The organism is Mycobacterium sp. NGS24 (assembly GCF_059813065.1).
This window is the reverse complement of record NZ_JCALDW010000005.1, coordinates 172,101-229,771: the sequence shown is the minus strand read 5'-3', so window position 1 is coordinate 229,771 and position 57,671 is coordinate 172,101. Positions and strand designations below refer to the sequence as shown.

The 57,671-nt window shown below is 67.2% G+C and carries 52 protein-coding genes and 1 tRNA gene (1 of these 53 only partly in view); 33 read left to right on the top strand and 20 right to left on the bottom strand.

Annotated features, from left to right (window positions below; genetic code table 11):
- The first annotated feature begins 8 nt into the window (after positions 1–8).
- From AC5Y6Y_RS10090 to AC5Y6Y_RS10045, 10 genes are all read left to right on the top strand, one after another.
- The gene (locus tag AC5Y6Y_RS10090; protein WP_463827488.1) at positions 9–890 is read left to right on the top strand and encodes a PPE family protein, SVP subgroup; all 882 of its coding nucleotides are present in this window, start codon (positions 9–11) and stop codon (positions 888–890) included.
- 57 nt (positions 891–947) lie between these two features.
- The gene (locus AC5Y6Y_RS10085) at positions 948–2,132 is read left to right on the top strand and encodes a PPE family protein (protein WP_463827487.1); all 1,185 of its coding nucleotides are present in this window, start codon (positions 948–950) and stop codon (positions 2,130–2,132) included.
- A gap of 491 nt (positions 2,133–2,623) precedes the next feature.
- Complete coding sequence (locus AC5Y6Y_RS10080) at positions 2,624–3,397, top strand: response regulator transcription factor (RefSeq protein ID WP_463827486.1); 774 nt, start codon at positions 2,624–2,626, stop codon at positions 3,395–3,397.
- Between the two features lie 7 nt (positions 3,398–3,404).
- A complete protein-coding gene (locus tag AC5Y6Y_RS10075) occupies positions 3,405–4,934 on the top strand; it encodes a sensor histidine kinase (RefSeq protein ID WP_463827485.1) in 1,530 nt (509 codons plus the stop codon).
- Between the two features lie 218 nt (positions 4,935–5,152).
- Entirely contained in the window at positions 5,153–5,242 is a 90-nt protein-coding gene (locus AC5Y6Y_RS10070; protein ID WP_463827484.1) for a potassium-transporting ATPase subunit F, read from the top strand.
- Entirely contained in the window at positions 5,242–6,903 is a 1,662-nt protein-coding gene (gene kdpA, locus AC5Y6Y_RS10065) for a potassium-transporting ATPase subunit KdpA (protein ID WP_499929845.1), read from the top strand. The genes AC5Y6Y_RS10070 and kdpA overlap by 1 nt, the downstream gene beginning before the upstream one ends.
- 7 nt (positions 6,904–6,910) lie before the next feature.
- Complete coding sequence (kdpB, locus tag AC5Y6Y_RS10060; RefSeq protein WP_499929907.1) at positions 6,911–9,064, top strand: potassium-transporting ATPase subunit KdpB; 2,154 nt, start codon at positions 6,911–6,913, stop codon at positions 9,062–9,064.
- A 1-nt stretch (position 9,065) separates the two neighbouring features.
- Positions 9,066–9,989: a potassium-transporting ATPase subunit C gene (locus tag AC5Y6Y_RS10055; RefSeq protein WP_499929843.1), complete on the top strand. Its 924-nt coding sequence runs from the start codon at positions 9,066–9,068 to the stop codon at positions 9,987–9,989.
- 8 nt (positions 9,990–9,997) lie between these two features.
- On the top strand, positions 9,998–12,553 hold the full coding sequence (locus tag AC5Y6Y_RS10050) for a DUF4118 domain-containing protein (RefSeq protein WP_499929841.1): 2,556 nt from the start codon (positions 9,998–10,000) through the stop codon (positions 12,551–12,553).
- The gene (locus AC5Y6Y_RS10045; protein ID WP_499929839.1) at positions 12,550–13,230 is read left to right on the top strand and encodes a response regulator; all 681 of its coding nucleotides are present in this window, start codon (positions 12,550–12,552) and stop codon (positions 13,228–13,230) included. Before AC5Y6Y_RS10050 ends, AC5Y6Y_RS10045 begins: the two co-directional genes overlap by 4 nt.
- Here AC5Y6Y_RS10045 and AC5Y6Y_RS10040 read toward each other — a convergent pair.
- The 9 genes from AC5Y6Y_RS10040 to AC5Y6Y_RS10000 all read right to left on the bottom strand — a co-directional run bounded on the left by AC5Y6Y_RS10040 (position 13,193) and on the right by AC5Y6Y_RS10000 (position 23,598).
- On the bottom strand, positions 13,193–14,182 hold the full coding sequence (locus AC5Y6Y_RS10040) for a Ppx/GppA phosphatase family protein (protein ID WP_499929837.1): 990 nt from the start codon (positions 14,180–14,182) through the stop codon (positions 13,193–13,195). The genes AC5Y6Y_RS10045 and AC5Y6Y_RS10040 overlap by 38 nt on opposite strands.
- Positions 14,173–14,661, bottom strand: a complete 489-nt coding sequence (locus tag AC5Y6Y_RS10035) for a DUF501 domain-containing protein (protein WP_499929835.1) — start codon at positions 14,659–14,661, stop codon at positions 14,173–14,175. Before AC5Y6Y_RS10035 ends, AC5Y6Y_RS10040 begins: the two co-directional genes overlap by 10 nt.
- Entirely contained in the window at positions 14,654–15,343 is a 690-nt protein-coding gene (locus tag AC5Y6Y_RS10030; protein WP_499924642.1) for an FtsB family cell division protein, read from the bottom strand. Before AC5Y6Y_RS10030 ends, AC5Y6Y_RS10035 begins: the two co-directional genes overlap by 8 nt.
- A gap of 6 nt (positions 15,344–15,349) precedes the next feature.
- On the bottom strand, positions 15,350–16,639 hold the full coding sequence (gene eno / locus AC5Y6Y_RS10025) for a phosphopyruvate hydratase (RefSeq protein ID WP_463827476.1): 1,290 nt from the start codon (positions 16,637–16,639) through the stop codon (positions 15,350–15,352).
- Positions 16,640–16,719: 80 nt separating this feature from the next.
- Positions 16,720–17,463 carry a lytic transglycosylase domain-containing protein gene (locus AC5Y6Y_RS10020; protein WP_463827475.1) on the bottom strand — a complete coding sequence of 248 codons (744 nt, stop codon included), beginning with the start codon at positions 17,461–17,463 and terminating at the stop codon, positions 16,720–16,722.
- A gap of 341 nt (positions 17,464–17,804) precedes the next feature.
- On the bottom strand, positions 17,805–18,860 hold the full coding sequence (locus AC5Y6Y_RS10015; protein ID WP_499929833.1) for a nucleoside triphosphate pyrophosphohydrolase: 1,056 nt from the start codon (positions 18,858–18,860) through the stop codon (positions 17,805–17,807).
- On the bottom strand, positions 18,857–22,513 hold the full coding sequence (gene mfd / locus AC5Y6Y_RS10010) for a transcription-repair coupling factor (protein ID WP_499929831.1): 3,657 nt from the start codon (positions 22,511–22,513) through the stop codon (positions 18,857–18,859). The genes AC5Y6Y_RS10015 and mfd overlap by 4 nt, the downstream gene beginning before the upstream one ends.
- 145 nt (positions 22,514–22,658) lie before the next feature.
- Entirely contained in the window at positions 22,659–23,252 is a 594-nt protein-coding gene (locus AC5Y6Y_RS10005; protein WP_463827515.1) for a TetR/AcrR family transcriptional regulator, read from the bottom strand.
- 118 nt (positions 23,253–23,370) lie between these two features.
- Positions 23,371–23,598, bottom strand: a complete 228-nt coding sequence (locus tag AC5Y6Y_RS10000; protein ID WP_463827472.1) for a hypothetical protein — start codon at positions 23,596–23,598, stop codon at positions 23,371–23,373.
- Between the two features lie 255 nt (positions 23,599–23,853).
- Here AC5Y6Y_RS10000 and AC5Y6Y_RS09995 point away from each other — a divergent pair.
- From AC5Y6Y_RS09995 to AC5Y6Y_RS09975, 5 genes are all read left to right on the top strand, one after another.
- A tRNA-Gln gene (locus tag AC5Y6Y_RS09995) sits at positions 23,854–23,925 on the top strand.
- Between the two features lie 101 nt (positions 23,926–24,026).
- Complete coding sequence (glmU, locus tag AC5Y6Y_RS09990; protein ID WP_499924646.1) at positions 24,027–25,490, top strand: bifunctional UDP-N-acetylglucosamine diphosphorylase/glucosamine-1-phosphate N-acetyltransferase GlmU; 1,464 nt, start codon at positions 24,027–24,029, stop codon at positions 25,488–25,490.
- A 70-nt stretch (positions 25,491–25,560) separates the two neighbouring features.
- Positions 25,561–26,541, top strand: coding sequence for a ribose-phosphate diphosphokinase (locus tag AC5Y6Y_RS09985; protein ID WP_463827470.1), 981 nt, complete (start codon positions 25,561–25,563; stop codon positions 26,539–26,541).
- Complete coding sequence (gene arsC / locus AC5Y6Y_RS09980) at positions 26,541–26,891, top strand: arsenate reductase (glutaredoxin) (RefSeq protein ID WP_499929828.1); 351 nt, start codon at positions 26,541–26,543, stop codon at positions 26,889–26,891. The genes AC5Y6Y_RS09985 and arsC overlap by 1 nt, the downstream gene beginning before the upstream one ends.
- Positions 26,888–27,538: an LpqN/LpqT family lipoprotein gene (locus AC5Y6Y_RS09975; RefSeq protein ID WP_463827468.1), complete on the top strand. Its 651-nt coding sequence runs from the start codon at positions 26,888–26,890 to the stop codon at positions 27,536–27,538. Before arsC ends, AC5Y6Y_RS09975 begins: the two co-directional genes overlap by 4 nt.
- A gap of 12 nt (positions 27,539–27,550) precedes the next feature.
- On the opposite strand, the gene AC5Y6Y_RS09970 is transcribed toward AC5Y6Y_RS09975, so the two are convergent.
- On the bottom strand, positions 27,551–27,994 hold the full coding sequence (locus AC5Y6Y_RS09970; RefSeq protein WP_463827467.1) for a nitroreductase family deazaflavin-dependent oxidoreductase: 444 nt from the start codon (positions 27,992–27,994) through the stop codon (positions 27,551–27,553).
- Positions 27,995–28,086: 92 nt separating this feature from the next.
- On the opposite strand from AC5Y6Y_RS09970, the gene AC5Y6Y_RS09965 reads away from it, so the two are divergent.
- The 3 genes from AC5Y6Y_RS09965 to pth all read left to right on the top strand — a co-directional run bounded on the left by AC5Y6Y_RS09965 (position 28,087) and on the right by pth (position 30,430).
- The gene (locus AC5Y6Y_RS09965; RefSeq protein WP_499929826.1) at positions 28,087–28,953 is read left to right on the top strand and encodes an oxidoreductase; all 867 of its coding nucleotides are present in this window, start codon (positions 28,087–28,089) and stop codon (positions 28,951–28,953) included.
- A 229-nt stretch (positions 28,954–29,182) separates the two neighbouring features.
- The gene (locus tag AC5Y6Y_RS09960) at positions 29,183–29,848 is read left to right on the top strand and encodes a 50S ribosomal protein L25/general stress protein Ctc (protein WP_499929824.1); all 666 of its coding nucleotides are present in this window, start codon (positions 29,183–29,185) and stop codon (positions 29,846–29,848) included.
- Between the two features lie 6 nt (positions 29,849–29,854).
- Positions 29,855–30,430 carry an aminoacyl-tRNA hydrolase gene (gene pth / locus AC5Y6Y_RS09955; RefSeq protein WP_499924656.1) on the top strand — a complete coding sequence of 192 codons (576 nt, stop codon included), beginning with the start codon at positions 29,855–29,857 and terminating at the stop codon, positions 30,428–30,430.
- 112 nt (positions 30,431–30,542) lie between these two features.
- Here pth and AC5Y6Y_RS09950 read toward each other — a convergent pair whose 3' ends face one another.
- The 5 genes from AC5Y6Y_RS09950 to AC5Y6Y_RS09930 form a co-directional block, all read right to left on the bottom strand.
- Positions 30,543–32,177: a fatty acyl-AMP ligase gene (locus tag AC5Y6Y_RS09950; protein WP_499929822.1), complete on the bottom strand. Its 1,635-nt coding sequence runs from the start codon at positions 32,175–32,177 to the stop codon at positions 30,543–30,545.
- 248 nt (positions 32,178–32,425) lie between these two features.
- Entirely contained in the window at positions 32,426–33,379 is a 954-nt protein-coding gene (locus AC5Y6Y_RS09945) for a 4-(cytidine 5'-diphospho)-2-C-methyl-D-erythritol kinase (protein WP_499924659.1), read from the bottom strand.
- A 37-nt stretch (positions 33,380–33,416) separates the two neighbouring features.
- Positions 33,417–34,352: a 16S rRNA (adenine(1518)-N(6)/adenine(1519)-N(6))-dimethyltransferase RsmA gene (rsmA, locus tag AC5Y6Y_RS09940; protein WP_499929820.1), complete on the bottom strand. Its 936-nt coding sequence runs from the start codon at positions 34,350–34,352 to the stop codon at positions 33,417–33,419.
- Entirely contained in the window at positions 34,325–35,452 is a 1,128-nt protein-coding gene (locus AC5Y6Y_RS09935) for a resuscitation-promoting factor (RefSeq protein ID WP_463827460.1), read from the bottom strand. Before AC5Y6Y_RS09935 ends, rsmA begins: the two co-directional genes overlap by 28 nt.
- A gap of 180 nt (positions 35,453–35,632) precedes the next feature.
- Complete coding sequence (locus tag AC5Y6Y_RS09930) at positions 35,633–36,475, bottom strand: TatD family hydrolase (protein WP_499929818.1); 843 nt, start codon at positions 36,473–36,475, stop codon at positions 35,633–35,635.
- A gap of 59 nt (positions 36,476–36,534) precedes the next feature.
- Here AC5Y6Y_RS09930 and metG point away from each other — a divergent pair, with 59 nt between their 5' ends.
- From metG to AC5Y6Y_RS09915, 3 genes are all read left to right on the top strand, one after another.
- Positions 36,535–38,088, top strand: coding sequence for a methionine--tRNA ligase (gene metG, locus AC5Y6Y_RS09925; protein WP_499929816.1), 1,554 nt, complete (start codon positions 36,535–36,537; stop codon positions 38,086–38,088).
- A gap of 71 nt (positions 38,089–38,159) precedes the next feature.
- Positions 38,160–38,525 (top strand): PAS domain S-box protein, encoded by a 366-nt coding sequence (locus AC5Y6Y_RS09920; RefSeq protein WP_463827457.1) that lies wholly within the window; start codon positions 38,160–38,162, stop codon positions 38,523–38,525.
- A gap of 66 nt (positions 38,526–38,591) precedes the next feature.
- Entirely contained in the window at positions 38,592–39,152 is a 561-nt protein-coding gene (locus tag AC5Y6Y_RS09915) for an LbetaH domain-containing protein (protein ID WP_463827456.1), read from the top strand.
- Here the strand turns inward: AC5Y6Y_RS09915 and AC5Y6Y_RS09910 are convergent.
- The 3 genes from AC5Y6Y_RS09910 to AC5Y6Y_RS09900 form a co-directional block, all read right to left on the bottom strand.
- Entirely contained in the window at positions 39,149–39,844 is a 696-nt protein-coding gene (locus AC5Y6Y_RS09910) for a TetR family transcriptional regulator (RefSeq protein WP_463827455.1), read from the bottom strand. The genes AC5Y6Y_RS09915 and AC5Y6Y_RS09910 overlap by 4 nt on opposite strands.
- Before the next feature lie 131 nt (positions 39,845–39,975).
- Positions 39,976–40,653: a TetR family transcriptional regulator gene (locus tag AC5Y6Y_RS09905; protein WP_499924666.1), complete on the bottom strand. Its 678-nt coding sequence runs from the start codon at positions 40,651–40,653 to the stop codon at positions 39,976–39,978.
- The gene (locus AC5Y6Y_RS09900; protein ID WP_499929814.1) at positions 40,643–40,780 is read right to left on the bottom strand and encodes a hypothetical protein; all 138 of its coding nucleotides are present in this window, start codon (positions 40,778–40,780) and stop codon (positions 40,643–40,645) included. The genes AC5Y6Y_RS09905 and AC5Y6Y_RS09900 overlap by 11 nt, the downstream gene beginning before the upstream one ends.
- Positions 40,781–41,018: 238 nt before the next feature.
- On the opposite strand from AC5Y6Y_RS09900, the gene AC5Y6Y_RS09895 reads away from it, so the two are divergent.
- From AC5Y6Y_RS09895 to AC5Y6Y_RS09840, 12 genes are all read left to right on the top strand, one after another.
- Positions 41,019–41,318, top strand: coding sequence for a PE family protein (locus tag AC5Y6Y_RS09895; RefSeq protein ID WP_499924669.1), 300 nt, complete (start codon positions 41,019–41,021; stop codon positions 41,316–41,318).
- A gap of 19 nt (positions 41,319–41,337) precedes the next feature.
- Positions 41,338–42,516 carry a PPE family protein gene (locus AC5Y6Y_RS09890; protein WP_499929812.1) on the top strand — a complete coding sequence of 393 codons (1,179 nt, stop codon included), beginning with the start codon at positions 41,338–41,340 and terminating at the stop codon, positions 42,514–42,516.
- Positions 42,517–42,670: 154 nt separating this feature from the next.
- On the top strand, positions 42,671–43,468 hold the full coding sequence (locus tag AC5Y6Y_RS09885; RefSeq protein WP_499924671.1) for a glycosyltransferase family protein: 798 nt from the start codon (positions 42,671–42,673) through the stop codon (positions 43,466–43,468).
- The gene (locus AC5Y6Y_RS09880; protein WP_499924672.1) at positions 43,465–44,130 is read left to right on the top strand and encodes a PIG-L deacetylase family protein; all 666 of its coding nucleotides are present in this window, start codon (positions 43,465–43,467) and stop codon (positions 44,128–44,130) included. Before AC5Y6Y_RS09885 ends, AC5Y6Y_RS09880 begins: the two co-directional genes overlap by 4 nt.
- 51 nt (positions 44,131–44,181) lie before the next feature.
- Positions 44,182–44,745: a dTDP-4-dehydrorhamnose 3,5-epimerase gene (rfbC, locus tag AC5Y6Y_RS09875; protein WP_499924674.1), complete on the top strand. Its 564-nt coding sequence runs from the start codon at positions 44,182–44,184 to the stop codon at positions 44,743–44,745.
- Between the two features lie 36 nt (positions 44,746–44,781).
- Entirely contained in the window at positions 44,782–45,627 is an 846-nt protein-coding gene (locus AC5Y6Y_RS09870) for a WecB/TagA/CpsF family glycosyltransferase (protein ID WP_499929810.1), read from the top strand.
- 17 nt (positions 45,628–45,644) lie between these two features.
- Complete coding sequence (locus AC5Y6Y_RS09865) at positions 45,645–47,144, top strand: sugar transferase (protein WP_463827446.1); 1,500 nt, start codon at positions 45,645–45,647, stop codon at positions 47,142–47,144.
- Entirely contained in the window at positions 47,145–48,650 is a 1,506-nt protein-coding gene (locus AC5Y6Y_RS09860; protein WP_463827445.1) for a flippase, read from the top strand.
- Entirely contained in the window at positions 48,647–50,707 is a 2,061-nt protein-coding gene (locus AC5Y6Y_RS09855; protein ID WP_499929808.1) for a glycosyltransferase, read from the top strand. Before AC5Y6Y_RS09860 ends, AC5Y6Y_RS09855 begins: the two co-directional genes overlap by 4 nt.
- Complete coding sequence (locus AC5Y6Y_RS09850) at positions 50,704–51,954, top strand: methyltransferase domain-containing protein (RefSeq protein WP_499929806.1); 1,251 nt, start codon at positions 50,704–50,706, stop codon at positions 51,952–51,954. The genes AC5Y6Y_RS09855 and AC5Y6Y_RS09850 overlap by 4 nt, the downstream gene beginning before the upstream one ends.
- Positions 51,951–53,039: a transferase gene (locus AC5Y6Y_RS09845; RefSeq protein ID WP_463827442.1), complete on the top strand. Its 1,089-nt coding sequence runs from the start codon at positions 51,951–51,953 to the stop codon at positions 53,037–53,039. Before AC5Y6Y_RS09850 ends, AC5Y6Y_RS09845 begins: the two co-directional genes overlap by 4 nt.
- A 19-nt stretch (positions 53,040–53,058) precedes the next feature.
- Positions 53,059–54,144, top strand: a complete 1,086-nt coding sequence (locus AC5Y6Y_RS09840; RefSeq protein WP_499929905.1) for a glycosyltransferase family 4 protein — start codon at positions 53,059–53,061, stop codon at positions 54,142–54,144.
- A 7-nt stretch (positions 54,145–54,151) separates the two neighbouring features.
- Here AC5Y6Y_RS09840 and AC5Y6Y_RS09835 read toward each other — a convergent pair whose 3' ends face one another.
- Both AC5Y6Y_RS09835 and AC5Y6Y_RS09830 read right to left on the bottom strand, forming a co-directional pair.
- Entirely contained in the window at positions 54,152–55,516 is a 1,365-nt protein-coding gene (locus AC5Y6Y_RS09835) for an HNH endonuclease signature motif containing protein (protein WP_499929804.1), read from the bottom strand.
- A 226-nt stretch (positions 55,517–55,742) separates the two neighbouring features.
- Positions 55,743–57,671, bottom strand: the 3' portion of a protein-coding gene (locus AC5Y6Y_RS09830; RefSeq protein ID WP_499929802.1) for an FkbM family methyltransferase. It continues 36 nt past the right edge of the window; the window shows 1,929 of its 1,965 coding nt (coding positions 37–1,965); its start codon lies beyond the right edge, outside the window; the stop codon is at positions 55,743–55,745.

Here is a 57,671-nt window from a genome sequence, read left to right as displayed (position 1 = left end):
AGCAACAGATGTCATACCTGACAGCGGTACCTGCAGAACTGTCCGCCGCAGCGGCACAGCTGGGTGCCATCGGCAGTGCTTTGGCGGCGCAGAACGCGGGCGCGGCGGCCCCGACCACCTTCATTTCTCCCGCGGCTTCCGACGAGGTGTCGATCATCCAGTCCGGGATCTTCACCGCCTACGGCGCTCTGTATCAGCAACTTGCCGCCGAAGCTCAGGCAATTCAGGAACAGTTCGTGCAGACCCTCGGCATGAGCAGCGGTACCTACGAGTCATCGGAGTCGGCGAACGCCGCAGCGGCGACTCTGGCGGACGCCGTCGGCTCCGCCGCCGCCGCCCCGGCGGCCTCCGACCCCGTCTCGGACATCTTCACCGAACTTGCGACGCTGCTCGGCGGACCGGTCGGAAGCGTGAACAGTGAGCCCCTCAGCCTCTCGGGGAACATGGCCAACATCGCTAGCTACGAGATCGGTAACTTCGCCTCGGCCTCGTCGAACATGCTCGGTCTGACCAGCGGCGGCTTGATGCCGGAGGGATACGGCGTCCCCGAAGAACTTGCCGCGGCAGCCGAAGCCGCAACCGCGGCCGAAGGCGCCTCAGCGGTCAGCGCGGTGAGCGGCGGCGCGCCGATCGCGGCGGTCGGCGAGGCCGCGATGGTCGGCTCGATGTCGGTGCCACCGAGCTGGGCCGCGGGCACCACCCTGGTGTCGAGTTCCACCACGGGTGCGCTCTCCGGAGCCGGCTGGACGACCGCAGCGCCCGCGGCTGCACCCGGCGCGTTCTATCCCGGCATGCCTGGCGTGGCGTCGGCGGCCCGCAACAGCGCCGGTTTCGGTGCACCTCGCTACGGGGTCAAGCCCATCGTCATGCCGAAACCGGTGAGCGTCTAAGCCCCGCACGCCGAGCCTGCCACTAATCGGAATCAAACTAAAAGAAACGGATAGGACATGTCTTTCTTAGGATTCCCCCCGGAAGTCAACTCCGCGCTGATGTACGCCGGCGCAGGCGCCGGCCCGCTGATGGCGGCCGCGACGGCGTGGAACAACCTGGCCGCCGAGCTGAGCACGACCGCGACCCAGTACGAGTCGATCATCACGTCGCTGACCACCGAGCAGTGGACCGGCGCCGGGTCGGCGGCGGCCGCCGCCGCAGCCCAGCCCTACGTGGCATGGCTGACCTCGACAGCGGCAGCGGCAGAGCAGGCCGGCATTCAAGCCTCCGCCTCGGCAGCTGCCTACGAGGCCGCCTTCGCGGCCACGGTGCCCCCGGCGGTGATCGCCGCAAACCGCGCACTGTTGGCCACCCTGGTCGCCACCAACTTCCTGGGCATCAACACCCCGGCGATCATGGCAACCGAGGCCCAGTACCTCGAGATGTGGGTCCAGGACGTCCTTGCGATGACCACCTACCAGGCTAGTTCGGCCGTCGCGGGAATCTTGGAACCGGTGACTCCGTTGGCGCCGGAAACCAACCCCGGCGGCGCGGGAGCTCAGGCTGCCGCCGTTGCCGCCGCGCAGGCGGTGGGACCCGCCGCCGGGTTGGGCGACATCGTCACCGGTTTGCAGAGCGAAATGTCCAACTTGCTCACCGGGGCAACCGGGATCGGCGATGGCATCTATAAGGCGCTGCCGGCCGGTGCACAGGACCTGATCACGGCACTCGACGGCTTCTTGGGCACCCCATTCATCTTCAACGGCATCCAGCAGGTCGGCGTGACGGCGTCGTGGTTCATGTTCGCCGCGATCCCCAACGGGATCTTCGCCGCCCACACCATCGACGGCAACATTGCCGCCGCGGCCGAGGCGGCCGGGGTGGGTGCCATTGCGGCCGAAGGGGCGGCCGCGGGACTGATCAGCGACGTGGGGGCAGCCGGCGCCGCCGCCAGCATGGGCGAAGCGTCGCTGGTGGGCACCCTGTCGGTACCGGCGAGTTGGGCCGCGGCCGCTCCGGTGGCCGCCAACGCCGGAACCGCGCTGGCGGGCAGTGGTTGGACCGTCGCCGGGGAAGCCGCGGCGCCGGGAATGATGGCTGGGATGCCGGGCATGGCCGCGGCCGCCAAGGGCGCCGGAGCCGCTGCCGGCCCGCGCTACGGCGTCCGGCCGATCGTCATGCCCAAACAGGTCGTCTGCTGACGCGACGATCCCGGTAGATCAAACCGGCACGTTTCGACGCGTGGCCGCATTCCTTCGGGGGTGCGGCCACGCGCGTTTGTATTGACCAGGTCGTTAGTTTGCTACAGCAACGGCAATTTCCGGGCCCCCGGCCTGCTGCCCCATCGCTTCGACCGACTCCTTCGGCAGCCGTACCAGCCCCGCCGAACCCGGCCGGCAGAACTCACCCACACCCGCCGGCACACCGAGCACCGGTCGTCGGCGCACATCTCCCAGCGGTCGCCGGCCGACGGTCCCAAAGGAGCAGGATCGCCCGTTGCGAAACCTGCCCCACCGATGAATCATGCTCTATCACAGAGTCTTTGGAAGTTCCGGCGGATGGCCTGCACCGCTTCGATGCATATCGAACGCATATCCGATCGCTCCGCGGCCGCCGCGTACCATGGTCATTAGTTTTGAGAAATCTATGAAGCCAGTGACAACCACATATGCGGTTGAAAGAATGCTCGAATATGACAGCAATGACGGGATACGGGCGCGCGCAACGTCCACGCCAAGCAATTCTTGGGCAACTGCCGCGAATCAACCGGGCCGACGGCTCGCCGATCCGAGTGTTGCTGGTCGACGACGAACCGGCTCTGACCAATCTGGTCAAGATGGCGCTGCACTACGAAGGCTGGGATGTCGAGATCGCGCACAATGGGCGCGAGGCCATCGCCAAGTTCGACCGCATCGGCCCGGACGTACTGGTCCTCGACATCATGCTGCCCGACGTGGACGGCCTGCAGATCCTGCAACGGGTGCGCGAATCCGACACCTACACACCTACCTTGTTCCTCACTGCCCGGGACTCGGTGATGGACCGGGTCACCGGCCTGACCGCGGGCGCCGACGACTACATGACCAAGCCGTTCAGCCTCGAGGAACTGGTCGCCCGGTTGCGCGGGCTGCTGCGCCGCTCCAGCCACCTGGCGCCACCAGCCGACGAGTCCCTGAAGGTCGGCGACCTCAAGCTCGATGCAGCCAGCCGGGAGGTGACCCGCGGGGGCACCCCGATGTCGCTGTCGTCGACCGAATTCGAACTGCTGCGCTTCTTGATGCGCAACCCGCGGCGTGCCCTGAGCCGCACCGAGATTCTCGATCGGGTGTGGAACTACGACTTCGCCGGCCGCACCAGCATCGTCGATCTGTACATCTCCTACTTGCGGAAGAAGATCGACGCCGACAGAGAGCCCATGATCCACACCGTGCGTGGGATTGGATACATGCTCCGACCACCCGAATGAGTTCGGCATGACGGGGGATCGCTACACCCCGCGGTGGTTCCCGCGCTCGCTTCGCCGTCAGTTGCTGCTGGGTGTGCTGAGCGTGGTGTCGGTGGTGCTGGTGGCTGTCGGCGTCGTCTCGGTGTGGACGCTGCGCGGCTACGTCACCGCCATGAACGACGCCGAAGTCGCCGAATCGATGCACGCGCTCAGCCACGCCTACGCGCGGTACCGCAACGGGGAACACACCTCGGTTCACAACGGGATACCGCCGGTGTCGCAGGCGTTGCTGGAGTTCACCGGCCAGACCCCCGGAAACCTCATCGCCGTGATTCGCGACGGGAAGGTCATCGCGTCGGCCGTCTTCTCCGAGGACGAGCCACGACCGGCGCCACCGGATGTCATCCGCGCCATCGAAGCGCAGTCGTGGACCGACGGCTCGTCGCGCGTCGAGAATCTGGGCACCCTCGGCCCGCATCAGGTGGACAGCCGCATCGCCGGATCTGACCGCCTGGTGGTCGGTGTCTCGCTGAGCATCGCCGAGGCGATCATCTCCCGCAAGCAACTCACCACCGCCGCCCTGGTTGCCACCGCACTGCTGGTCACCGCCGCCTTGACGGCGTGGGTGGTGGGCTATGCGCTGCGGCCGTTGAGCCGCGTCGCCGCAACCGCCGCGGAGGTGGCGGCGATGCCGCTTGCGCACGACGACCACCAGATCAGGGTGCGGGTCCGTCCGGAGGACACCGACCCGGACAACGAAGTCGGAATCGTCGGGCACACCCTGAACAAGTTGCTCGACAACGTCGACAGCGCGCTGGCCCACCGCGTCGAATCCGACTTGCGCATGCGCCAATTCATCACCGATGCCAGCCACGAGCTGCGCACACCGCTGGCGGCCATCCAGGGCTACGCCGAGCTGACCCGCCAGGACAGTTCCGATCTGCCGCCCACCACCGAGTACGCGCTGGCACGCATCGAGTCCGAGGCGCGGCGAATGGCGTCCCTGGTCGACGAACTGCTGCTGCTGTCACGGCTGGGTGAGGGCCAGGACCTGCAAACCGAAGAGCTGGACTTCGCCGATCTGGTGATCAACGCGGTGAACGACGCGGCCGTGGCCGCCCCCACGCACCGCTGGGTCACCAAGCTGCCCGACGTGCCGGTGTGGGTGAACGGGGACCACGCCCGGCTGCACCAGCTGTTGAGCAATCTGCTCACCAACGCCTGGGTGCACACTCCCCCGGACGTCACGGTGACCACCGCCATCACCTGCCACGCCGCCGGCAACCCCGACCCTGACGGCGCGGGCGGGCCCTACGTCGAGCTGACGGTCGCCGACGACGGACCCGACATCGACCCGGAGGTCCTTCCCTATCTGTTCGAGCGGTTCGTCCGGGCCGATAAGGCACGTTCCAACGGTTCCGGTCACGGACTGGGACTGGCCATCGTCAGCTCGATCGTCAAGGCGCACGAGGGCACGGTGGCCGCCGAATCCGCCAATGGTCTGACCGTGTTCCGGGTGCGGCTGCCTCTGATCGATCCGCCGGTCGACGCCACCTAACGCGCCGCCGCTGCCTGCGCCGTAAAGGTCGCGGCCCACTCCGTAAAGAAACCGTCAAGGCCGCGGCCCCCGGGCCGCCGTCGCGCCTAACGTTCGATCCGGCCCTCACCCCGAGGGTCCACGTGCGCGAAAGTTGAGACGGAGATGTCGGTGGTGGCCTATCTCGCGCTGACCGTGGCGATCTTCGCCACGCTCGGGGCATTGCTGAAGTTGGACAGATGAGTTTCGCCAACACCGTGGGCCTGGTGCTGGCCGTCTTGGTCGCGGCGCTGCTGATGGCAGCCCTGCTCTATCCGGAGAAATTCTGATGGGCCCCGGTGCGCTGTTCCTGGCGTTGCTGGTGGTCGCGATAGCGGCCGTGCACGTCCCGCTGGGCGACTATATGTACCGCGTCTACAGCTCCGAAAAGCATTCTCGGGCAGAGCTTCTCGTCTACCGCATGGTCGGCGCCGATCCCGCGGCCGAGCAGACGTGGAAGACCTACGCCCGCAGCCTGCTCGCATTCTCGGCGGTCAGCGTCGTCTTTCTGTACCTGTTGCAACTCAGTCAGAGCCGACTGCCGCTGCACCTGTCCGACCCGGCCACCCACCTGAGTCCGGCGCTGGCCTGGAACACCGCGGTCAGTTTCGTCACCAACACCAACTGGCAGGCCTATTCGGGCGAATCGACGCAGGGGCACCTGGTGCAGACGGCCGGGTTGGCGGTGCAGAACTTTCTGTCCGCCGCGGTCGGCATGGCCGTCGCCGTCGCGCTGGTCCGCGGATTCGCTCGCCACCGCACCGAGGAGCTCGGCAACTTCTGGGTGGACCTGACCCGGGGTACGGTGCGTATCCTGCTGCCGATCTCGATCCTCGGCGCGATCGTCCTGGTCGCCGGCGGCGCCGTGCAGAATTTCCACCTGCATGACCAGGTGGCCAGCACACTGGCCGGCGCGCCGCAGATCATTCCCGGCGGTCCGGTCGCCAGCCAGGAGGCGATCAAAGAGCTCGGCACCAACGGCGGCGGGTTCTTCAACGCCAACTCCGCGCACCCGTTCGAGAACCCGACGGCGTGGACCAACTGGGTGGAGATCTTCCTGTTGGTCGTCATCGCCTTCTCGCTGCCCCGCACCTTCGGCCGGATGGTGGGCAACAAGAAACAGGGCTACGCGGTCGCCGCGGTCGTCGGCGCGTTGGCCACGCTCAGCGTCACCCTGATGATGGTGTTCCAGCTGCAGCACCACGGCACCGTCCCGACGGCCGTCGGTGCCGCCAGCGAGGGCGTCGAACAGCGTTTCGGAGTCATCGATTCGGCGATCTTCGCCGACGCCACCACCCTGACGTCCACCGGTGCGGTCGACTCGACGCACGACTCGTACACCAGCCTGGGCGGTCTGATGACGATGTTCAACATGCAACTGGGCGAGGTCGCGCCTGGCGGTACCGGCTCGGGGTTGTACGGCATCCTGATCCTGGCCGTGCTGACGGTTTTCGTCGCCGGGTTGATGGTTGGCCGCACCCCGGAATACCTCGGCAAAAAGATCACCCCCCGCGAAATGAAGCTGGCGGCAAGCTACTTCCTGGTGACGCCACTCATCGTGCTGGTCGGAACCGCCGTCGCGATGGCGCTGCCCGGCCAACGGGCCGGCATGGCCAACTCCGGGCCGCACGGGCTGTCCGAGGTGCTCTACGCGTTCACCTCCGCAGCCAACAACAACGGCTCGGCGTTCGCCGGTCTGAGCGCCAACACCGTCTGGTACAACACCGCGCTGGGACTGGCGATGGTGTTCGGCCGGTTCCTCCCCATCATCCTGGTCCTCGCCCTGGCCGGTTCGCTTGCCCGCCAAGGTTTTACCCCGGAGTCCCGCGGCACCCTGCCCACCCACCGACCACAGTTCGTCGGGCTGGTGGTCGGTGTGACGCTCATCCTGGTCGCGCTGACCTTCCTGCCCGCGCTGGCGCTCGGGCCGCTCGCCGAAGGGATCCACTGACGTGACGATCACCACCGAACTACCGACGAACCAGCACAGCGGCCACGCCGCGGCCGCAAAGCTGCCGGGCGGCCTGCTCGACCCCACCATGCTGGTCACGTCGCTGCCCGACGCACTACGCAAGCTCGATCCCCGCACGCTGTGGCGCAACCCGGTGATGTTCATCGTCGAGATCGGTGCCGTGTGGTCCACGGTGTTGGCGTTCGGCGAAGAGACCTGGTTCAGCTGGATCACCGTCGGCTGGCTCTGGCTCACCGTCGTCTTCGCGAACCTGGCCGAAGCGGTGGCCGAGGGACGCGGCAAGGCGCAGGCCGATTCGCTGCGAAAGTCCAAGGCCGACACCATCGCCCATCGCCTCACCAGTTGGACCCCGGGCAGTCCCGGCCCGGCCGAGGAGGTGGCCGCACCGCTGCTGCAGCAGGGCGACATCGTGGTGGTCACCGCCGGTCAGGTCATACCCGGCGACGGTGACGTCGTGGAAGGTATTGCTTCCGTTGATGAATCGGCGATCACCGGGGAATCCGCGCCGGTGATCCGGGAATCCGGTGGTGACCGGTCCGCGGTGACCGGCGGGACGACGGTGCTGTCCGACCGCATCGTCGTCAGGATCACCCAGAAGCCCGGCGAAAGCTTCGTGGACCGGATGATCGCCCTCGTCGAGGGCGCGAACCGGCAGAAGACGCCCAACGAGGTCGCGCTCAACATTCTGCTGGCCGCGCTGACCATCATCTTCGTCTTCGCAGTCGCCACCCTGCAGCCGTTGGCGATCTATGCCAAGGCCGACAACCCGGGGGTGGCGAACACCTCGGCGCTGAGCGGTGACGGCATCAGCGGCATCGTGCTGGTGGCACTGTTGGTGTGCCTGATTCCCACCACCATCGGGGCGCTGCTGTCCGCGATCGGCATCGCGGGCATGGACCGGCTGGTGCAGCGCAACGTGCTGGCTATGTCCGGCCGTGCGGTGGAAGCGGCCGGCGACGTCAACACCCTGCTGTTGGACAAGACCGGCACCATCACCCTGGGCAATCGCGAAGCCGCACAATTCATTCCGGTTACCGGTATCACGCACGAGGAACTGGCCGACGCCGCCCAGTTGTCCAGCCTGGCCGACGAGACCCCCGAGGGCCGTTCGATCGTCGTCTACGCCAAGTCGGCCTACGGGTTGCGGGCGCGGACGCCGGGCGAGCTCGACAACGCTTCGTGGGTCGAGTTCAGTGCGACAACCCGGATGTCGGGCGTCGACCTGGACGGACGGCAGTTGCGCAAAGGTGCGGCCAGCTCTGTGGCCGAGTGGGTCCGTAGCCATGGCGGCACCGTGCCCGCCGAACTCGGCAACATCGTCGACGGCATCTCCGCGGCGGGCGGCACCCCGCTGGTGGTGGGCCGGGTGCGCCAGGGCGGCCGCCCCGACGACGAGGCCCGGGTGCTGGGCGTCATCCACCTCAAAGATGTTGTCAAGCAGGGCATGCGGGGCCGGTTCGACGCGATGCGGCAGATGGGCATCCGCACGGTGATGATCACCGGAGATAATCCGTTGACCGCCAAGGCGATCGCGGAGGAAGCCGGAGTCGACGACTTCCTCGCCGAAGCCACCCCCGAAGACAAACTGATGCTGATCAAGCGCGAGCAGCAGGGCGGGCGACTGGTGGCGATGACCGGCGACGGCACCAACGACGCCCCCGCGCTGGCCCAGGCCGATGTCGGGGTGGCGATGAACACCGGCACCTCGGCGGCCAAAGAAGCCGGGAACATGGTGGACCTGGACTCCGACCCCACCAAACTGATCGAGATCGTCGAGATCGGCAAACAACTGCTGATCACCCGGGGCGCGCTGACCACCTTCTCCATCGCCAACGACATCGCCAAATACTTCGCGATCATCCCGGCCCTGTTCGTCACCTTGTTCCCCGGCCTGGACCTGCTCAACGTGATGCGATTACACAGCCCGCAATCGGCGATACTGTCCGCGGTCATCTTCAACGCCGTCGTCATCGTCGCGTTGATTCCGTTGGCGCTGCGCGGCGTTCGGTACACGCCCAGCCAGGCCGCAAAGCTGTTGAGCCGCAACCTTTACCGCTACGGACTCGGCGGCATCCTCGCCCCGTTCGTCGGGATCAAGCTCATCGACCTGATCGTTCAACTGCTGCCGGGGATCGCCTGAGATGAACTTCGCCAACACGATTCGTCAACATTGGGCCGCACTGCGCGCGTTGCTCGTCTTCACCGTGCTGCTCGGCATCGGTTACCCGCTGCTGATCTGGTTGGTGGCGCTGCTGCCCGGGTTGCACGACCGAGCAGAAGGGTCCCTGCTGCGGGTCGGCGGTACAACGCTCGGCAGCAAGCTGATCGGGCAATCGTTCACCGACTCAACCGGCAACCCGCTCCCGCAGTACTTCCAGTCCCGCCCGTCGGCCGCAGGCGCCGGATACGACCCGATGTCCACCGGCGGCAGCAACCTGGGACCCGAGAACGTCATCGACACCATGGCCGATCCGGCCAAGATGGCCGCCGGAAAGAGTGCGGCCGACGCCGGCTTCAAGGCCAGCCTGCTCACCCTGGTCTGCTCGCGCAGCGTTGCCGTGGGGCGACTCGAGGGCGTGGACGGGTCGCGTCCGTTCTGCACGGCGGCGGGCGTCGGTTCGGTGCTGGCGGTGCTGGGTCCCCGCAACGAGCGCGGCCAGGTGGTGCACCCGACGCGGGTGGTCAGCCTCAACGAGCCCTGTGCGTCCACCAAGCTGCCCTTCGTGGACAGCTACCAGGGCGTGCGAGTCGAATGCGCCGTCTTCGGCGAGGACTACGCCAGCGGCATGATCGTGCCGGTCCGCGGCGCCGCGCCCGGCCGGCCCCAGGTGCCCGCGGATGCCGTCACCGCCAGCGGCAGCGGCCTGGACCCGGACATCTCCCCCGACTACGCCGAGATCCAGGTGAACAGGGTCGCCAAGGCCAGACATGCCACACCCGATCAGATCCGCCAGGTGGTGCAGCAGTATCGCAGCGATCGCACGCTGGGCTTCATCGGTGAGCCCGCAGTCAACGTCGTCCAACTCAATCTCGCGTTGGACCGCAGGTACCCGGCCACGGGTTAGCGCCGAAGGTGGATGATGTTGATGTGACCGACCCCGGCTTCACAGTGCACCGTCCCAAGCCCGGCGAGCTGCGCATCTATCTCGGTGCGGCGCCGGGCGTCGGCAAGACTTTCTCGATGTTGAGCGAGGCGCACCGTCGACTCGAACGCGGCACCGATGTGGTGGCGGCGGTGGTGGAAACCCACGGGCGGGCGAAAACCGCTGAGCTGCTTGGCGACATCGAGGTCATCCCACCGCAATACATCGACTACCGTGGCGGCCGCTTTCCCGAACTCGACGTGCCGGCGGTGCTGGCGCGACACCCGCAGGTAGTCCTGGTCGACGAGCTCGCCCACACCAACACCCCGGGCAGCCGGAACGAGAAACGCTGGCAGGACGTCGAAGAACTGCTCGACGCCGGGATCACCGTAATCTCCACCGTCAACATCCAGCACCTGGAAAGCCTCAACGATGTGGTCGCCCAGATCACCGGGATCGAGCAGAAAGAGACGATTCCGGATTCGATCGTGCGACAGGCCGCCCAGGTCGAGCTCATTGACATCAGTCCGGAGGCGTTGCGGCGCAGGCTTTCCCACGGCAACGTCTACGCGTCCGAGAAGATCGACGCGGCGCTGTCCAATTATTTCAGGCGTGGAAATCTCACCGCACTGCGGGAATTGGCGCTGTTGTGGCTGGCCGATCAGGTCGACACCGCGCTGGCCAAGTACCGCGCGGAGAACAAGATCACCGACACGTGGGAGGCCCGCGAGCGAGTGGTGGTCGCTGTCACCGGCGGCCCGGAGTCAGAGACGCTGGTTCGACGGGCGTCGCGGATCGCCTCGAAATCCAGTGCCGAACTGATGGTGGTGCACGTGCTGCGCGGCGACGGGCTCGCCGGGCTGTCCGAGTCCCGGATGAGCAAAATCCGGGAACTGGCAAACAGTTTGGACGCCTCGCTGCACACCGTCGTCGGCGACAACGTGCCCGATGCGTTGCTCGACTTCGCCCGCGAGATCAACGCCACCCAGCTGGTGATCGGCACCTCCCGCAGGTCTCGGTGGGCACGCCTGTTCGACGAGGGCATCGGCGCGGCGATCGTGCAACGTTCCGGCAAGATCGACGTTCACATCGTCACCCACGACCAAGCCAAGCGGGGCACCCGGACACCGTCGTCGCCCCGTGAACGACGGCTGATCTCCTGGTTGGCGGCGGTGATCATCCCGTCGGCGATATGCACTATCGCGGTCACCCTGCTGGATCCCTACCTGGACACCGGTGGCCAGAGCGCGTTGTTCTTCATCGGCGTGCTCTTGGTGGGTCTGCTGGGAGGCGTTGCGCCGGCGGTGCTTTCGGCGGTGCTGTCCGGACTGCTGCTGAACTACTTCCTGATTGCTCCGCGGCACAGCTTCACCATCGCCGCACCCAACAGCGCGGTGACCGAATTGGTGCTGCTGCTGATCGCGGTCGCGGTGTCGGTGCTGGTCGACAGTGCCGCCAAGAGAACCCGGGAGGCCCGCCGCGCCGCCCGAGAGGCCGAGCTGCTGACCCTGTTCGCCGGATCGGTGTTGCGCGGTGCCGATCTGGCCACGCTGTTGGAGCGGGTGCGCGAGACGTACTCGCAGCGCAGCGTCAGCATGCTGCGCGAACAATCGGGTCACCGTAAGGTCATTGCCTCCGTCGGCAAAGACGCTTGCGCCACAGTCGATTCCGCGGATACTGCGATCGAGGTCGGGGACGACGAGTTCTGGATGCTGCTGGCCGGGCGCAAACTTGCGGCGCGGGACCGCCGGGTGCTCGGCGCGGTGGCCAAGCAGGCTGCCGGGCTGGTCCGCCAGCGCGAACTCGCCGAAGAGGCCGGCCGTACCGAAGCCATTGTGCGGGCTGACGAATTGCGCCGGTCACTGCTTTCGGCGGTCAGCCACGACCTGCGCACGCCGCTGGCCGCGGCCAAGGTGGCGGCGTCCAGTCTGCGCGCCGCCGACATCGCGTTCTCCCCCGAGGACACCGCCGAATTGCTGGCCACCATCGAAGAATCCATCGATCAGCTGACCGCGTTGGTGGGCAACCTACTCGACTCCTCGCGGCTTGCCGCCGGCGTGGTACGTCCCGAACGGCACTTGGTGTACGTCGAGGAAGTGGTGCAGCGCGCCCTGGTCAGCATCGGCAAGGGCGCCACCGGCTTCTACCGGTCAGCCATCGACCGCGTCAAGGTCGACGTCGGCGACGCCGTGGCAATGGCCGACGCCGGGCTGCTGGAGCGGGTGCTGGCCAACTTGATCGACAATGCGCTGCGCTATGCGCCCGACTGTGTGGTCCGGGTCAACGCGGGCCGCGTCGGCGCCCGGGTGTTGATCAACGTCGTCGACGAGGGCCCGGGCATCCCGCACGGCACCGAAGAGCACGTCTTCGAATCCTTCCAGCGCCTTGGGGATCAGGACAACACCACCGGCGTGGGCCTGGGCATGTCGGTGGCGCGCGGCTTCGTCGAGGCGATGGGCGGCGCGATTTCCGCCGGTGATACGCCCGGTGGCGGGCTGACCGTGCTGGTGGATCTGCCTGCCCCGTGCGAAGGCGGTGAACGATGACCCGCGTGCTGGTGATCGACGACGAGCCGCACATCCTGCGGGCGTTGCGCATCAACCTTTCGGTACGCGGATACGAGGTGATCACCGCGTCCACCGGGGCCGGCGCGCTGCGCGCCGCCGCCGAACATCCCCCCGACGTGGTGATTCTGGACCTCGGGCTGCCCGACATGTCGGGCATCGACGTGCTCGCGGGTCTCCGCGGCTGGCTCAGCGCACCGGTGATCGTGCTGTCCGCCCGCACCGACTCCGCCGACAAGGTCGAAGCACTGGATGCCGGTGCCGACGACTATGTCACCAAACCCTTTGGCATGGACGAGTTTCTGGCCCGGTTACGGGCGGCGGTACGCCGCAACACCGCGGCCTCGGAGCTGGACCAGCCGGTCATCGAAACCGAGGCGTTCACCGTGGATTTGGCCGCCAAGAAGGTCACCCGCAACGGCACCGAGGTGCATCTGACCCCCACCGAGTGGGGCATGCTCGAGGTGCTGGTGCGCAATCGGGGCAAGCTGGTGGGCCGCGAAGACTTGCTCAAAGAGGTGTGGGGACCGGCGTACGCGACCGAAACCCATTATCTGCGAGTGTATCTGGCGCAGTTACGGCGCAAACTCGAAGACGATCCGGCCAACCCTAGGCATTTGCTCACCGAGTCGGGTATGGGCTACCGATTCGAAGTGTAGGCGCGGCGATCGACAGCACAATGCCGTCCAGGATGTCGTGTTCGCTGACCGTCAACTCGGCGATACCGGCCCGGTCGTGCAGTTCGCGGGCCAACTCCCGCACCACGATCGCACCGCCGCCGATCACATCGACGCGGCCCTCGTGCATAGGTCCCAACGCGGCGCGCTCAGCGCGGGTCATGGCGATCAACCGATCACAGACGTCCAGCAATGGGGCCAGCGCCACCCGCGAAAGATGAATGGCCGCAGCGTCATAGGCGGTCATCTCGTGGGCCAGGGCCGACAAGGTGGTCATCGTCCCGGCCAGTCCCACCCAGGTCCGTGCCCCCTCGACGGGCACTGCGCGCAGTGCGACCTCGAGTCGTTCGCGAACCACCTGTGCGGCCGCCTCGACTTCCGCCGCGGTCGGCGGGTCGGAATGCAAGCAGCGCTCGGTCAGCCGGACACAACCGATGTCGGCCGAGTAGCTGGCGATTACCTCGTCAGCCGCCTTGCCGAGCACGATCTCGGTCGAGCCGCCGCCGAGGTCGACAACAAGGAAAGGCGCGTTAGCGCTGTCCAATTCGCCGACCGCACCGCGGAACGACAACTCGGCCTCCTCGGCACCGGTGATGACTTCGGCGACCGCACCGGGGATCACCGTGCCCAGCACCTCGGCCGTCATCGCGAAGAATTCGTCGCGATTGCTGGCATCGCGGGTGGCGGAAGTGGCGACCATCCGCACCCGCTGCACGCCGTGCTGCGCCAGCAATTCGGCGTAGTCGGTCAGCGCGGCCCGGGTGCGGGCGATCGCGTCCGGAGCGAACGCGCCGGTCGCATCCACCCCCTGGCCCAGCCGCACGATCCGCATTTCCCGGTGGACGTCCGTCAGCCGGCCGTCGGCGACATCGGCGATCAGCAGACGAATCGAGTTGGTACCGCAGTCGATTCCGGCTAGACGGCTCATACCCATTGTCTCCCAACCAGATTCGCGGTCGCAGGCTCAGCAGCCAACAGTGCCAGCGCTTCGTCCCCTAAGGGGTTGATCCCGGGCCCCTTGGCCAACGAGTGTGCGATCAGCACATGTAGGCACTTGACCCGGTCCGGCATGCCACCGCCGGAAAACGTGGTTCCCAGTGGCTCGATCGCGTCGCGCTCAGCCAGATACGACTCGTGCGCCCGGCGGTACGCGGCCGCTAGGTCCGCGTCCCGGCCCAACCGTTCCGTCATCTCACGCATCAGGCCGGTGGTCTCCAGTCTGCTCGCAGCCGCCGTCAGCGCCGGATGCGTCAGGTAGTACAACGTCGGAAAAGGCGTTCCGTCAGGAAGTTTCGGAGCGGTCTTCACCACGCCCGGGGTGCCGTCGGGACACCGGAAGGCGATGCTGAGCACCCCACGCGGCTCGCGCCCGAGCTGTCGCGCCACCGCCTCCAGGTCCGCCCGATCAACCACCGGAATCCGGTGGATTCGGCGGCACCGGCCCCGGTTCGGGTGCCGGGGCAACAGTGGGCGGCAGGTGCGGCGCATCGGCGATGGTGTGCCACAGCGAGGTGTACCAGGGTTCGTTCTTGGCCTGGGGGTTGCCCTCACCGCCCGGCTGTGGCGCGGTCGCGGCCGTCGGCGGCAGCTGCACCTGGAACGGAATGTCGCCGGGTTTGACGAATCCCAGCCGTTCGCGCGCCTGCGCCGCGATGTAAGCCGGGTCGCCCAGCTGGCCCTTGCGTTGCTCCAGGTCGGCGATCTGGCGGCGCAGCGCGGCTTCGGTCGCGGTCAGCTGCGCCATTTCGGTGCGCTGCGCGAAATAGGTGCGCACCGGGCCGGCAATGGTCAACGTCAGCACGCAGACCACCGCGGCCAGAATGGCGGCTCGGCGCGCGGTGAAGCCGAGTCGCTGGTCGGAGCGCTGGTCGACGGATTCGCTGAACTTGCGCTTGATGGGCTCGACGACGTGGTCCTGCAGCGAATGCGCAGAGCTGCGGCTCTCGTCGGGCGCGGTCTGCGCGGGCTTGGACTGCGGCCTGGAGCCCGGTTTGGCGACAGGTTTGGAGCTGGCGCGCCGGCCCCGAGCCGAGTCGCCGGCCTTCCCCGGCCGCGATGCCGGGGAACGACGCTTCGGATCAGACTTGGCGGCCAAGCGGCTTTACTTCGGGTCCAGCGCGAATCGTGGGAATGCCAGGTCGCCGGCGTAGCGGGCCGCGTCGCCCAGCGCCTCCTCGATGCGCAGCAGCTGGTTGTACTTCGCGACGCGCTCGCTGCGGGCCGGCGCACCGGTCTTGATCTGCCCGCTGCCGACCGCCACCGCGAGATCGGCGATGGTGGTGTCCTCGGTCTCACCGCTGCGGTGGCTCATCATGGTGCGGTATCCGCTGTGGTGGGCCAGCGCCACCGCGTCCAGCGTCTCGGTCAGCGTTCCGATCTGATTCACCTTGACCAGCAACGCATTTGCCACGCCGCGTTCGATACCTTCTTCGAGGCGTTCGGGATTGGTGACGAACAGGTCGTCACCGACGATCTGCACCCGGTCGCCGATGCTGGCCGTCAACGCGGCCCAGCCGTCCCAATCGTCTTCGGACAGCGGGTCTTCCAGGGACACCAACGGGTAGTTGCCGAGCAGCTCGGCGTAGAACCCGGCCATCTCCTCGGCGGTGCGGGTGGAACCTTCGAAGCTGTAACCGGTGCCGTCGGTGTAGAACTCGGTGGCAGCGACGTCGAGCGCCAGGGCGATGTCGGCACCGGACTTGAAGCCCGCCGACTCGATGGCCCGGACGATCAGGTCCAGCGCGGCGCTGGTGCCGGCCACGTCCGGGGCGAAGCCGCCCTCGTCGCCCAGGCCGGTGGAGAGCCCGTCTTTCTTCAACTCCGCCTTCAACGCGTGGTAAACCTCCGCGCCCCAGCGCAGCGCCTCGTGAAAGCTGGGGGCACCGATCGGGGCCACCATGAACTCCTGCACGTCGACGCCGGTGTCGGCGTGCGCGCCGCCGTTGAGGATGTTCAGCATCGGCACCGGCAGGATGTGCGCGTTCGGGCCGCCGATGTACCGGAACAGGGGCAGCGCGGCACTGTCCGCGGCCGCCTTGGCCACCGCCAGCGACACCCCCAGGATGGCGTTGGCGCCCAGCCGGGACTTGTCCGGCGTGCCGTCCAGGTCGACCAGCGCCTGGTCGACCAGACGTTGATCGTCGGCGTTGAGCCCGATCACCGCCGGACCGATCTCGTCCAGCACGGCTTGGACGGCCTTCTTCACGCCCTTACCGCTGTACCGGTCACCACCGTCACGCAGTTCGACGGCCTCGTGCTCCCCGGTCGAGGCGCCCGACGGCACCGCAGCGCGGGCAAATGTTCCGTCGATCAGCGCAACCTCGACCTCGACGGTCGGGTTGCCGCGAGAGTCGAGGATCTCGCGGGCTCCGACCTGCTCGATAATGGGCACTGGGCTCTCCTTCGCCTGCTGACTTTCTGACACACCCCCGGCAACGTTTAGCGTAAAGCCTGGGTCAGCGCTTCATCTTTCTACAGCGGATGACCCGCCGCATAGGCGGTCGCCCAGTCCCGCACCGCGCGTGCGTACACCCCGGAATTGTTGTAGGCGCGAAGCGCCGTGATCCAGCCGCGGGGCGTCGCGAGATCCTTTCCGCGCCAACATAAATATCCGGCGGCCGAGAGCGCGGCATCGTCGATGTTGTCCGCGCTGGCGGCGCCGTCGTTGTTGGCGTCGACGCCGTACAGCCGCCACGTCTCGGAGATGAACTGCATGGGCCCCATCGCGCGTTGCACGCCGTCGTCGTCACTGGAGCCGTTCGACGCGGCCGCGTCGGCCTCGTCCACGATCCGCAGATTGCCGCCGGTGCCGTCGAGGCGCACCCCACGAATAGGCGGCCTGACATCGCCGTTGGGCGCGATCGTCGCCCCCCGGTAGGTGCCGTTGTGACTCTCGACCTGCCCAATACCCGCCAGCGTTGTCCAGGCGATATGACACTTGGGATTCTCGACCTCAGCCACCCGGGCGGCGTAGGCGTAGGCCTCCAGCGCGGTGACAGGCATCTCCAGAGCAGGCGCCCGCTGCTGCGCCCACTCCCGTAACTGGTCGGCGGGACGGCCGGCGGCATGGGTGTCCACCGGCGGTACCGGGTCCCCCGCGGGCGGTGGCACACCGTCAGGGATGAAAAGGCTCAGCTGCCACGTACAACTTGAAGCCAGCAGCATCGCGGTCGCCCCTATCACGGCGACCGCGCGCAACCAGCGTCTCGGCGACACAACTCTCCCTGTCGGATCTCCCTGTCGGACGCCCCGTCGGACCCCGCAACGGTGTTTTCTCCCCGCTCATCGTCCCACGGGTTGCGGGCGGGCCCGGTTGACCGGTACGCCTAGCAAACGTTCACGTCCGATATTTGGGACGCTGCCGCATCCCATCTGAAGCAGCTCGGCCAGCGCCTCAGGGCCATATTCACATCGCTATTTGTGGAGTGCCTCTGAGTCGCCGCAAAGATCACGGAGACGGTCTGTCGGCGCCCTCAGACGCTGCCTTCGGGCACTGTCGATGGTGCCGGGCGCAAACGCCGGTGCCGAGCGCGATCACTGCCGTCGCGTGCAAACGGCTATCGCCGGCCTTTGCGCTTCTTGGATGACCCGCCGCGAGATTCCTTCTGCGACGTGGCCGGCTGCTCGGTTTCCGGCGCCGCGGCTTCCCCGTCGACAACCTCGGATGTCGGGGTGCCGGCCACCCAGTGACTGCGCCACTCCTCCTCGGTGACGAAACCGAGCGGGGTCATGTCCAGCTCTTCGGCGATGCTGTCACCGCGGCGGCTCGCGGCAATCGCTCCCTCCACCCGGTGCACAGTGTCCACAAAATCCAGAACTGCTGCGCGCAAAGTGTTTTCGGCATCCACATCAGCAGATAGCGTGATGGTGGTGAGCTCGGCGGGAATGAACTCCGCGGGCAGCCCGGCGTGGGTGACGCGCTCAATCACCTTCTGCGCCAACGCCAACGACGGCTGACCGGTGTGCACGTCGTCCAGCACGGAGTGCCGCGACTTTCGGGACCGTTCGGCCGCCTTGGCCGCCTCCCATTGTGCGAGCTGGTCCTGCAGCGAGATCGATTCTCCGGCAAGCACTCCCGGAACCCGGTTGCCGAGCTTGCGGATCAAGGTGTCGGCGACGTCGTCGATGGTGAACGGCAGCTGCGCCGCATCCTCGGCGATACGGGCGTGGAACAGCACCTGCAACAGCAGGTCACCGAGTTCCTCGCGCAGTTCGTCGACGTTGCCGCTGCGTACTGCGTCCAACAGTTCGTAGGTCTCTTCCAGCAGGTATCGGCGCAGTGAGTCGTGGGTCTGCTCGCTTTCCCACGGCCCCGCGGTGCGCAGCTTGTCCATCATCGCGACGGCATCCAGCAGCCGTTCGCCGCGTTGGCGATCCGGCGCCGAGATCAGCCGGGCTCCGGCGGCCAGCCGCGCGGTGACCGCCGGGTGACTGGGATCCGACGACAGCAGCACCGGCGCATCCTCACCGGTATGGGCCGGGTGCGCATCGGGCAGCGACCACGGCACCGCGATCGGCATCTCCTCGGTGTACTGCACCTTCCCGCAGAGCAACTCGATGGCATCGACCGGAACCAGTGCCGGCCGGCGGGGGTCGACGAGGACGACAATCATCTGCCTTGTCGCTCCTTACTCGGCGGTCCGGGCTCCGTTATACCAATATCTTGCTGCGGTTTACCCGCCATTGCGGTCACCAAGTCGGCCACCATCTGCACCAATTCGACATCACGGATGTGTCCGGCACCAATTCCGCCCGCCCGCGGAACGGGAACCTGGACCGTCGACGTGGTGGCGCGGTAGCGAGCACCCGGGTACATCCGCGCCAGCCGCACCTGGGCAGAGTCCGGCAACGTCATCGGGGACAGCCGCACCGTCGTCGCCGACACGGCACTGACTTCGGTGATCCCGGAGGTCCGGCACAGCAGCCGCAGCCGCGCCACCGCCACCAGCCGCTCGGCCGGTTCGGGCAGCGGGCCGTACCGGTCGGTGAGCTCCTCCACGACCGCGGCGATGTCGCTGTCCGACGCGGCGGCCGCCAGCCGGCGATAACCCTCCAGCCGCAGCCGGTCACTGGCGATGTAGTCCGGCGGTAGATGCGCATCGACCGGCAGATCGATCCGCACGTCCTTGGGCTCCTCGGCGGTGCTCACCGTCTCGCCGTCGGCGGCGGCCTTGTACGCCTCGACGGCCTCCCCCACCAGCCGCACATACAGGTCGAAGCCGACCCCGGCGACATGCCCGGACTGCTCGACGCCCAGGACGTTGCCCGCGCCGCGGATCTCGAGGTCTTTGAGCGCCACCGCCATGCCGGCGCCTAGTTCGTTGTTCTGCGCGATGGTCGCCAACCGGTCGTAGGCCGTTTCGGTGAGCGGCGCATTCGGTGGATACAAGAAATAGGCGTAACCGCGTTCCCGGCTGCGCCCCACCCGTCCGCGCAACTGATGCAGCTGGGACAGACCGAACGTGTCGGCGCGCTCGACGATCAATGTGTTGGCGTTGGAGATGTCCAGGCCGGTCTCCACGATCGTGGTGCACACCAAAATGTCGTAGTCGCGGTTCCAGAACCCCTGGACAGTGCGTTCCAGCAGGTCTTCGGGCATCTGACCGTGTGCGACGACGACGCGCGCCTCGGGGACCAGGCCACGCACCCGGGCAGCGGCGGAGTCGATGGAGCTGACCCGGTTGTGCACGTAGAACGCCTGCCCGTCGCGCAGCAACTCGCGGCGCAACGCCGCGGCGATCTGTTTGTCGTCATGCGGACCCACGTAGGTCAGCACCGGGTAGCGCTCCTCGGGTGGGGTCAGGATCGTCGACATCTCCCGGATCCCGGCCAGGCTCATCTCCAGCGTGCGCGGGATCGGGGTGGCGCTCATGGTCAGCACGTCGACGTGGGTGCGCAGGCTCTTGATGTGCTCCTTGTGTTCGACGCCGAACCGTTGCTCCTCGTCGACCACCACCAGTCCGAGGTTCTTCCAGCGCACCCCGGTCTGCAACAACCGGTGGGTGCCGATCACGATGTCCACCGACCCGTCGGCCAGGCCTTCCACGACCTTGCGGGACTCGGCAGGATCGGTGAAGCGCGACAGGCCCTTGACAGTCACCGGGAACCCGACCATCCGGTCGGTGAACGTCTGAAGATGCTGGTCAGCCAGCAGTGTGGTGGGCACCAGCACGGCGACCTGCCGCCCGTCCTGCACCGCTTTGAATGCCGCCCGCACCGCGATCTCGGTCTTGCCGTAGCCGACGTCGCCGCAGATCACCCGGTCCATCGGGATCGGCTTTTCCATGTCGGCCTTCACCTCGGTGATCGCGGTGAGCTGGTCGACGGTCTCGGTGAAGCCGAACGCGTCCTCCATCTCGGCCTGCCACGGGGTGTCCGGGGCGAACGCGTGGCCCGGACTGGCCTGCCGCTTGGCGTAGAGCGCCACCAGTTCGCCGGCGATCTCACGCACCGCGCGGCGTGCTTTGGTCTTCGTGTTCGCCCAGTCGCTGCCGCCCAGTTTGCTCAGCGCCGGCGCCTGACCGCCCACATACCGCGACAGCTGGTCCAGCGAATCCATCGGGACGTAGAGCTTGTCGGACCCGCCGCCACGCTTGCTCGATGCGTATTCGAGCACCAGGTACTCGCGCCGGGCGCCGCCGACGGTGCGTTCGACCATCTCCACGAACCGGCCGATGCCGTGCTGATCGTGCACCACCAGATCGCCGGCGGACAGCGCCAGCGGGTCGACGGTGTTGCGGCGCTTGGCCGCCAGCCGCTTGCCCTCGACGGCAGTGGCGCGGCTGCCGGTCAGGTCGGCCTCGGTGATGACGACCAGGTTGGCCCCCTGGACCACCACCCCGTCGTGCAGCGGGCCCTTGAGCACACCGACCACACCGGCCGTCGGGGCGGACCCACACTCCAGCATGGCCGCGGGGATGTCCGACTCGGCCAGCCGTTCCACCATCCGGTGGGCGGTGCCGGCGCCGGGCGCGACCATCGCGGCGTACCCGCCGGTCGCGACGTGCGCGCGCAACATCGCGAAGACGCCGTCGATGTCGTGCTGATGCCCCCGCGCGGACGGCGCGGCCCGGATGTCCAGCTCGACCGCCGACTCGTCGGACAACTGGCTCAAGGTCCACCACGGATGACCGGCGCTGGTCGCGGCGGCGCGCACCTCGTCGAGTTCGGTGAACCCGGACCCGCCCAGCTGTTCGACGTCGACGGGCGCGTCGGTACCCAGCGCCGCCACCGACCACGACGCCTCGAGGAACTCCCGGCCGGTCTTGATCAGGTCGGCCGCGCGGGTGCGGACCTTCTCCGGGTCACACACCAGTACCGGGGTGCCGTCGGGTAGCTGATCGGTGAGCTGCGCATGAGCCCCGTCTTCTGCGGGCTGCAGCACCGATTGCAGCGCCTCCATGCCGTCGGTCGGGATGCCCTCGGCGAGCTTGGCGAGCATGTCGATGATGCTGCCGGTCACGGTGTTCTCGGTGGCCGGATGCTCCTTGGCGAGTTCGGCCGCACGTGCTTTCACCTCAGGGGTGAGCAGCAATTCGCGGCAGGCGACCGCAATCAGCGTGTCCACCTCGACGTCGGGGATCGAACGCTGGTCGGCGACGGAGAACATCCGCATCTCGGTGATCTCGTCGCCCCAGAACTCGACGCGCACCGGATGTTCGGCGGTGGGCGCGAAGACGTCCACGATCCCGCCGCGGACCGCGAACTCGCCGCGACGCCCCACCATGTCCACCCGGGTGTAGGCCAACTCCACCAGCCGCTGCGCCACGTCCTCGAACGGCATCTCGTCACCGACGGTGAGCGTGAGCGGCTGCTGATGCCCCAGCCGCGGGGCCATGGGTTGCAGCAGCGATCGGACTGCCGTCACCACCACCCGCAGCGGCGGACCCAGCCGCGCGTCGTCGGGGTGGGCCAGCCGGCGCAGCACCATCATCCGGCTGCCCACGGTATCGACGCCGGGCGACAACCGCTCGTGCGGCAGGGTCTCCCACGACGGGAAGACCGCGGCGGCGTCGCCGAAGACTCCTCGCAGCTCGGCGGTCAGGTCGTCGGCTGCCCGGCCGGTGGCGGTGACCACCAGCAACGGACCATTGCTGGCCAGCGCGCTGGCTACGAACACCCGCGCGCTAGCGGGTCCTACCAGCGGCAGTTCGGCAGGCCGATCGGAGGCACGCTCGATGAGCTGTTGGAATGTCGGTGCGGTCAGCGCCAATTCGACGAGCCCCGCGATCGGGGTATCTGGGCTAGCAGCCCCCGGTGCGGTCATGATGCGCCCATTCTAGGGCGCTTCAATTCCGCAGCCCGTCGGGCGGCGGGCGTCCCTCGGGGTGCTGACTCTGCGCTCAGGGCGCGCTCACTCGCACTTCCCCGCCACAGCCGCAGAATCAACCGCGCCCGCGCACCGAGCTGGCTTATTCGTCCCGCAGCTGCGGGTCGGCTTCCAGATGCGTCAGGCCGTTCCACATCAGGTTGACTAGATGCGCGGCGACCACTTCTTTCTTGGGCTCGCGCGTGTCCAGCCACCACTGCGCGGTCATCGACACCGAACCCACCAACGCCTGGGCGTACAGCGGCGCCAGGCCCGGGTCCAGACCGCGCCGGGCGAAGTCGCCGGCCAAGATGGAGCTGACCTGGCTGACGGCATCGTTGAGCAAGCTGGAATAGGTGCCCGAGCTGATCGCGGCGGGCGAGTCCCGGATCATGATGCGAAAGCCGTCGGTGCGTTCTTCGACGTAGGTGAGCAGCGCCAACGCCACCCGCTCGACACGGACCCGGGACCGGTTGTTGGTCAGCGACGACGTGATGCCGTCCAACAGCGCCGACATCTCCCGGTCGACTACGACGGCGTACAGCCCCTCCTTGCCACCGAAATGCTCGTAGACGACGGGCTTGGACACATTGGCGCGCTGGGCGATTTCTTCGATCGACGTGCCCTCATAGCCGCGTTCGGCGAACAGCGACCTGGCGATGCCGATGAGCTGATGTCGGCGCTCGCTGCCGGTCATCCGGGCGCGGGGCGTCCGCGCTTCCTTCTCCACACTTTTCAGCGGCTCAGCCACGGGAATCAGGGTATCGGTGTTTGCGGTCGTTGCACCGAACGTCGACGGGTCGGCTGCGGAGCGGTCAAGCGGCCTTGCCCGGCTGCCCCGACTGTTCCATGGACCCCTTGGTCCCGGCCGGCAATAAGGCGACGATCACGATGCCGATCAGACCCAGCAGAGCGCCGAGGGCAAAAGACTCGCCGACGCCGCGGTTCTTGCGTCGGGCGACCCTGACCGCGTACAGCCCGCACAACACCGAAAGGACGACCGAGAACACCGCAATCGGCCACAGCTCGCCCAGGTTGTCCATCTCAGACATTCTGCCGTCGACGCACGTGGCGGTCTAGCCGGCCGCAAGCACGCCACGGTCAGCCTCCTCCTCCGGCCGCAAGCGCCCGGCATCGTCGGCAGACTCAGCCCCACGGCCAGCCCCCTCCTCCGGCCGCAAGCGCCCGGCATCGTCGGCAGACCCAGCCCCACGGCCAGCCCCCTCCTCCGGCCGCAAGCGCCCGGCATCGTCGGCAGACTAAAGTCATCTGGGCGGTCGCGCACCGGCCACCCCCAATCCGTCGTGGTGTAATCGGCAGCACCTCTGATTTTGGTTCAGATAGTTCAGGTTCGAGTCCTGGCGACGGAGCCCCGTTTTTTGCCGCGAGCGTGCATGAAATGCCACTCTTAACGGCGTGTCGGCGTAAAAATGCGCACGCTCAGCGCGCCAAACTTCGGTGAGGAGGGTCGATGACGTTTCGTGGTGACACCGCGGTCCTGGTCCTGGCGGCCGGGCCCGGCACCCGGATGCGCTCGGACACCCCCAAGGTGCTGCACACCCTCGGCGGGCGCAGCATGCTGTCACACTCCCTGCACGCGATGACCAAGCTCGCGCCGCAACATCTGGTCGTGGTACTCGGCCACGACCACCAGCGCATATCCCCGCTGGTCGGCGAGCTGGCCGACAATCTGGGCCGCAGCATCGACGTCGCGCTGCAGGATCGGCCGCTGGGCACCGGGCACGCGGTGCTGTGTGGTCTGTCCGCGTTGCCCGACGACTACGCCGGCATCGTCGTCGTTGCCGCCGGCGACACCCCGCTGCTGGACGCCGACACCCTGGCCGACCTGATCGCCACGCATAGTTCGACGTCTGCGGCCGTGACCGTGCTGACCACCACGCTGGACGACCCGCACGGCTACGGCCGCATCCTGCGCACCCAGGACAACGAGGTGATGGCGATCGTCGAGCAGACCGACGCCACCGCCTCGCAGCGCGGCATCCGTGAGGTCAATACCGGCGTCTACGCGTTCGACATCGCCGCGCTGCGCTCGGCGCTGGGCCGGCTGAGTTCCAACAACGCCCAGCAGGAGCTCTATCTGACCGACGTGATCGCGATCCTGCGTCGCGACGGCCACACGGTCAGCGCCCGCCACATCGAGGACAGTGCGGTGGTGGCCGGGGTCAACAACCGCGTCCAGCTCGCGGAGTTGGGCGCCGAACTCAACCGCCGCGTGGTGGCCGCACACCAACTTGCCGGAGTCACCGTGATCGACCCTGCCACCACCTGGATCGACGTCGACGTCACCGTCGGCCGCGACACCGTCATCCAGCCGGGCACCCAGCTGCTCGGCCGTACCCAGATCGGCGCCGGCTGCGCTATCGGACCGGACACCACGCTGACCGACGTCAGCGTCGGCGACAGCGCAACGGTCTGCCGCACCCACGGCTCGTCCTCGACGATCGGCGACGGCGCCACGGTGGGACCGTTCACCTATCTGCGGCCCGGGACCGTGCTCGGAGCCGACGGCAAACTCGGCGCATTCGTCGAGGTCAAGAACGCCACCATCGGCACCGGAACGAAGGTGCCGCACCTGACGTACGTGGGCGACGCCGACATCGGCGACCACAGCAACATCGGCGCCTCCAGCGTGTTCGTCAACTACGACGGCGTGACCAAACGGCGCACCACCATCGGCTCCCATGTGCGGACCGGCTCGGACACCATGTTCGTCGCCCCGGTGAACATCGGCGACGGCGCGTACACCGGCGCCGGAACCGTGGTCCGCGAAGACGTGCCGCCGGGCGCCCTGGCGGTGTCAGCCGGTCCCCAACGCAACATCGAGAACTGGGTGCAGCACAAACGCCCCGGGTCGGCAGCGGCAAAAGCGGCCGACGACGCCGGCCGCAAGCCCGAATCAGAACAGACACCGTGAATTGGTTTCCCGGAAACCCGGCTACGATGAGGCCTTCCATTCCCGATCTCGACACGGCGAGGGCAGCACGTTGAGCCACGACTGGACCGACAACCGCAAGAACCTGATGCTGTTCAGCGGCCGCGCCCACCCGGAGCTGGCCGAGCAGGTAGCCAAGGAACTCGACGTTCACGTCACCGCGCAGACGGCGCGCGACTTCGCCAACGGCGAGATCTTCGTGCGGTTCCACGAGTCGGTGCGCGGCTGCGACGCCTTCGTGCTGCAGTCCAATCCGGTGCCGGTCAACACCTGGCTGATGGAACAACTGATCATGATCGACGCGCTGAAGCGGGGCAGCGCCAAGCGGATCACCGCGGTCCTGCCGTTCTATCCCTACGCCCGGCAGGACAAGAAGCACCGCGGCCGCGAACCGATCTCGGCACGGCTGGTGGCCGACCTGCTGAAGACCGCGGGCGCCGACCGGATCGTGACCGTCGACCTGCACACCGACCAGATCCAGGGATTCTTCGACGGACCCGTGGACCACATGCGCGGGCAGAACCTGCTGACCGGCTACATCCGCGACAACTATCCCGACGGCAACATGGTGGTCGTCTCCCCCGACTCCGGGCGGGTCCGCATCGCGGAGAAGTGGGCAGACTCGCTCGGCGGCGTGCCGTTGGCGTTCATCCACAAGACCCGCGACCCCCGCGTGCCCAACCAGGTGGTGTCCAACCGCGTGGTCGGTGAGGTGCAGGGGCGCACCTGCGTGCTGATCGACGACATGATCGATACCGGCGGCACCATCGCCGGCGCGGTCAAGCTGTTGCGCGACGACGGCGCCAAGGATGTGGTGATCGCGGCCACCCACGGCGTGCTGTCCGACCCGGCTGCTGAGCGACTGGCCGCCTGCGGGGCGCGTGAGGTGATCGTCACCAACACTTTGCCGATCGGTGAGGAGAAGCGCTTCCCGCAGCTCACCGTGCTGTCCATCGCGCCGCTGTTGGCCAGCACCATCCGGGCGGTCTTCGAAAACGGCTCAGTCACAGGACTGTTCGACGGGGACGCGTAATGGGTTCTGGTCGCACCGTGATCTACCACAACCCTAAGTGCAGTACGTCGCGCAAGACGCTGGACTTGTTGCGGGACAACGGGTTAGAGCCTGAGGTCGTCCAGTATCTGAAGACGCCGCCCACTCGGGTCGAATTGGTGCAGCTGATCGCCGATGCCGGCATCGAGGTGCGTGCCGCGGTGCGCAAACGCGAGTCTTTGTACGCCGAACTTGATTTGGCCGACGCCGGTGACGACGAGTTGCTCGACGCGATGACCGAGCATCCCATCCTGATCGAACGGCCGTTCGTCGTCACCCCCAAGGGCACCCGACTGGCCCGACCGATCGATGCGGTCCGCGAGATTTTGTGAGAGACAAGCTTTTCAGCACCCTCGTGGTTACTGTCCTGGCGTTATCGGGGGTCGCCTGCGGCGCCAAAGCCCCCGACTATCAATCGATCTGGACGACCAGTGCGACTACCAGCGGGTCTGCCGAGCCGACGGCCCCGCCGGTCCCGTTGTCGAAATATCTTGAGGGTGAAGGAGTTACCGGTGAACCGGTCTCGCCAGGTGACCTGACCGATCTGACGGTGTCGATTCCCACGCCGCCCGGGTGGTCAGCACGCGGCGGCGATCCGAAGGTCACCGCCGCCAGAACAATGATCTCCAAGGGGAATAACTACCCGGCGGCAATCATGGTGGTAATCAGGCTGCGCGGAGAATTCAACCCTCGCGAGGCGATCAAGCACGCCAATGCCGATCTGCCGCAGGACTTCCACCAATTGGACGCGTCCACCGCTGATTTCAACGGCTTTCCCTCGTCGATGGTGCAGGGTACCTACGAGCTGAAGGGCGCGCGGATGCGCAGCTGGAACCGGGTGGTGTTGCCCACCGGTGCAGCGCCGGGAAATCAGCAGTATCTGGTGCAGCTGATCATCACCAGCCTGGCCGACGAGGCCGTCGCCGAGTCCAATGACGTCGAGGCGATCATCCGCGGCTTCGTGGTCGCCAAGAAGTAGCGTCGGTCCTCCTCAGGCCTTCGGTGTCAGCACAATCACCGGGATCGGCCGCGAGGTCTTCTTCTGGTACCCGATGTACCGGTCGGAGTTGTTGGCGTTGACGAGTTTCCACAGTCGCGCGTAGTCGGGATCATCGGGCAACACCGGGTGCGCGGTGACGGCCAACCGCTTTGCGCCGACATTGATTTCGACGTTGGGGTCGGCCTTCAGATTGTGATACCAGCCGGGCGCCTTGGGATACCCGGCCTTCGACGCCACCACCAGGTAGTCGTCGCCGTCTTCGGCGTAGGTCAGCGTTGTCGTGCGCGGCTGACCCGTCTTGGCTCCCACCGTGTGCAGCAGCAGGTTGGGTGGCATCCCCGGCAACCGATGGCCTATCCGGCCGTTCGTGGCCTGATAGATCTTGTCGTGAATGCTGAGGAACTTGAAAAGCAACCGCTCGGACGAGGATGTCATCGCCTCAGTCTTATGGAGTCACGCCGCGTTTGACCAGCCGGCAGAGCCGCCCTGTCCGAGGCCGCACTGTGCACGCCAATACAGTGGGGACCATGACTTGGACAGCTGCTGACCTTCCCTCGTTCGCCGGCCGCACCGTGATCGTCACCGGCGCCAACGGGGGGCTGGGCGCGGTCACCGCCCGCGAACTGGCCCGTACCGGCGCCACGGTCGTCATGGCCGTCCGCAACACCGAGAAGGGCGAGAAAGCCGCGGCCGAGATCGACGGTGATGTGCAGGTGCGCGCGCTGGACCTGCAGGATCTGTCCTCGGTGCGGCAGTTCGCCGAGAGCGTCGACGGCGCCGACATCCTGATCAACAATGCCGGGATCATGGGTGTCCGGTACGCCCTGACCACCGACGGCTTCGAGAGCCAGATCGGCACCAACCACCTCGGGCATTTCGCCTTGACGAATCTGCTGCTGCCCAAGCTCACCGACCGGGTGGTCACGGTGTCGTCGATCATGCACTGGCCGGGCCGGGTCGATCTGGACGACCTGAACTGGCAGCGCCGCAAGTATTCGCCCTGGCTGGCCTACTGCCAGTCCAAGCTGGCCAACCTGCTGTTCACCAGCGAACTGCAGAGGCGACTCGAGGGCGCCGGGTCGTCGCTGCGCGCAGTGGCGGCGCACCCGGGTTACTCGCGCACCCACCTGCAGGGAGCGTCCGGCCGCAAACTCGAGGACGCCGTCATGTCGACGGTGACCCGGTTCCTGGCCACCGACGCCGATTTCGGCGCCCGGCAGACGCTGTATGCGGCGTCCCAGGATGTGCCCGGTGACACGTTCATCGGGCCCCGCTTCGGCCAGTTCGGCCGCAGCCAGCCCGTCGCACGCAGCCGGGCCGCCAAGGACACGAACACCGCGACCAAGCTGTGGGAACTCTCCGAGCAGCTCACCGAAACCAAGTTCGCGCTCTGAAGCCGCCCCAGAGTCGCTGACTCTGCGCCGACGGCGGGCGTCTCTCGTCCGAAGTCGCCACAGCCGCAGCGTCAACGGCCGGGTCCCGAATTTCCGCCGCGACCCGCCGATGCGGTAACCTAGCCGGGCGTCACGGCGAGGGTGCACCGGTTCGACCAGCACCGTTATCGACGGAGACCGACAAATCGTCGCGTTCCTGGCCGTGCCCCGAAACACAGGAGCGACACACATGGCTAAAGCCACCGCTAACCAGCTCACCGCCACCGTGCGTACCGAGACCGGCAAAGGCGCCTCCCGCCGGGCCCGCCGCGAAGGCAGGATTCCCGCCGTTCTCTACGGCCACGGCAGCGAACCCCAGCACCTCGAACTGCCCGGCCACGACTTCGCCGCCGTGCTGCGCCACTCCGGCACCAACGCAGTGCTCAGCCTGGACATCGCCGGTAAGGAACAGCTGGCGTTGACCAAAGCGCTGGACATCCACCCGATCCGCCGCAGCATCCAGCACGCCGACCTGCTGGTCGTGCGCCGCGGCGAGAAGGTCACCGTGGAGGTCACCGTCGTGGTCGAGGGCGAAGCGGGTCCGGACACGCTGGTCACCCAGGACACCAACGCCATCGAAATCGAGGCCGAGGCGCTGTCGATCCCCGAGCAGTTGACCGTCTCCGTTGAAGGCGCGACCGCCGGCACCCAGTTCACCGCCGGCCAGATCGAGCTGCCCAACGGTGTCAGCCTGGTCTCCGACCCCGAGCTGCTGGTGGTCAACGTGGTTCCGGCGCCGACCGCCCAGGACCTGGCCGAGGAGGGCGCGGGTGAGGAAGGCGAGGCCGCCGAGGAGGGCGCGGAAGCCGGCGACGAGGGCGGCGACGCCGACGCCGACCAGGCCGAGTCCGAGTAGGAAAGCGTGGCCGAACCGCTTCTGGTGGTCGGCCTGGGCAACCCGGGCGACAACTACGCCCGGACCCGCCACAACGTCGGCTTCCTGGTTGCCGACGTACTCGCCGCCAGAATCGGTGCAAAGTTCAAGGTGCACAAACGTTCTGGCGCGGAGGTGAGCACCGGCCGGTTGGCCGGCCGGTCGGTGGTGCTGGCCAAGCCGCGCTGCTACATGAACGAGTCGGGGCGCCAGGTGGGGCCGCTGGCCAAGTTCTATTCGGTGCCCCCCGCCGACATCATCGTCATCCACGACGAGCTCGACCTGGAGTTCGGCCGCATCCGGCTCAAGCTGGGCGGCGGCGAGGGCGGCCACAACGGGCTGCGCTCGGTGGCATCGGCGCTGGGCAGCAAGGACTTTCAGCGGGTCCGGATCGGGATCGGCCGGCCGCCCGGACGCAAAGACCCGGCAGCCTTCGTGCTGGAGCCGTTCAACGCAACCGAACGCGCCGAAGTGCCGACCATCTGCGAGCAGGCCGCCGATGCCGCGGAGCTACTGATCGAACTGGGCCTCGAACCCGCGCAGAACCGGGTGCACGCCTGGTAGAAGCCAGATCCATTGTGCTAGCACTGCTTTGAGTGTGAACGCAGGGCGGGCGACACGCCGTGCCGAGCGCCACCGGCTCACACTCAAAGCCACCGGCTCACACCCGCCCGCGCTACGTAACCAGCGTGACCGAGTTGGCGCGGCGCAGCTTGCCCGACGGCGTCTTCGGGATGGTCCCGGGCCCCAGCACCACCACGTTGCGCGGACGCACGTCGACCTCCTTGACGACCTCGTGTGCCACGTCGTGCTCGATGCGACGCACCTCGGCCGGGTTCTCGAAAGCGTTCGACTCGACGGCCACGGCGAAGGACTCCCGCGAATGCCCGGCGTCGAGGCGGACCGCCACCGCGCAGCCGGGACGGACCCCGTCGACCCGGCCCGCCGCCCGCTCGATGTCGGTCGGGTAGATATTGCGCCCAGCCATGATGATCACGTCCTTGACGCGGCCGCACACCACGACGTGGCCTTCGTCGGTGAGGTAGCCGAGGTCACCGGTGTCGTACCAGCCGTGCTCGTCCTGCGCCGGGATGAAGCCGCCCATGGTGATGTAGCCGGGCGTGAGGCACTCGCCGCGCAACTCGATGACACCGACGCCGCGCGACGGCATCACCGTGCCGTCCTCGTCGACGATGCGGGCTTCCAGATCCTGCAGCAGCGGCCCCAGCGTGGCCAGCCGGCGGGTATTGCCGTGGGTCGCGGGGACGGCCCGGCGCAGCGCGGCCAGCAGGTCGGCGTCGACCTCGTCGACCACCAGGCCGGAGTTGCACTTCGAGAACGACACGGCCAGCGTCGTCTCGGCCATGCCGTAGGCCGGCAGGATCGCCGACGACCGCAGCCCGAACGGCTTGCCGGCGTCCAGCAGGTCCTCGACGTCGGCGGGTTCGACCGGCTCGGCGCCGGACAGCGCGAAACGCAGCGTCGACAGGTCGAACTGCCCCGGCTTGGCCTGCCGTCGCAGCCGCTTGGCCAGCAGCGCGTAGGCGAAGTTCGGCGCCGCCGTCATGGTGCCCCGGTACTTGTCGATCAACTTCGCCCACAGCAACGTGTCCCGCAGGAAGTCCATCGGAGTGACCTTGACCAGCTCCGCCCCGAAGAACATCGGGATGGTGAGGAAGCCGACCATGCCCATGTCGTGGAAGCAGGGCAGCCAGCTGACCATCACGTCTTTGTCGACGTCGTATTCGGCGCCGACGAACATCGCCTCGGCGTTGGAGTAGATGTTGCGGTGGGTGATCTGGACCGCCTTCGGCGAACCCGTCGAACCCGAGGTCAGCTGCATCAGCGCCAGGTCATCCTCGCCGACGTCGATCGGGTCGATGGGGTCCGACGCGAGCAGATCGGTGACTGTCAGGACCTTGATGCCCTTGTCTTTAAGCACCGGAATCGCCACCGTGAACGGCTCGGAGACGATCACGGCCTTGGCCTCGATCATCCCGATCACCGTCATGGTGTCCTCAGCCCACACCGCCAGGTCTGTCCGCGGCGTCGGCTGGTGCAGCATGGTCAGGCTGGCGCCGCGCATCCACAGGCCCTGCGCGGTCGGCGCGATCTCCACCGGGAAACCCGCGAGGACGCCGACAGCGTCGCCGAGACCTACGCCCGCGGCGGCCAGCCCGCCGGCAATGCAGCGGGCCCGTTCGTGCACCTCGCCCCAGGTGTGCCGGACGGGTTCGTGGGGTTCACCGGTGACCATGCCCGTCGTCGCGGTGCGGGCACTGCGGTACATCTTCTCGGTAAACCTGCTCACGCAAACCTCCTCGGTTCCAGCGCATCCCCAAGGTCCGGGTTTTCATGTTGCACCCGCCAGATCTCGCTTGAGGGCAGGCGCGCACACATTTCGGGGAGCGGTTAGGTCTCGATTTGGTGATGAACGCGGTCCTGCGCTGGTTTGCTTTTGCCAACCGTGACTCGTCACCGCGGCTTATCTTAAGCAACTCTTAAGTAACTGCCAAACGGTGACGGGATTTGAGTGCGATCTCACATCGACGACGGCCGTCAGGCACCGTCCGCGGGGGTCGGCACCACCCGGGCTCCCGGCACGGGACCGGTGGCGACCCGGACCGTGCGGCACACCCCTGCCCCGGTCAGCTGCGTGGCGACATCGACCGCCGCCTCCGCGGAGGCGCACAGAAAGGCGCAGGTCGGACCCGAACCGGACACCAGGCCCGCCAGCGCGCCCGCATCCACTCCCGCCCGCAGCGCCCGGCGCAACGCCGGGTCCAGACTGACCGCCGCGGCCTGCATCTCGTTGCCCAACAGCGGCGCGAGCTGGTGCGGGTCCCCGGCCGCCAGGGCCGCCAGCACGGGGCCCGCCTCGTCCAGCCGGGGCGGGTCGCCCACCTCTCGAAGCCGGTCCAACTCCCCGTATACCGTCGCGGTCAGCAACTCGCTGTCGGCGAACGCCAGCACCCAGTGGAACGTGTTGCGCGACAACACCGTAGCGAGCTCCTCGCCGCGCCCCGTGCCCAGCGCGGTGCCACCGTGCAGCGCGAACGGCACGTCGCTGCCCAGCCGGCTGGCGAGCAGGCGCAGATCACGGCGCGGCAGGTTCAGTTCCCACAGCGAATTCATCGCCACCAGCACCGCGGCCGCATCGGCACTGCCGCCGGCCATGCCACCGGCCACCGGGATGGATTTGTCGATCAGGACGGAGACGTCCGGCGCCCGGCCCACGTGCTCGGCCAGCAGCTCGGCGGCCTGCCAGGCCAGGTTGCGCTCGTCGGTGGGCAGCTTGTCGGCGCCTTCGCCGACCAACTCCAGCGACAGCACGTCGGCGTTGCGCACCGTGACCTCGTCGAACAGCGAGACAGCGTGGAACACCGTCGTCAGCTCGTGATAGCCGTCATCCCGGCGGTCACCGACGGCCAGATAGAGGTTGACTTTGCCCGGCACCCGCACGGTGACCGACCCGGTGGGCACCCACAACTCGGCGGTGTTGCTCTCAGACATCCGCGACCACCGCAGCAGACTATCGCGGCGCGTCCCGTCAGCCGGCCGAGACCTGTGCGGGATCCTCCCCGCCCCCGGGGTGGTCTGACGCCGACTCGGAACGCTGCAGCAACCGCACGAAATCCTCGATCGACAGCGTCTCACCGCGCCGGGCGGGGTCGATGCTGGCGGCAAGCAGCCGACTCGCGGACTCGTTGCCGGAACCGGCCCACTGCACGAAGGCGTTGCGCGACGTCTTACGCCGCTGACCGAAGGCGATGTCGACCAGCTCGAAGACGCGCCGGCGGAACGCTTCGTCGGTGGGCCACGGCGACGTCTCGTGGCGGTCGATGCGCACCAGCCCCGAATACACCCGCGGGATGGGCCAGAACACCGTCGGCGGCACCGTGCCGCAGCGGCGTACCCGGCCGTAGAAACCCATCTTGACGCTGGGCACCCCGTATTCCTTGCCACCGGGATCGGCAGCCAGCCGTTCGGCCACCTCGGCCTGCACCATGACCGTCACGACACGGATGGAGGGAAATTCCGCGAGCAGATGCAGCAGCGCCGGCACCGCCACGTTGTAGGGCAGGTTGGCCACCACCGCGGTGGGTTGCACGTCGAGTTCTTCGCGACGCAGCGTCAGCACGTCGCGGTTGATCACCGAAAATCGCTGCATCTCACTGTGGGAATGTTCGGCGATGGTCTGCGGCAGCCGGGCCGCCAGCACCGGATCGATCTCGACGGCGGTGACGGTCGCGCCGCGGTCCAGCAGCGCCAGCGTCAGCGACCCCAGCCCCGGCCCGACTTCGAGGACCACATCGGACTTGCCGACGCCGGAGGCGGTCACCACGCGGCGCACCGTGTTGGCGTCGTGAACGAAGTTCTGTCCGAGCGATTTCCGTGGCCGCAGATCAAGCTCTTTGGCCAGCCGCCTGATTTCGGTGCGTCCGAGCAGCCGGATCGTCAGCGCGCACCCACCCGGCCACTGCACACGGGCCAGGCACCCCAACCTTGGCGCTGCCGGGTCACCTCGGCGACGGCGATTTGTTCCTCCCGGGTGGCCAAGTCGGCCCGGGGCGCGTAGCGCAGCCCGCCGTTGGCCTCCCAGGTGCCCTGGTCGAACTGCACGCCGCCGTAGAAGCCGTTGCCGGTGTTGATCGCCCAGTTCCCGCCGGCCTCGCAGCCCGCCAGCGAGTCCCAGACGCCACCGTCGCTGACCGGGGGAACCTCGGTGCCGGGCTTGGTGCCGACCCGGACCACGGCTTCGCGGGCCGGGGCCAGCACCGTGTTGGCGATCGGCAGGCGACCGGTTTCGACACCGTTGACCTCAGCCACCGCGAAGGTCACCTCCTGGGTGCCGGGGCTGCCCGGGTCCTCGACGACCTGGCGGCTCATGTTCAGCTCCGGGTCCTCGATGCGCCGCGCCGGGGGCGGCAGCGGCATCTGCTCGGTGACCCGCTGGATGCGGTTGCGGGTGACCTGGATCTGCATGCCGTCGACGACGGGCGCGTTGGCGGCGGGTACTACCTGGTCGCTGTCCTGCAGGGGGGCGCCGGCCGCGGCGAGCAACCCGGCGACGTTGGGCGCGGGCAGGTGCACCGTGCGCTGCACGCCGCCGTCGTCGATCTGGACCGTCTTGGCGCTGACCACCGGCAGAGCCATGCCGTTCAACGGGACGCGGCTGGCCCGGGATGCGGCGGCGGGGGCGGTGTCGGTCATGGCCAACTGCGCCAGCGCCTCGTCCACGGTGGACGCGGTGGTCCACACCTGCCGGGAGTTCTGGCCGTCCAGAGTGATCTGCAGCGGGCGGCTGCGGCGCAGCACGATGGTGGCGGCGTCGCCGACGGAGACGTCCCCGGCGGGGTAGAGGTCGTCCCGCGCGTCCACGTCGAAGCCGTTCTCCGCCATAATGTCGCTGACCCGCGACTTCATCGTGTTGACCTGGATGGACGTGCCGTCCACGGTCAAGGTCACCGTCTTGGACGCGGACACGGCGAAGCCGCCGGCGAATGCCAGTACCACTAATAAAGCGCCAACCACCAGGCGCAACATCGGCGATTCAGTTTGATGAAGTTTAGTAAGCAGATTCAATGTCTAATCCCAGTTAGTCCCGACCTACAGCGACCGTTACGCAGCAACAACTCAGCATTGAGCTACCGACCATATTCAGCTGAAATGACAAAATGGGCCCAGAGGCCCACCCGTACGATCACAAGACGGTAACGAAACGTCGGGTGCTGAGCAACTCGAGCATGTCGAATTCAGGACCGTTCAGCGGCCGCACCCCTGCAGTCCGTAGGCCCTTACCGCATTGCTGGCAGTAATCTGCGCCAGCTCCTCGGCCGGCCGGTCGACCAGCTCAGCCAGGGCGCGAACGGTATACGGCAGGCAGTAGGGCTCATTTGCTGCACCGCGGTACGGGTGCGGCGTCAAAAATGGCGCGTCGGTCTCCACCAGAAGCTGCTCCACCGGTATCAGCAGGGCGGCCTCGCGCAACTCTCGAGCATTGCGAAAGCTCACCGTCCCGGACAGGCTCAGCAACCATCCGGCGGCTACGCACTCCCGGGCCATCGCGCTGTCCGAGGAGAAGCAGTGCATGATCACGGTGTCGGGAGCGCCTTCGGCGCGCAGCACGTCCAGCACGTCGCGGTCGGCCTGCCGATTGTGGATCATCAGCGGCTTGCCCAGCCGTTTGGCCAGATCGATGTGCCACGCGAAGGCCTCGCGCTGCACCTGCGGCGGCGCGCAACCGTCGAGCCGGCCGGGCCAGTACAGGTCCATTCCCGTTTCGCCGACGGCCACCACCCGCGGGTGGGCCGCGAGTTCCTCGATCTCGGCGCGGGCCGCCCCGGTGAGCGCATCGGCGCGGGTGGGGTGCAGGGCCACCGCACCGTAAACCCGGGAGTCCCACTCGGTCGCGTCGGTGACCCAGCGGGCCGAGTCCATGTCGTCGGCGATGGTGACCACCGCCACCACGCCGACGGCGGCCGCGCGGTCGAGGATCGCGCGCACGTCGGCCGCGTCGACCGCGCCGCAGGCATCGAGGTGGGTGTGCGCGTCGATCAACGGCGAGAGCGGTTCCGGCGGCGGCGGTGCTGCGCGGGTAGGGCTCACGTTGCACACCCTCTCACGTCGCGCCCACGCACCCGCCGCACCCAATAGGGTGAATCCCGATGAAGCCCTACTACGTCACCAACGCCATCACCTATCCCAATGCCGCGCCGCATCTGGGGCACGCCTATGAGTTCATCTCCAGCGACGTCATCGCACGCTTCAAGCGCCTCGACGGCTTCGACGTGCGGTACCTGACCGGCACCGACGAGCACGGACTCAAGATGGCCCAGGCCGCGGCGGCCGAAGGATTGCCCACCGCCGCGCTGGCACGCCGCAACTCCGACGTCTACCAGCGGCTGCAGGAGAAGCTGAACATCTCGTTCGACCGGTTCATCCGCACCACCGACGCCGACCATCACGAGGCGTCCAAGCAGATCTGGCAGCGCATCGAGGCCGCAGGCGACATCTATCTGGACGCGTACTCAGGCTGGTACTCGGTGCGCGACGAGCGGTTCTTCGTCGAATCGGAGACCACGGTCGTCGACGGAACCCGGATCGCCGTGGAGACCGGCACCCCGGTCACCTGGACCGAGGAGCAGACGTATTTCTTCCGGCTGTCGGCGTACGCCGACAAGCTGCTGGCCCACTACGAGGCGAATCCCGATTTCATCGGACCCGACGTGCGCCGCAACGAGGTGGTCAGCTTCGTCTCCGGCGGGTTACGCGACCTGTCCATCTCGCGGACGTCGTTCGACTGGGGCGTGCAGGTGCCGGGACATCCCGACCACGTGATGTACGTCTGGATCGACGCATTGACGAATTACCTTACCGGCGTTGGCTTTCCGGATACCGAATCGGAGTCGTTCCGCCGGTACTGGCCGGCCGACCTGCACATCATCGGCAAGGACATCATCAGGTTTCACGCCGTCTACTGGCCCGCGTTCCTGATGTCGGCCGGAATCGCGCTGCCTCGAAGGGTTTTCGCGCACGGATTCCTGCTCAACAGTGGCGAGAAGATGAGCAAGTCGGTGGGCAACATCGTCGACCCGGTGGCTCTGGTCGACACATTCGGGGTGGACCAGATCCGCTACTTCCTGATGCGCGAGGTGCCGTTCGGTCAGGACGGCAGTTACAGCGACGAAGCCATCATCACGCGGATCAACACCGACCTGGCCAACGAGTTGGGAAACTTGGCGCAGCGGTCGTTGTCGATGGTGGCCAAGAACTTGAACGGGACGGTGCCCGATCCCGGTGAGTTCATGGGCGCCGACACCGACCTGCTGACGACGGCCGACGGGTTGCTGGAGCGGGTGCGCGCACATTTCGACACTCAGTCGATGCACCTTGCGCTGGAAGCTATTTGGCTGATGCTCGGCGATGCCAACAAGTACTTCTCGGCGCAGCAGCCCTGGGTGTTGCGCAAGAGCGAAACCGATGCCGACCAGGACCGGTTCCGCACGACGCTCTACGTCACCTGCGAGGTGGTCCGCATCGCGGCGCTGCTGGTCGCTCCCGTGATGCCGGAGTCGGCCGCGAAGTTGCTCGACCTGCTGGGCCAGCCCGACGATCGGCGGTCGTTCAGCGCGATCGGTACACGACTGAGACCGGGCACCGAACTGCCGGCGCCGGCCGGGGTTTTCCCGCGGTATCAGGCTCCCACCGAAGTCGGGTGAAGTGAAGTTTCGCCGTAGGCCATAATCGGGCTGTGGAGCGCAGACGGACTCGGCAGGTCAGCCAATCGCCGATGACCACCCTCAAGCAGCTGCCTGCTCTGGTGGTGCTGGAACGGATCCCGGTTCCCGTCCTTGCTGTCGCCGACGACGGCAGCATCCTGTTCACCAATACGGCGTTTGCACAGATGGTGGGCTGCGAGCCCGAAGAGGTCCTGACGCTGAGGTTCCACGAGATCTTCCACCAGGCTCCCGAATCGGAGTCATCACTGCTCTCCTTCGTGCACGCCCTGGCGAACATGGTGGTGGAACTGGCACATAAGGACGGCTCGGTGGTGCGGGCCCTGATGAGCCGCTCGGCGGTGATGCGCGCCGACGACAAGTTCGCCCTGGCCGCTTTCCAGGACCTCACCGAGCAGTTGTGGGAAGAGGAACGCTAAGGCACCCGCCTCAGACTGCAAGTCACGCTCTACCCATTTTCTGATACTTGTAGTATGGTTTGGCGGGTGATCAGGACGCGCAGTGACCTTGACGCCTACCTGGCGGCGGATTTGCAGGCACAAGGCTTGGAGCGCTGGCGGCATCGCTACCGCATCACCCAACGCGCGCCGTACTTCCAGCGGATGCTGCGCAAAACCGAATACTGGACGAACACCGCCCGGACGCCGGCCGGTCACCTCGTCGCCGCCTACTTGCGGCTGCGATTGAAATTTCTGGGCGAGAAACTCGGCTTCGGCATCTCGCTGAATTCGTTCGGGCCGGGCCTATCGGTTGCCCATGTCGGCTGGGTGCACGTCCATCACCTCGCCAGAATCGGCGCGAACTGCCGGATTCATCAGGGAGTCACCATCGGTGAAGGGCGACCCGGCGAGTATCCGACCATTGGCGACGACGTGTTCATCTTTCCCGGCGCGGTAATCCTCGGTGTCGACGTCGGCAGCCGCGTCGGGATCTATGCGGGCGCGGTCGTCACCAAGCCGGTGCCCGACGACGTCGACGTCGCCGGCGTCCCGGCCCGCATCATCAGGGACCGCCGGCCGAGTAACGCCGCGAGCGCAGTCGGCTAGTTACCGTCCGGCACGACGGCGATACTGGGACGGTTGTGGCGCATCGCCTCTCGGGCCAGGAACTGCTGGAAGTACGGCAGCGATGCGTCGGAGGCAACGCCGGGCAGCAGTAGCAGCCAGATCTGGCTCAGTTGCGAGGTGCGTTCGGTTCGCGGACCGTCTGTGCTGCGGCCGCGCGCCATCGCGATGGACAGCAGGCGCGTTCCGACCATCGCCCCGACGATCACCTCGCTGAGTGCGACCGGGTCGACGTCTTCGCGCAGATCACCTTCGGCGATTGCCCGACGCGCCTGCGCGGTCACCTCGGCAACCCAGGCCGAACAGGAGCGCGCCGCCGCGTCGTTGTATCCGCTCAGCGCGGCGACCAATTGGCCGGCCGCGCGGGCCGTCTTGTCCGCATTGAGCACCGCGGCGATGGCGAACGTGCCGTGGATCATGTTCTCCAGGGCCGGAGACGCCGATCCGCAGACGTTGCGAAACGCTGCGAGCAGAACCTCGGCACCCTCGTCGATGATGTCGGAGGCCAGGGCTTCCTTCGAATCGAAATGGTGGTAGAGCGCGCCCTTGGTCATGCCGGTTCGCTCGATGATCGTGCCCCAGCCGGCCGCGGCATACCCGACTTCGCTGAAAACGTCGATCGCGGAATCGAGGATCTTCCGGCGGGTCACCTCAGACCGAACCTGGCGCGCCATATCCCGCCCTCCGCAGCATGTTCTTCCGGTTAGGCTCCGGACCTGCACGTCTCGTTCTTCCTGGTCAGCGGGTAAGCCTAACAGCCGCCGGAGCGGCGTCTCTGACTATGCGTGGTTTCGTTCCGCGCCGTTCACCGCGCGGACGGGGACGCCCCGGCGGCAGAGATGGCCAGCGCGGTGCGCCGACGGACGAATTGGGTGAAGTAATCGAGCCGGTCGGGTTCCAGGATCCCCGCCAGCACCAGCATGCAGTTTCTTTCCAGATCGAGCAGGTAGCGCTGCGGATCGTCGAGGTCGCTGGTCTGTCGCAGCCCCATGTACATCGATACGATGAGCCGCCCCACGTCACGCGGTTCCCAGCGGGCAGCGACATCACCTTCGGCGATCGCCCTCTCGACGACCCCGGCCAGCATGTCCATCCAGCCGTTGAGCAGCTGCGCCTGCAGCCCCTCTGTCCGCCCGACCGTCTCGAGCAGGTGCGACGCGGCCCGGGCCACATCCGTTGTCATGTCCTGGACAGCGGCCAGGTAGCAGAAGTCGACCAGGGTCTCCAAGCCGGAAAGGTGCCTGGCCAGCAGATCGTCGACCGCCGTCCGCCCCGCCGAGGTGTGCTGGTTGATGATGGCAACCGCAAGCGCGTGCTTGGACCGGAAGTGGAAGTACATCGCGCCTTTGGTCAGTTCGGCTTCGGCGAGAATGTCGTCCAGGCCGACATCGTGGTAGGGACGTCGAGCGAACTGGTGTGCGGCGGCCCGCAGAATATGTTGCCGGGTGGTGTCGGCCCGTCCGTCGGCCTGTTCAGTCGTCATACGACCCGTTGGTCGGGTGAGCCGCCGAGACCGCGGCGTCGCCGGTGGCACCGATGCGCGTCGCTTCCACCATCACGATGCCTTCCTTGAGCGGACCGCCGGGTTCGTAGGACGAAGGTACCGGCACTTATGCCTCACGTAGCAATTACACGCCACTGCGAGGTTAGCAGTCTGGTCCTGATCCGATGTGTTCTACGCCACACAAGACCGTAAAACCCCTCTACAAATACTTGAAGTCAATCTGAGGACTCGCGAACGTACAAAAAGTATGTATAGTTCGGTTTGAACAGGATGCTGGTTTGGGCAACCGGGAGCCGGAAGCCGCGACGCGGTCGAGATCGAGTCCGATGGATGGGGAGGGGCGCATGTCGTTCGTTACCACGCACCCAGAAGTGTTAGCGGCCTCGGCCGGCACCCTGCAAGGTATCGGCGCCGCCGTCAGCACAGGCAGCGCTGCCGCAGCGATACCCACGACCAGCCTGGCCCCGGCGGCGGCCGACGAAGTATCCGCCCTGACCGCGATGCAGTTCGCCGCACACGGGCAGATGTACCAGGCCGTGAGCGCTCAGGCCGCCGCAATTCACCAGATGTTGGTGCAGACCATGCAGGTCAGCGCGGAATCCTATGGCGCCACAGAGGCCGCCAACGTAGCTGCGACCAGTTGACGCACGGGGGATAAGAGCAATGGACTATGGGGCACTGCCACCGGAGATCAACTCCGCGCGGATGTACCTCGGCGCGGGCGCGGCACCCTTGCTGACGGCTGCCGTGGCATGGGACGAGCTGGCGGCCGAACTGCAGACGGCGGCTTCGTCGTACTCGTCGGTGATCAGCGGCCTGACCAGTGGACCCTGGTTGGGTCCCGCGGCGATCGCCGCGGCGGCAGCGGCCACCCCTTATGCGGTCTGGGTCGGAACGACCGCAGCCCAGGCCGAGCAGGCAGCCAGCCAGGCCAGGGCCGCAGTCGGCGCCTATGAGGCCGCCTACGCCATGACGGTCCCCCCGGCGGTGGTCGCCGCCAACCGGACGCTGTTGGCGGCATTGGTCGCCACCAATTTCTTCGGTCAGAACTCGCCGGCCATTGCAGCCACCGAGGCGCACTACAGCGAGATGTGGGCGCAGGACGCCCTGGCCATGTACAGCTATGCGGCCAACTCGGCTGCGGCTACCACGCTCGCACCGTTCGAGGCGCCGCCGCAGGTCACCGATGCAGCTGGGCTGGCCAGCCAGGCCACCGCGGTGTCCGAGGCCACCGGTGAGGCCGCCGCCACCCAGACCACGCTGTCCTCGTTGGTGAGCTCGCTGCCCACCGCGTTGCAGGGCCTGGCGGCCCCGACCTCGCTGGCTTCGGCGGAGTCCGCCGCCGCGGCGGCCGTCCTGCCGACCAGCAGCGCGATGTCCAGCGGCGACATGGCCAATTATCTGAACATCGCGGTCATGCCGCTCTTCGCGCTGAGCAGCCTGTTGAGCATTGCCCAGACCATGCAGGGCATGGCCCAGACGGCCGGCGTGGTGGCCGGTGAAGTGGCCGCCGAGGCAGCAGAGGCCGCGGCCGGGGCGGGCGCCGCAGGTGCGGAGGCTGCCGGGGCGGGCGCATTGGGTGCGATGGGTCAGGCCGCGAGCCTCGGCTCCCTGTCGGTGCCGCCGACGTGGACCAGCGTGATTCCGACGGCGCACCTGACCGGCATCAGCTCGGCACTGCCTGGAGCCAACGGCGCCGCCCTGGGGGCGGTGCCGCCGAGTCTGCTGGGCGGCATGCCGCGCGGTGCAGCGGCCGCGGGCCCGGCTCCCGGCCCCCGGTACGGCCTGGTTCCCACCGTGATGGCGCAGCCGCCGTCAGCGGGCTACGGCGCCGTGCTGTGACCCGGAGCTGACGCGAGTCCCTGCACCGGAACAAGGACAATCCAGTCGATAACAAACTCAATGTTGATTTGTACGCTGTAAACCATCTTAATAGTATGTATACTGAGTAGTAACTAGTGGCCGAGTTTGTCGGTCCGCCTGGAAGGGGCACGGAATGAAGGTCGTACTTTTTTGCGGCGGTTACGGCATGCGGATGCGCAGCGCCGACGGCGACCTGGTTCCCAAGCCCCTGCAAATGGTCGGCCCCCGCCCGTTGCTGTGGCACGTGATGCGTTACTACGCGCACTACGGGCACACCGAGTTCATCCTGTGCCTGGGCTACGGCCAGGCCATGGTCAAGGATTTCTTCGTCAACTACCGCGAGACCGAGTCCAACGACTTCGTCATGCGCGGCGGCAACGTCGAGCTGCTCGACACCGACATGTCGGACTGGACGATCACCTTCGTCGACACCGGCTTGGAGTCACCGATCGGCGAGCGGCTGCGGCGGGTCCGCAAGTACCTCGGCAACGACGAGTACTTCCTGGCCAACTACGCCGATGTGCTCACCGATGCCCCGCTGGACACCATGATCGACCGATTCCACGACGCGGGCGCCGCAGCGTCGATGCTGGTGGTCCCCCCGCAGTCATCGTTCCACTGCGTCGACGTCAGCACCGACGGCGACATCAAAGAGATCGCCCCCATCGCCAAGTTCCCCATCTGGGTCAACGGCGGTTACTTCGTGCTGCGCCAGGACGTCATCGACCTGATCCCGGAGAACGGCGACCTGGTCGGCGATGCGTGCATGACGCTGGCGGGCACCGGCCGGCTGCTGGGCTACCAGCACGACGGCTTCTGGAAGCCGGCCGACACGTTCAAGGAGCGCGCTGAACTCGACGCCGACTACAACAGGGGCATCCGTCCCTGGGCGGTCTGGGAAGCACCGGTCGCGGCGGGCCAATCGGCATGATGCCACTGTCGTTGGGCACCGGGATCGGTTCCGTTGCCGTAATCGGCGCGCACTGCGACGACATCGCGATCGGCGCGGGTGCCACCCTGATGCACCTCGAGCGCAACAACCCCGGCCTGGTCGTCCACGCTCTGGTGCTCACCGGCGCGGGCACCGATCGCGAGGTCGAGGAAAAGAGCGCTCTGGCAGCACTTCTGCCCCAGGCCGACGTGCGTCTGACCGTGACAGACCTACCCGACGGGCGATTGCCGGAACACTGGGGATCGGTCAAGAGGCACCTCGCCGACTTCCGCCGCAGCTGCGAGCCGGACCTCGTCCTCGGACCACAGCGCGGTGACTACCACCAGGATCATCGTCTGCTCGCCGAGCTGCTTCCCACCGAGTTCCGGGCGCACCTGGTGCTGGGCTACGAAATCTTGAAGTGGGAGTCGGATCTACCCAATCCCACGTTCTACGTGCCGATTCCAGACGAGCTGGCGCAGCAGAAGGCCCGGCTGTTGGCCGAGTCCTACCCGTCACAGCTGGGGCGGGACTGGTTCGACGACGAGACGTTCCTCGGCTTGATGCGGATCCGGGGCGTGCAGTGCCGCGCCCGGTACGCGGAGGCATTCGTAGTGGAAAAAGCCGTGCTGGATCCGACCGTCGGGACGCGGCGCAGCTAGCCAGTACCGCGAACCACCGCACCGAATCAGCAGAGGGGACAAGAGATCCGCATGAAATACACACCCACCAGCGTTGCGGGCGTGACGATCGTCGACATCGAACCACACCGCGACCACCGCGGGTTCTTTTCGCGGGTGTTCTGCGCCGAGGAATTCGCGCAGCACGGCCTTATCGCCGAGGTGTCCCAGACCAGCATCTGCTTCAACCAGACCCGGGGCACCGTGCGCGGTCTGCACCGCCAGCTGCCGCCGCACGCCGAGGCGAAACTGGTGCGCTGCATTCGCGGTGCCATCGCCGACGTCGCCGTGGACGTGCGGCCGACATCGCCGACCTACGGCAAGCATGTGATGGTGGAACTGAGCGCCGACAACCACCGCGCGCTGTTCCTGCCCCCGTACGTCGCCCACGGCTTCCAGACCCTGACCGACGACACCGAGATCATCTACCAGATCAGCGGTCCCTACGTGCCGGGCAGCGAAGAGAACTTCCGCTGGAACGAACCGACCTTCGGCATCCAGTGGCCGCTGCCGGTCACCGTCATCTCCGAAAAGGACGCCAGCTGGCCGCTATTGGAATCGATCGCACTGACCGAGCCACACAGCGAGGCGTCATGACCGACACACACGAAACACGTTCGGGCTAGGTCGAATATGACGCACGACACCCTCCCCCGGGCCGCCGTCCGCATGGTCGTCAGCGGCAGCATCGTCGAACGCTGCAAAACCGACGAAGTGTTGTCGATCATCGGGTCGCGCCTCGACTCGCCGTCCGGCCGCGGGCTGGCGGTAGGCTCGGTCAACCTCGATCACCTGCATCATTTCCGCACGGTGGCCGCCGCTCCCGCTGGACAACTGGAATGGCTGCTGCTCGCCGACGGTATGCCGATCGCGTGGCGGGGTCAGTTGCTGACCGCACAGCCGTGGCCCCGTGTGACCGGAGCAGACCTGCTGCCCGCCGTGCTGGCGCGGGCCGAAGCGGGCGGGCACCGCGTCGGCTTCTTCGGCGGCACCGCCCAGACGCATCAACGGCTGGCCACCCGGCTGCGGGAAAGCTATCCCGCACTGGTGATCTCGGGCATGTGGGCGCCGGGCGCCGACGACATCGAAAAACGTTCAGCGTCCTTGTGTGCGGCGATCCGTGCCGCCCGCACCGACATCCTGATCGTGAGCCTGGGCAAGCCGCGCCAGGAACAGTGGGTCGACCAGCACGGACACGCCACGGGAGCAAAGGTTTTCCTGCCGTCGGGCGGTGCCATCGACTTTCTGGCCGGCACCACCAACCGGGCGCCGCAGTGGATGCAACGGTCCGGGCTGGAGTGGCTGTACCGGTTGACCCGCGAACCGCGGCGGCTGGCCCGCCGGTACCTGTTGCAGGGACCGATCGCGCTGCTGCGCGCCGCGCGCGCCCAGCTCATCTGTTACCCCGGCGTCCACTATGTCGCCACCCCAGCCCACGTCGAAACCTCCGGCACCGCAACCGAAGCGGTGCCCGCATGACCGAGGGAGCGGCCAGCATGACTGCCACACTGCCGGCACACACCAGCCTGCCGTCCGTACTCACGTTGCCCCCGCGGCGTGTGAGTGCCATCCCGCGCTGGCAGCAGCGATACTCGGCGCGGTTGCGCGTCACCGACTCGCTGATCGTGTGCGCGGCAATCATGCTCGCGCAGTTCCTCCGGTTCGGTGACGACCCGCACATGTCGGGTTACCCGGGTCCGGTGATGACGCTGTTCTCCTGCGTCTTCGCGGCACTGTGGCTTACCTCGATCGCCGTGTTCCACACGCGCTCCCCGCGGATCATCGGCGCCGGAATCGACGAGTATCGACGCATCGTCAGCGCGTCGTTCTCGGTGTTCGGCATCATCGCGATCATCACGCTGCTGGCCAAGATCGACCTGGCCCGCGGGTATCTGGCGGTCGCGCTTCCGGTCGGCACGCTGGGCCTGGTGGCCAGCCGCAACCTGTGGCGAAAGTACGTGTGGCGCATGCGGATCAAGGGTCAGTACCAGACCATGGTGCTGGCGATCGGTGACCGGTCCGGTGTGGCGCACCTGGCCCGGGAGCTGATTCGCAACCCACGAGACGGCTACGTCGTTGTCGGGGTGTGCATCCCGGGTTACGGCCCGCAACGCGGCGAGATGCTCACCGTGGGCGGCCGGGAAATCCCGATCCTGGGTGACGAGTCCGCCGCGGTCACCGCCATCGGACACTGCGGCGCCGACACCGTCGCTGTGACCCGCACCGAACATTTCGGCGTCCACGGCATCCGCGACCTGATGTGGCGGCTGGAGACGATGGACGTCGACCTGGTGGTATCGCCCGGAGTGATGGATGTCGCCGGCGCGCGGCTGACGATGCGGCCCATCGCGGGATTCCCCCTATTGCACGTGGAGAAGCCGCAATACGAAGGGACACAACGCCTGCAGAAGCGCGCGTTCGACTTCTGCTTCGCTCTGGCCGCCCTGCTGGGGACTGCACCGGTGCTGCTGGCAGCCGCGGTGGCAATCAAATTGACCAGCAAGGGACCTGTCTTCTACCGCGCCGAACGGATCGGTCTGGACGGCCGCCCCTTCACGATGTTGAAGTTGCGCACCATGGTCGACGGCGCGGACAGGCAGATCGATCAGCTGCTCCCACTGAACCAGGGTGCCGGCGGCATGCTGTTCAAGATCCATCAGGACCCGCGAGTCACGCCCGTCGGAAAGATATTGCGCCGCTTCAGCATCGACGAACTCCCGCAGTTCATCAATGTGCTCAAGCAGGACATGAGTGTGGTCGGCCCGCGCCCGCCGCTGCGCCGCGAAGTGGAGAACTACGCCGGGGAGGTCAAGCGGCGCCTGCTCGTCAAGCCGGGGGTGACCGGCCTGTGGCAGGTGAGTGGCCGTTCCGATCTGTCCTGGGAGGACTCGGTGCGACTCGACCTGTCCTATGTCGACAACTGGTCGATGGCCGGCGATGTCGTGATCATCGCCCGAACTCTGCGCGCCGTCCTGGCCAGCGACGGAGCCTACTAGATGAAGGGCGACACCGTGATCGAGCCGACGGCTCGTGAAATTCACGACGCAGCACCGGAGTCCGGGCCACCGGCAGCGGATGTGCCACAGTCCCGGATCGCGCACGCGATCTCGATTCAGCTGATCTGCCGGGTGCTCGGGATGCTGGCTTCGGTGGTGTCGGTTTCGATGACCGCCCGCTACCTGGGTCCCGGCGGATACGGCCAGCTGATGGTTGCGGTCGCTTTCATCGGAATGTGGACCAGCATGACCGATCTCGGTATCACCACCGTGATCGTGCGGCGCGTCACCTCCGGCCGAGGTGAGCTGGAACGACTTGTTCGCGTCAATAGTGGCCTGTCCCTGGTCTATTGCGCGCCGTTGGCGATGCTGGCCGCGGTCACCGGATGGCTGCTCTATCGCGACGCCGACGTGCGGGTGATGCTGGTGGTGCTGTCCGGACAGCTGTTGATGTTGACGGTACGGACGCGGTTCGATCCGGTATTCCTTTCCACGGTGCGCTTTTCCGCGGTCGCCGCCTCCGATGTGGTGGGTCGGCTGGCCACGCTGGCCATGGTCAGCTCGTTGGTGGCCACGCACGCCGATGTGGTCTGGTTCGCGGTCGCACAGCTCATTCCGCCAGTTGTCCAGCTGGTGATCCAGGGTACGGCGGCAGCCCGGCACGTCGCGCTGCGCCCGATCTTCTCCGTTCGCGAGTCGGTCGACCTGTTACGGGAAAGCCTGCCGTTGATGGGCGTTGCGGTGATCGGCATCCTGTACTGGCGCGCCGACGGGGTGATCCTGTCGTTGCTGAGCAGCCATGCCGAGGTCGGCGTGTACGGCCTGGCCTACATGATCGCGTTCAATACCGAAGCGTTGTCGATCTTCTTCCAGAAATCGACGCTGTCGACGGCGACCACGCTGTACTCCCGCGATGTCAGCGCCTACGTCGACTTCCTGCGCCGCAGCGTCGAACTGATGAGCTTCGTCGCCCTGCCGGTCGCCGTGGTCGGCAGCCTGCTGGCCGCACCCCTGATCGAATTGTTCGGTGACCGGGAATTCGTCAGCCGCGGGGCGCCGACGCTGGCACTGCTGCTCATCGCCGCCGCATTGCGGTTCGTCACCGGAACCCTGGGCCAGGGCCTGTTCGCGTGCCACGAGCAACGATTCTTCTTCCGGGTGTTCGTGGCAACGCTTTTCGTCAACGTTGCGCTCAACCTCGGTCTCGACGGTCGCTTCGGTGCCGTCGGTGCCGGCATCGGTCTGGTCTGCACCGAGCTGTTCGGGTTGGTGTTGGCCAGCTGGCGGTTGCGTCGCCACTGTGGCTACCACACGCCGTTCAACTTCCTGCTGCGGCTGCTGGTCCCGACCGCGGCCAGTGCCGTTGTGGTGCTGCTGCTTTCGGGCCTGCACGTGGTACTCGTGCTGGGCGCCGCCGCGGCAACCTACCTCGCCGTCAACCTGGCGATCGGCCCCGTCAAATTGTCGATGTTGACCGCACTCTTCCGGAAACAGGTGACCGCATGACAACCCAGCTGGACCGCGCGTATCTCAAACCCCCCACCCAGAGCGACACCGTCCTGCAGGCCGATCGGCCGCTCTCGGCGTTGATCGTCACCTACAAGAGTCATGACCTCGTGGAGCAGTGCCTGGCCGGACTGGCCGAGCATGCCCCGGAGCTGCCGGTGTACGTCTACGAGAACAGCGGCGACGAGTACCCGGGCCGCGAGGAACTGGCCGCCCGCCACCCGGATGTGCACTGGGTGTTGGGCGCGGTGAACCTCGGTTTCGGCGCTGCCTTCAACGCCCTGGTCGAGCACACACCGGCAGACACCGATCTGCTGTTGCTGAACGCCGACACCCGGCTGACCGGGCCGCTGACGCGCACCAGGGAATTGCTCCGCCGGCCCGGGGTGGCAGCGATCTCACCACTGATCGAGGACCCTGCCGCGGCCGGCCCACAGCGTTGGGACATCGCGACCCGTCGCCGCACCCTGACCCGCGCCCTGGTGGCCGCTGCCGGCTACTCCGACCGGTTGCGGGGCACCCCGCTCTCACACCTGTACACCGAGCAGCCCGCGGAGTCGCACAGCATCGAAGGCTATGTGGCCGGCATCTGCCTGGCGATCAATCGGGCCGCCTGGAATCAGATCGGCGGCTTCGACGAGGAGTTCTTCCTCTACGGCGAGGAGACCGACTGGCAGGAACGGGCCAGTGCCGCGGGCTGGCGCGTTCTGCTCGCCGACGAACTCGACGTCGAACACGGCAACCCGGCGGCCGCCGACGGCGCCCGCGACTCCGCGTCGGCGCACGGTGCACAGGTGTCCACCGTCGAGCGCTTCCGCAACCGGGATTTGTTGCGCGCCAACATCGCCCTGCTGCTGGAACGGCGCGACAGCGTCCACCACGCCGACGTCTACCTGGCCGCCACATCGGTGTTGGACCGGGTACAGCGCTCCAAACGCGAGATACGCAACCGCACCCTGGCCACCACCGCAGCCAGGAACACCGGCAAGCCGTCCATCGTGATCACCACCAACCGTCTGGTGTACGGCGGCGCGGAGCGCCAAAAAGCGTTATTGGCGGCAGAATTGGACCGCCGTGGCTATTCCGTCACGATCGTGTGCATGCAACGGTTTGGCCCGCTGATCAAGGAGATCCCGCACAGCGTGCGGGTGGTGCGTCAGCCATGGTGGGCGCCGATGGTCGACCTGCCCGCTGGTCCGGCGGTCCTGATCAGCGGCGACACCAACACCGAGACCGGGTTTGCCACGCTCTGGCGGGCCGCTTCCCGCGAACGGCGCTGGCTGGTCGCCCCGCACGTACCGCCGGAGACCGACCGGCCCATCTACTCCCGGCCGCTGACCGCCGCGATGAGCCGCGCCGACGGTTTCATCGCGCTGGCACAACGGCATTGGGACATGCTCACTCCCCACCACAAGCTGAGCGCACAGCCGTTCATCGCCCCCAACGGCGTCGACGCACCGGGGCAGCCCACCCGTCGGGTCCGCGCCGCGGGCGAACCGCCCCATCTGGTGATGTTGTCGCGCATCGTGGAACACAAGAATCCGCACGTGCTCATCGAGGCACTGAGTGGGCTGACCGAACTTCCCTGGAAACTCTCGATTTTCGGGGACGGGCCAGACCGGGAGAGGTTGGAGTCCCGCACCCCGGCTGCCCTACGCGATCGGGTGCAGTGGTGCGGCTGGTCACGCGGACCCGGGCCGGCACTGGCTGACGCCGACCTGCTGTGCGTGCCGAGTCGCTCCGAAGCCTTTCCCCTGGTGATACTGGAAGCAATGTCGCGCGGGGTGCCGGTGGCCGCCTCCGGCATCTGCGCGGTTCCCGAGATGCTGGATTTCGGCCGGGCCGGATTCGTCGTCGAGCCGGTCACGGTATCGGCATGGCGCGACCAGCTGGCCCAGATCCTCACCGATCCCGGCACACTGCCGGAGGTCGGGCAGCGCGGCTGGGAGCGGCTGCGCACGCACTACACGGTGCAGGCCATGACCGATGCCTACCTCGACGCGATCGGTGCCGTAACCTCCAACAGCACGAAAACCACAGAAACGAGTGTCAGATGAAGTGCCGCCTGTGCGACTCAGACCGCATGCTCAGCATCCTGGACCTGGGCGCGACTCCGCCGTGCGAAAAGATCCTTGCCGCAGACGAACTCGATCTGCCCGAGGCCACCTATCCGCTGCACCTGCGGCTGTGCGAAGACTGCCTGCTGCTGCAGATCCCGGCGCTGATCACCCCTGAGGAAACTTTCACCGAGTACGCCTACTACTCCTCCTATTCCGACAGCTGGGTCCAGCACGCGGAAACATTCGTGGTGGATGCGGCCACGCGTCTCGGCCTGGGTCCCGACTCGTTCATGGTCGAGGTCGCCAGCAACGACGGCTATCTACTGCAGCACGCGGTGGCCCGCGGCATCCCGTGCCTGGGTATCGAACCGTCGATCAACGTCGGCGCCGCGGCCACCGAGCGTGGCGTGCCCACAGTCTCGGCGTTCCTCGATCAGGAACTGGCGTGCAACGTGCGTGCCGAACACGGCCCGGCGAACCTGGTGGTCGCCAACAACGTTTATGCCCACATTCCCGATCTGCGTGGCTTCACCCAGTCCCTGCGCGGACTGCTGGCCGACGACGGCTGGCTGAGCATCGAGGTGCACCATGCGCTGAACCTGGTGTGCCTGGGCCAGTTCGACACGATCTACCACGAGCATTTCCAGTACTACACCGTCTTCTCGGCGCAGAACGCGCTTGCCAGTGCGGGTTTGGCGGTCGTCGACGTCGAACTGCTCCCCACGCACGGTGGTTCCATCCGCGTCTGGGCCCGGCCGATCCAGGTGGCCGGCCGCCCGACCGACCGGGTCAACAAGATCCTGCGCATCGAGGAAGCAGCCGGGTTGCACCATCCGGAGGGGTACCTGCAACTGCGCCGGCGCACCGAGCAGATCCGCCAGGACCTGTTGCGTTTCCTGCTTCAATGCCGCGCGGAGGGCAAGCGGGTGGTCGGCTACGGCGCGCCCGGTAAGGGCAACACGCTGCTCAACTACTGCGGTATCCGCACCGATCTGCTCGAGTACACGGTGGACCGGAACCCTTACAAGCACGGTCATTTCACGCCGGGTACCCGGATACCGATTCACGATCCCGAGCTCATCGCCAAAGACCGCCCGGACGTGGTGCTGGTGCTGCCCTGGAACCTGGAGACCGAGATCACCGAACAGCTCAGTTACGTCAGCGAGTGGGGCGGCCAGATCGTCTACCCACTCCCCACCCTGCACATGGCGACCGATGTGACGCGTAGTGCCGCGCTGCGGTGAGCGGCTGCCGCGGGTGCGGTGAGGATGACCTGACCCGGGTGCTGGACCTGGGGAATGTGCCTGCCGCCGACCACTTTCCACTCGCCGGTGAGCCGGTGAGCCCGCAGGAGACAGCGCATGCGCTGGCGATGGACCTGTGCGGCTGCTGCGGCCTGGCGCAACTCGCTGATGACGACACCGTGACGGAGGAACCCCGCGGCATCGAACCGCAGGCGCTGCGTGACCAGGCTGCCGACGCGGTGCAGCGGGTCGCGACGGCCGGCTGGCTGCGCGGCAGCACAGTTCGTGAGTTCGGCAGCCCGCACGGCGGCACCTGGTTGCCGTTGCTCGCCGAGCGCGGTTACGCCGAGGCCGAAGTCGCAGATCTGGTGCTCGACTCCTTCGGCGTGATGCACGAAGCCGATCAGCGGGCCGGATTCCAGCTGCGGGCCAAGGTCACCAAACCTGGCGGGGTGTTATTGGTGCAATTCCCGTCACTGATGGCAATGGTCCAACAGGGTCAGTGGAATTCGTTGCGCCACGGGCATTTCGGTTATTACTCGCTCACGGCGGTGACGAACCTGCTGCGCGCCGTCGACATGAGCGTGGCTACCGCGTGGGAGTTCGACCTCTACGGGGGAACTTTCCTGGTGGCCGCGGTGCACGGGCACGTCGAGCGCGACGCGCGCGCCAACGACATCCTCGCGCGCGAACAGGCATTCGGAGTGACCAAGCCGGCGGTGCTGCAGGGCCTGCAGCAGGCGGTCGACAGCCACGCCGCCCAGCTGCGTGCATGGCTGGAGGCCCAGGCCGAGCAGCGGCACACCGTGTACGGCTATGCCGCCGGGTCGCGGGTGCCGGCATTGTTCAGCATCGCGCAAGTGAACCGGAACCTGATCAGTGGCATTGCCGATGGATCGCCGGCCAAACAGGGACGCCGGTTGCCTGGCACCGATGTGGAGATCATCTCCCCCGAGCAACTGCTGGCCGCCGATCCCGACCGAATCCTGTTGACCCTTCCCGATCTCTATGACGAGCTGCAGCGAACGTACCCGCAGTTCGACGGGCGCTGGTGGGTGGACAACGGACCGCAGCGGGACCGGTGACAGCGTGAAATCCCCCCGGGTGCTGTGGCTTTCACCCTGGATGCGACCCTTGGCGCGGGTCCAGGCCGAGGCGTTGAGCCGCCACGGAGCCGAGGTGCTGCTGGTGACGTCCGACCAGCATCCGGAGTCTGACGCTCCCCGCGACTACGAACTGGTACTCGACCCGCGGTTTCGGACGGCTGCGACCTGGCCGGCCACTTATACCGCCTGGCGCCGTATCCGCGACTACCGTCCCGACATCGTGATCACCGAACTGGTTCGCGATCCGCGCTGGATAGCGTTGGCCGGACGGGTCCCGCGAATCCAACTCGTGCACGACGACCGACCACACGATGCCGCCGAGCAGCGGCCCTCCTACGAACTGGCGGTGTTCGATCGGTGGGGCGCTCACTCCGCGGCCACCATCGCCTACAGCGACTACGTGGCAGCCGGGATAGTTGGCCGGCGCGACGTGGCGGGCACGTCCGTGCGCGTCGTTCCGCTCACCAGTGACCTCGACCCCGGTCTCGTTCCGCCGCTGGCCGGTCCCGACCAGCGCCGTGATTTCGTGATGATCGGCCGGCTCAACCCGTACAAGAATCTCGACGTGGTGTTAGCGGCCTGGCAGCGGCATGTCGACGGAAGCTGTTGGCGCGGAGATGATCTGGTGCTGATCGGAGATGGGTCGGTAGACGCCGCGTACCTGCCGCCGCACACCCGGTGGCGCTCGGGTCGGTACCGCTACGCCGATATGGTGGGCACCCTCGCGGCCGCGAAGGGGTCGGTCGCGCACTACCGGCGTGCCTCGCAGAGCGGGGTGCAGGTGCTCTCCATGCAGTTGGGGGTGATGCCGATCGTATCCACGATGGGCGGCCTGCCCGAATACCAGCCGTCGGACTGCCCCCCGGTCGGGGTCGACGACATCGCCGGTCTGGCAGCCACTTTCGACATGCTCGCCGACCCGGAGACCGCAGCGCGGCAGGGTGCGGTGGCGGCGCAGCACTATGCTCGCCGTTTCGCCGTCGACCGGGCCGCCGGCCGACTTCTCGAAGTGATCGACGATGTGCGTCGAGCACCAGGTGACCGGGTGGGCCGGGGCCACGCCCGCAGCTCGGCACGAGGCTGATCACCCGTCAAGCGGGTTCGTCGTCGTCTTCGGGGTTGAAGAGTTTTTCGGGGTGGTGGTAGGTGTTGGTTCTGGGTTGGCCGTGGTCTTGGTGGGGTGGGGGGAGCCATTCGGTGTGGCCGTGGGTGTTGGTGCGGGTGGTCCAGCCGTGTTCGGCGAGGCGGTTGTGGATGCCGCAGGCCAGGGTGAGGTCGGTGATGTCGGTGCGTCGGGTTTTGGTCCAGGCGGTGACGTGGTGGACTTCGCTGTGGTAGGCCGGGGCGCTACAGCCGGGTTTGGTGCAGCCGCGGTCTTTGGCGTGCAGCATGATGCGTTGGGCCGGTGAGGCCAGGCGTTGGGTGTGGTACAGCGCCAGCGGTTTGGCGTGATCGAACAGCGCCAGATAGTGGTGGGCGTGGCTGGCCATGCGGATCACATCGGAGATCGGCAGCAGGGTTCCGCCGCTGGTGCGCCCTGTGCCGGTACCGGCTTCCAGGTCTTGCAGGGTGGTGGTGACGATGATGGTGACCGGCAGCCCGCGGTGGGTGCCCAGGTCCCCGGAGGCGAACAACGCGCGCAGGGCGGCCAGCGTCGCGTCGTGCTGACGCTGGCAGGTGCTGCGCCGATCGGCACCGGCGATTTCGGGGTCGGGTTCACCGTCGATGACTGGGGCTTGGTCGGCGGGGTTGGCCATGCCGGGGGCGGCCAGTTTGGCCCACAGCGCTTCGATCGCGGCGCGTAGTTCGGGGGTGATCAGCCCGCTGATCGTGGACATGCCGTCACGCTGCTGGGCACCTAGGGTGAGCCCGCGCGATCGGGTGCGTTCCTCATCGGAGAAGTCCCCGTCAGGGTGCAGGCAGTTCATGATTTGGCGGGCGTAGCCGGCCAGCTCATCGGGGCGCTGCCAGGTGGCTTTGTCGGCCAGGTCAGCTTCGGCGGCCTCGCGGGTCAACACATCGACCGCCGCGGGCAGATGTTTGAAGAAGTCACGGATCACGGTGATCTGCCCGTCGCCGATGCGCCCGGCGCGCTGGCCGGCTGCGGTCGCGCACAGCACCGGCTCCAACGGTTGCCCGGTCAACGCCCGGCGCGGACCCAGATCCGCGGCCTCGGCGATGCGGCGGGCGGCGCAGGGTTTGGTGATGCCCAGCCGGGTGGCCAGCGCCTCACACAACGTGCCCCCCAACTCGGTTTTGTCGGCCTGGGCGGCGAGCTGATTGATCAACGGGTGCTGCGGGACCCGCAACCGCCGCGCCATCCGTTCCAGTCGCTCCAACGCGCGCAGCCGCTCCGGATTGGTCAACACCTCAAACGACAACCCACACAACCGATCCAACCCAGCATCAAGCGCGTCGAAGACCGCCACGATCTCATCGCGCGAACTGGTTGCCATGCCAATGATTCTACGAACCACCACCGACAACCAGATGAGCGATAAACGGTTGCGCCAGAACATAATTCACTCAAGATAGACGGAACCGAACCGCACCGGAATGCGTCTAACACATTAGCGGCCACCGCATCCCGGACGCAGATGCGCCACCACAATTCAGAAGACATCACCGCGCCCCTGGAGTTACAGACGTGACGCGTGGGACAAGCCATCTCGCTCAGTAAGTTCAGCGCACAAACGCCGACACCAACTCCGGCGACGAGACCGCGCAGAAGTCATGCACGTACCCCTTCGGCATGGCGAAGGGATGGAACTCACCCGAATCCACCATCGACACCTGGTCGCGCGCCACGTCGAAATCAGCGATCGGCCGCAGCGCCGTGTCGCGGACGTAGAACAGGTGGTAACCGAGATCCTCGATCAGCCGGAAGACCTCCGCGATGGGCACCGACAGGTGCCGCTGCTCGATCTCGATCAGGATGGTCGGCCGGCAGCGCCGGAACATCGCCGAACCCCCACGCAGAACGGACATCTCGTGTCCTTCGACATCGATCTTGACGAAGTCGACGGCAACGTCGGTCAACACGTCGTCGAGGCGAACCAGGGGCACGTCGATCTTGCGGACGTCCACCCCCTGCCCGTCGAACCCGTGCGCCAGGCTGCCCTGCGCCGTCACCTGCCGGTTGTGCCGCGCGGGCACCAACAGTTGCGCGGTGCCGGGCTCGTCGGAAACCGCGGCCTGGTTGAAGTGGACGTAGGGCAGCGCCCGGTCGAGCTTGCGTAACATCGGCGCGTTGTCCGGGTGCGGCTCGAAACTGTAGACCTGACCGGACTTTCCGACCCGGCGAGCCAGGTGATAGGTGAACAGCCCCCAGCTGGCGCCGACGTCGACCACGGTTGCGCCGCTGGGCGAGAAGTGATCTGCCACGACCATGGCCAGATCCTGGGTCGACCGGCGGCGCCACAACGCCTCGGTCGCCGTCGCCATCGCGGTCCGGCCCAGCACCCGGCCCACGTTGCGCACCGTCACGAACTTCGCCGCCCAATTGGCGGCGCTGCTGTGCAGCAAGCGGTCTTTCGCTGACAATGTCTCACCTTCCCCGGCGGTGGCACGCACATCCGCCCACACCTGATCCAGCCGCCGATACCAGCGGTCCAGGCCGAAGTCCCCGGCCCGGTCGCGGGCCGCTGCGCCGAGCTCGGCGCGCAGCGCATCGTCCTTGAGTAGTTCGGTCAGTGCAGCTGCGATCTGGTCGGGACGGCCGGGCTCGACCACCAGACCATTCACCCGGTCGGTGATCGCCTCGCCGATGCTGCCCACCACCGTCGTCACCGGCGCCAGGCCGTAGGCCATCGCCTCCAGCAACGCCATCGGTAAGCCCTCGTCGTAACTCGGCAGCACGAAGATGTGTGCGGCGCCGAGCAATTCGTCCCTGGCCGCTGGATCCACCCATCCCGCAACATGAATCGTGTCCGCGACGCCGGCCGTCGCCACCGCCGCGCGTGCCTGGTCCACCTCACCGTCGCCGGCCAGCGTCAACCGTAGCCGGCCGCGAATTTCGGGATCGAGGGCGGCGACGGCGTCGATCAGGTCATAACTGCCCTTGCGCACACCCAGCCTACCCAGCGAAACCGCATGTACCGCTTCGACATTCGACTGAGCGACCGGGCGGTGCGGAATCGGCACGGCGTTGTTGAGCACCTGGATCCGGTCGTCGGCCAACCGCAGTCGGTCGGCGTATTCCTGGACGTGCCGGGTGCCCAACACCAACCACTGGTCGGCCACCAGCACCCGCCGAACCACCCACTGCGCCCACGGCGGCAACCCGTCGAACCAGCCGCCGAAGTCGTAGCTGTGCGCGTGCACCACGGTGGGCACCTTGGCCAGCCGCGCCGCCGCCAACGGCAACGCCTTGCGCACCACGCTGCCGCCGTGCGCGAGGTGGATGTGCAGAACGTCGGCCCGATCCCGCAGCAGCAGCCAGGTGGCGCGCAGCATCCCGGACAGACCGACCCAGCGCCGGTACCAGAAGGAACCCTCGATGTAGGTGGGCACCACGGTGATCCGGACGCGGTCATCGGGGTGCGCAGCCATCAGGGTGATCACCGTGGCCATGCCGCCACGGCTGGCCGCCTGCGCCGGCGCCGGACCCAC

Coding starts and splice junctions, on each gene's coding strand:
- AC5Y6Y_RS09855 (WP_499929808.1), top strand. CDS start 48,647: ATGACAACCCAGCTGGACCGCGCGTATCTCAAACCCCCCACCCAGAGC.
- AC5Y6Y_RS09860 (WP_463827445.1), top strand. CDS start 47,145: ATGAAGGGCGACACCGTGATCGAGCCGACGGCTCGTGAAATTCACGAC.
- AC5Y6Y_RS10090 (WP_463827488.1), top strand. CDS start 9: ATGTCATACCTGACAGCGGTACCTGCAGAACTGTCCGCCGCAGCGGCA.
- glmU (WP_499924646.1), top strand. CDS start 24,027: ATGACGTTTCGTGGTGACACCGCGGTCCTGGTCCTGGCGGCCGGGCCC.
- AC5Y6Y_RS10045 (WP_499929839.1), top strand. CDS start 12,550: ATGACCCGCGTGCTGGTGATCGACGACGAGCCGCACATCCTGCGGGCG.
- AC5Y6Y_RS09890 (WP_499929812.1), top strand. CDS start 41,338: ATGGACTATGGGGCACTGCCACCGGAGATCAACTCCGCGCGGATGTAC.
- AC5Y6Y_RS09910 (WP_463827455.1), bottom strand. CDS start 39,844: ATGGCGCGCCAGGTTCGGTCTGAGGTGACCCGCCGGAAGATCCTCGAT.
- AC5Y6Y_RS09885 (WP_499924671.1), top strand. CDS start 42,671: ATGAAGGTCGTACTTTTTTGCGGCGGTTACGGCATGCGGATGCGCAGC.
- AC5Y6Y_RS09920 (WP_463827457.1), top strand. CDS start 38,160: ATGACCACCCTCAAGCAGCTGCCTGCTCTGGTGGTGCTGGAACGGATC.
- AC5Y6Y_RS10005 (WP_463827515.1), bottom strand. CDS start 23,252: ATGACCGGCAGCGAGCGCCGACATCAGCTCATCGGCATCGCCAGGTCG.
- AC5Y6Y_RS09835 (WP_499929804.1), bottom strand. CDS start 55,516: ATGGCAACCAGTTCGCGCGATGAGATCGTGGCGGTCTTCGACGCGCTT.
- AC5Y6Y_RS09965 (WP_499929826.1), top strand. CDS start 28,087: ATGACTTGGACAGCTGCTGACCTTCCCTCGTTCGCCGGCCGCACCGTG.
- AC5Y6Y_RS10085 (WP_463827487.1), top strand. CDS start 948: ATGTCTTTCTTAGGATTCCCCCCGGAAGTCAACTCCGCGCTGATGTAC.
- AC5Y6Y_RS09905 (WP_499924666.1), bottom strand. CDS start 40,653: ATGACGACTGAACAGGCCGACGGACGGGCCGACACCACCCGGCAACAT.
- AC5Y6Y_RS10015 (WP_499929833.1), bottom strand. CDS start 18,860: ATGATTGTCGTCCTCGTCGACCCCCGCCGGCCGGCACTGGTTCCGGTC.
- AC5Y6Y_RS09970 (WP_463827467.1), bottom strand. CDS start 27,994: ATGACATCCTCGTCCGAGCGGTTGCTTTTCAAGTTCCTCAGCATTCAC.
- AC5Y6Y_RS10000 (WP_463827472.1), bottom strand. CDS start 23,598: ATGGACAACCTGGGCGAGCTGTGGCCGATTGCGGTGTTCTCGGTCGTC.
- AC5Y6Y_RS09850 (WP_499929806.1), top strand. CDS start 50,704: ATGAAGTGCCGCCTGTGCGACTCAGACCGCATGCTCAGCATCCTGGAC.
- AC5Y6Y_RS09960 (WP_499929824.1), top strand. CDS start 29,183: ATGGCTAAAGCCACCGCTAACCAGCTCACCGCCACCGTGCGTACCGAG.
- mfd (WP_499929831.1), bottom strand. CDS start 22,513: ATGACCGCACCGGGGGCTGCTAGCCCAGATACCCCGATCGCGGGGCTC.
- AC5Y6Y_RS09865 (WP_463827446.1), top strand. CDS start 45,645: ATGACTGCCACACTGCCGGCACACACCAGCCTGCCGTCCGTACTCACG.
- AC5Y6Y_RS09880 (WP_499924672.1), top strand. CDS start 43,465: ATGATGCCACTGTCGTTGGGCACCGGGATCGGTTCCGTTGCCGTAATC.
- AC5Y6Y_RS10075 (WP_463827485.1), top strand. CDS start 3,405: ATGACGGGGGATCGCTACACCCCGCGGTGGTTCCCGCGCTCGCTTCGC.
- metG (WP_499929816.1), top strand. CDS start 36,535: ATGAAGCCCTACTACGTCACCAACGCCATCACCTATCCCAATGCCGCG.
- AC5Y6Y_RS09945 (WP_499924659.1), bottom strand. CDS start 33,379: ATGTCTGAGAGCAACACCGCCGAGTTGTGGGTGCCCACCGGGTCGGTC.
- AC5Y6Y_RS10055 (WP_499929843.1), top strand. CDS start 9,066: ATGAACTTCGCCAACACGATTCGTCAACATTGGGCCGCACTGCGCGCG.
- AC5Y6Y_RS09870 (WP_499929810.1), top strand. CDS start 44,782: ATGACGCACGACACCCTCCCCCGGGCCGCCGTCCGCATGGTCGTCAGC.
- AC5Y6Y_RS10040 (WP_499929837.1), bottom strand. CDS start 14,182: ATGGGTATGAGCCGTCTAGCCGGAATCGACTGCGGTACCAACTCGATT.
- arsC (WP_499929828.1), top strand. CDS start 26,541: ATGGGTTCTGGTCGCACCGTGATCTACCACAACCCTAAGTGCAGTACG.
- kdpA (WP_499929845.1), top strand. CDS start 5,242: ATGGGCCCCGGTGCGCTGTTCCTGGCGTTGCTGGTGGTCGCGATAGCG.
- AC5Y6Y_RS10070 (WP_463827484.1), top strand. CDS start 5,153: ATGAGTTTCGCCAACACCGTGGGCCTGGTGCTGGCCGTCTTGGTCGCG.
- rfbC (WP_499924674.1), top strand. CDS start 44,182: ATGAAATACACACCCACCAGCGTTGCGGGCGTGACGATCGTCGACATC.
- AC5Y6Y_RS10080 (WP_463827486.1), top strand. CDS start 2,624: ATGACAGCAATGACGGGATACGGGCGCGCGCAACGTCCACGCCAAGCA.
- AC5Y6Y_RS09895 (WP_499924669.1), top strand. CDS start 41,019: ATGTCGTTCGTTACCACGCACCCAGAAGTGTTAGCGGCCTCGGCCGGC.